The organism is Actinomyces slackii, from assembly GCF_900637295.1.
GTDB classification, from domain to species: domain Bacteria; phylum Actinomycetota; class Actinomycetes; order Actinomycetales; family Actinomycetaceae; genus Actinomyces; species Actinomyces slackii.
Genome location: NZ_LR134363.1, coordinates 2,649,100 through 2,706,770, shown reverse-complemented (window position 1 = coordinate 2,706,770; position 57,671 = coordinate 2,649,100). Strand labels below are relative to the sequence as shown.

Here is a 57,671-nt window from a genome sequence, read left to right as displayed (position 1 = left end):
GTCCTGGTGATCGCCTATGACCTGGACTTCGCCGCCCAGAGCCCCGAGGAGTTCGTGAGGACCTGGCTGGCGGGCCTGCTGGGGGCGCGCGCGATCGTCGTGGGCGATGACGTGCGCTTCGGGCGCGACAATGCCGGTGATGCCGCCAGCCTGGAGGAGATCGGCCGGCAGTGCGGCATGGATGTCGAGATCCTCACCGCGGTGAGCTCCCAGCAGGGCAGGCGCTGGTCCTCGACCTGGATCCGCCAGTGCCTGAGCCGCGGCGAGGTGCGCCAGGCCTGCGAGATCCTCGGGCGCCCCCACCGCCTGCGCGGAACCGTGGTCCACGGATTGCGCCGCGGGCGGGAGCTCGGCTTCCCCACCGCCAATCTCGAGGCCGCCACGGCCGGCGTCGTCCCGCCCGACGGCGTCTACGCCGGCTGGCTCGTGCGCAACGGGGCGGTGGGGGGCCTCCAGGAGCGCCTGCCCGCCGCGATCTCCATCGGCACCAATCCCACCTTCGACGACGTCCCCCGGCGCACCGTCGAGGCTCATGTGCTGGGGCGCGCCGATCTCAACCTCTACGGCGAGGAGGTGGGCATCGAGCTGGTCGAGCACCTGCGGCCCATGCTCGCCTTCGACGGACTGGAGCCCCTGCTGGAGCGGATGCGCATCGATATCGAGCAGACCGCCGCCATCCTGGGCGTCCCGGTCCCCGGTCCCATCGACCCCGAGGAGGTCACCGCCCAGTAGGCGCGATGGGCGCGCGGTGGGCGCGCGGTGGGCGCTGAGCCGCCGGCCCCCGTGGGCGGCGCCTGTGCCGGTTCCCACAGCCGACGGCGGGCCCGGTGCGGCCGTGCGCTGGTAGTGTTGGCGGGCCGTCGATCGGCCACGGATGAGTCATGCCCGGGAGAACATGCCCCGGCGCTCCGTGCAACGAGATGTTTAAGGAGTCCGCATGTCGGTCACCCCGCAGCGAAAGCAGGAGATCATCGCCGAGTACGCCACGCACGAGGGTGACACGGGCTCTCCGGAGGTGCAGGTCGCAGTCCTGACCGAGCGCATCTCCAACCTCACCGAGCACTTCAAGGGCCACACCCACGACCACCACTCGCGCCGTGGCCTCTACCTGCTCATCGGCAAGCGCCGTCGCCTCCTGGACTACCTCATGAAGGAGGACATCGAGCGCTACCGCTCCCTCATCGCGCGCCTGGGCATCCGCCGCTGAGCCCCCGGGCCCGCTGAATCGAACTCCCCATCGGCAGACGGCATCGCCGCACATGTCGGTGGGGAGTCCTCGTGCCAGGACCGGGTGAGCGCCCCTGCTCAGGTGGGCCTCAGGTGGGCCAAGGCCCATCATCCCAGGCCAGCGCGTATGTTCCCCGGGGCTGGCCGATATTCGGACCGTTGCCCGCGGCTGTGGCGGGCGAGGGGACGACGGCTCGTGGGCGGCCCATCTCACGTACTCGCTCACCCGCGGGTAGGGCAATGCGGGCCACCTCACGGTAAGATCTCCGCGGCAGCGTCCGCGCAGGCGCGCAAAACGCGGCCCCGCGCTCCAGGACCCCTGTGGCGCGGTAGCCGGCCCGGTTTTCGGTGGTGGCCTCCGGAGCTGCGCTCCCTCATTGTGCATGATGCGCCATTGTGGGGGGGCGGTCCGCTCCGTGGGCCTCGATCGGAGGCCACGGCACGGCCCTGTTGATCGCGAGAAAGAGATAGCTCACCGATGTTCATTGATGACCCCGAGGTCACCGCCGCAGAGGCAGTGATCGACAACGGCTCCTTCGGCAAGCGCGTGGTGCGCTTCGAGACGGGCCGTCTGGCCAAGCAGGCCGCTGGAAGCGCCATGGCCTACCTCGATGGCGAGACCGCCATCCTGTCCGCCACCACTGTGGGCAAGCACCCCAAGGACCAGTTCGACTTCTTCCCGCTGACCGTTGACGTCGAGGAGCGCCAGTACGCCGCCGGGCGCATTCCCGGCTCCTTCTTCCGCCGCGAGGGTCGCGCGGGAACCGCGGCCATCCTCGCCTGCCGCCTCATCGACCGCCCGCTGCGCCCCTCCTTCGTCAAGGGCCTGCGCAATGAGGTCCAGGTCGTTGAGACGGTTCTGGCCATCCACCCCGATGACGACTACGACGTGCTGGCCATCAACGCGGCCTCCATGTCCACCCAGATCGCCGGACTGCCCTTCTCCGGGCCGGTGGCCGGCACCCGCATCGCCTTGATCGACGGGCAGTGGGTCGCCTTCCCCCGCCACTCCGAGCAGCGCCGCGCCACCTTCCAGATGGTGGTGGCCGGTCGCGTCCTGGACTCCGGGGACGTGGCCATCATGATGGTCGAGGCCGGGGCCACCGAGGGCGCCTGGGATCTCATCGCCGCCGGCGCCGTGGCCCCCACCGAGGCCGTGGTCGCCGAGGGCCTGGAGGCCGCCAAGCCCCACATCAAGGCGCTGTGCCAGGCTCAGATGGAGGTGGCCGCCTCCGCCTCCAAGCCCACCGCGGAGTTCCCCCTCTACCTGGACTACTCCGATGAGCAGTACGACGCCGTGGAGAAGGCGGCCGCGGACAAGGGCCTGGCCGCCGCCATCGCCACCGAGGGCAAGCAGGAGCGCGACCTGGCCGTGGACGCGGTGCGCGAGGAGGTCCTGGCCTCGCTGGCCGAGGCCTTCCCCGCCGAGGAGGACGACAAGGCCCTCAAGGCCGCCTTCCGCTCGGTGACCAAGCAGCTGGTGCGCCGTCGCACCCTGACCGAGGGCGTGCGCATGGACGGGCGCGGGCTCAAGGACATCCGCACCCTGGCCGCCGAGGTCGAGGTCCTGCCCCGTGTGCACGGCTCGGCCATCTTCGAGCGCGGCGAGACCCAGATCCTGGGCGTGACCACCCTGAACATGCTGCGCATGGAGCAGCAGGTCGACGACCTGTCGCCGGTCACGCACAAGCGCTACATGCACAACTACAACTTCCCGCCCTTCTCCACCGGTGAGACCGGACGAGTGGGCGCCCCCAAGCGCCGGGAGATCGGGCACGGCAACCTGGCCGAGCGTGCCCTGGTGCCCGTCCTTCCCAGCCGGGAGGACTTCCCCTACGCCATCCGCCAGGTCTCCGAGGCCCTGGGCTCCAACGGCTCGACCTCCATGGGCTCGGTGTGCGCCTCGACCCTGTCCCTGCTCAACGCGGGAGTGCCCCTGCGCGCCCCTGTGGCGGGCATCGCCATGGGCCTCATGCACGATGAGATCGACGGCGAGACGAGGTGGGCCACGCTGACGGACATCCTGGGCTCCGAGGACGCCTTCGGCGACATGGACTTCAAGGTGGCCGGAACCCGTGACTTCATCACGGCCCTGCAGCTGGACACCAAGCTCGACGGCCTGCCCTCCGAGGTCCTGGCCGGCGCGCTGGGCCAGGCGCGTGACGCCCGTCTGTTCATCCTCGACGTCCTGGCGCAGGCCATCGATGCCCCTGATGAGATGGCTCCCACCGCGCCGCGCGTGCTGACGGTCCGCATCCCGGTGGACAAGATCGGCGAGGTCATCGGCCCCAAGGGCAAGATGATCAACCAGATCCAGGAGGACACCGGCGCGGACCTGACCGTGGAGGACGACGGCACCGTCTACATCGGCGCCTCCGACGGCCCCTCGGCCGAGGCCGCCCGCGACGCCGTCAACGCCATCGCCAACCCGCAGATGCCCGAGATCGGCGAGTGCTTCGTGGGCACCGTGGTCAAGACCACGACCTTCGGCGCCTTCGTGGCCCTGTCCCCGGGCAAGGACGGTCTGCTCCACATCTCCCAGATCCGCCGGCTGGTCGGCGGCAAGCGGGTGGAGAACGTCGAGGACGTCCTGGCCGTGGGGGACAAGGTCCAGGTCGAGCTCGCCGAGATCGACCAGCGGGGCAAGCTCTCGCTGCACGCGGTCCTGTCCGAGGAGCAGCTCGCCGCCGAGGCCGAGGGCGAGACCGCCCGCAAGGCCGCCCGCTTCTCCGAGCGCGGCGAGCGCCGTGAGCGCGGCGAGGCCGAGGGCGAGCGCCGTGAGCGCCGTCCGCGTCGTCGCCGCCTGCGCACGGCTGAGGAGGAGCGCGAGGACTGACAACGGCTGCTGGCCGCGCCTGATCCGAGGCGCGGCGGGCCGGGCTCCCGGGCCCGGGGTCCCCAGGCACTGGCTGACAGGCGGTGACCGTGGGCTGGCCCCGGGCCCTGCGCATTCCTCGTTCCGCAAGCCGGGAATGCCGTATCCCACCCGTGCTCCGCGGCTGCCGGTGTGCCCGAGCCGCCGTGCTCGGGAGCCGTTTTTTCAGGTCTTCTCTGGCTTTTGGGGTGCTCGCGCTCTGCCGGGGCGTGGCGCTCTTGTCTTCTTCCCCCCTTCGTGGTCTCATTATGAGCAACGTATCCAAAGGAGGAAATATGTCAGAGAAGCCAATCAATCCGGGTGATGACTCCGGGTCGACCATGCTCAACGGGGCGCCCGCGGCCAGCGATCGCCAGAGCGTCACGCTGGGGCCCGATGGCCCGCTGCTCCTTCACGACCACCACCTGGTCAACTCTCTGGCTCATTTCAATCGGGAGAACATCCCCGACCGCAAGCCCCACGCCAAGGGAGCGGGAGCCTTCGGCGAGCTGGTCATCACCCAGGACATCAGCAGGTACACCAAGGCCGCCCTCTTCCAGCCCGGGGCTCGCACCCGCGCCCTGCTGCGCTTCTCCACCGTCGCCGGTGAGGCCGGCTCCCCGGACACCTGGCGCGATGTGCGCGGGTTCGCCCTGAAGTTCTACACCACCGAGGGCAACTGGGACCTGGTGGGCAACAACACCCCCATCTTCTTCCTGCGCGATCCCATGAAGTTCCCCCACTTCATCCGCAGCCAGAAGCGACTGGGGGACAAGGGCCTGCGCGACCAGACCATGCAGTGGGACTTCTGGACCCTGTCCCCGGAGACCGCTCACCAGGTCACCTACCTCATGGGCGATCGGGGCCTGCCGCGCACCTGGCGGCACATGAACGGCTACGGCTCCCACACCTACATGCTCATCAACGAGGCCGGGGAGCGCTTCTGGACCAAGTTCCACTTCCACACCAACCAGGGCGTGGAGAACTGGTCGGGCCAGGACGCCGAGGAGATCGCCGGTCAGGACGCCGACTTCCACCGTCGCGATCTGTTCGAGGCCATCGAGCGCGGGGACTACCCCAGTTGGACCCTGTCCATTCAGGTCATGCCCTATGAGGAGGCCAAGACCTACCGGATCAACCCCTTCGATCTGACCAAGACCTGGCCCCACGCCGACTACCCGCTCATCGAGGTCGGCACCCTGACCCTCAACGAGAACCCGGAGAACTTCTTCGCCCAGATCGACCAGGCGAGCTTCGCCCCCTCGAATATCGTCCCGGGCATCGGCTTCTCCCCGGACCGCATGCTGCTGGCCCGAGTCTTCGCCTACGCCGACGCCCAGCGCGCCCGGCTGGGGGTCAATCACGATCAGATCCCCGTCAACCAGCCGCTGCCCGAGGTGCGCGAGGCCTCCAACACCTACACCTTCGATGGGCCCATGCGCTACTTCCACTCCGGCGCCCAGCCCACCTACGCCGCGAACTCGGCAGGGCGGCCCTACGCCGATGAGCAGGGCCGCCTGGAGAGCGGATGGGAGGCTGACGGGGAGATGGTCCTGGCCGCCCAGACCCTGCGCGAGGATGACGACGACTTCTCCCAGGCCGGGATCCTCGTGCGCGAGGTCTTCACCGAGGCCCAGCGCCAGCGACTGGTCGACACCGTCGCGGGCGGCCTGGCGCAGATCGAGCGCCCCGAGGTGCTTGAGCGCGCCCTGTGGTACTGGAGGAGCGTGGACGAGGGGGTGGGGGCCCGTATCGAGGAGACCGTGGCCCGCCTCACCGGCCAGGCCGCAGACTCAGCCGCGGAGCGCACGCCGCTGCGCGAGGGCGACTCCGCCTGATCCCCGGTCCGACTCTGCTCGGCCCCTGCCAAGGCTCGGCCCCGAGCCTTGGCAGGGGCCGAGCCGTTAGGCTCTGCCGGTGACCAACTCAGCACGCGACCCCCGTCCAGGGCCCGGCGCGCCTCTGCGCGCTGGCGCCGCTGCCTCCTCCACCGACTACGCAGAGGTGGAGCTGCCTCGCGTCGCCGCAGGCGATCCTGCCGCCGAGCTCTCGCTCATCGACGACGGCGCCCTGACCCGCCGCTCCATCCTGCCCGGCGGGGTGCGGGTCATCACCGAGTCCGTGCCGGGCCTGCGCTCGACGGCGATCGGCCTGTGGCTGGGCGTGGGCTCGCGCGACGAGGCCCCGGGCCAGGAGGGCTCCACCCACTTCCTGGAGCACCTGCTGTTCAAGGGCACTCCCACGCGTGACGCCCACGGCATCGCGGAGGCCTTCGACATGATCGGCGGGGAGTCCAACGCGGCCACCTCCAAGGAGCACACCTCCTACTACGCCAGGGTCCTGGCGCCCGACGCCATGGGCGCCCTGGACGTGGTGGCCGACATGGTCACCTCCTCCCTGCTGGATCCCAACGAGGTCGAGACCGAGCGCGGGGTCATCGTCTCCGAGCTGGCCGACGCCGCCGACGATCCCGCGGATGTGGCCCAGGAGGCCTTCGCCCGGGCGGCCTTCGGCGAGGGCACGCCCCTGGGGCGTCCCATCGGCGGCACCTACGAGACCGTGACCGCCGTGCCCCGCGACGCCGTGTGGGAGCACTACCGGCGCACCTACACCTCCGACGCCCTGGTCGTGGCGGTGGCGGGCGCGGTGGACCATGATGAGGTCTGTCAGCGCGTGTCGGCGGACCTGGCCGCGGCGGGATGGGATGACTCGTCCTCGGCTCCTCCGCGTCAACGGCGCTTTGAGACCGAGCCCTTCTCCCCGCTGAGCGTCCAGGACGTCACCGTGCCGCGAGACGTGGAGCAGTCCCATGTCTATCTGACCTGCCAGGGCCTGGCCGTGCGCGACGAGCGGCGCTGGACGATGAGCGTCCTGACCACCATCCTGGGCGGGGGAATGTCCTCGCGCCTCTTCCAGGAGGTACGCGAGAAGCGGGGCCTGGCCTACACCACCTTCGCCTTCGACACCTCCTATGCGGGGGCGGGCGCCTTCGGGCTGTACGCGGGCTGCGCGCCGCACCATGTCGAGGAGGTGTGCGCCGTCATGATCGGGGAGTTCGAGAAGCTCGCGGAGCATGGTCCCTCCGAGCACGAGATGGCCCGGGCCCGTGGCCAGATCCGCGGCTCCCTGGTGCTGGGCGGGGAGGACAGCCTGGCCCGCATGGGTCGCCTGGGGCGCGCCGAGGTCACCACGGGGCGCCTGCGCTCCATGGGGGAGAACCTGCGCCTGCTCCAGGAGGTCACCGCTGAGGATGTGCGCGCCCTTGCCTCCTGGCTCGTGTCCCAGGAGCGCGCCCGGGTCCTCGTGGGTCCGGAGGACGACTGAGGGCGCGGCCTGATACTGAGTCAGACCCCGTGCTCGCGGAAGAAGTCGCGGATCTGGAGTCGCAGCGTCTCTCCGGTCAGACCGTGGTTGAGCACCGGGGTGAGGTGGTCGCTGAACGGGATGTAGTGGGCGGTGATGTCGACGCCCGCGTCCCGCGCCTCCTGCTCGAAGCGGCTGGTGCCTTCGACGGGAACGATGTGGTCGCCGACGCTGGCGCCGAAGAAGGTTGGCGGCGCTTTCGGCGTCAGGTAGGTGCGCACCTGGACAGCGGTCAGTCGGTCGGGATGCTCGTCCGGCGTACCACCCAGGAAGTCGCGTACGAGCTGCTGGGTGTAGCCCTTCATGAGCGGATCCCGGGTGTCGTACACGTAGGCGGGGTCGACGGCCGGTACGCCGGCGGCGACGGCGGAAACCTTGGGAACGGTGCCCTCGCAGGCGGGGGTGAGCGTGCCGGCTGCGGCAGCATAGGTGGTCGTCAGGGCCAGGTTCCCGCCGGCGGAGCCACCGAAAACGGCCAGCCGGGAGGAGTCGCCACCGAGGCTCGTGGCGTGCTCACCCGCCCAGATCAGGGCACAGCCGACCTGTGGCATGGCGATGTTCCACGTCGGAAACTGTGCGCTGGCCAGCGTGTACTGCGGAGCCAGCACAAGGTACCCCTGGTCGGCGAACCAGCGAAGCGTGGCAGCGGTCTCGTCGGGCTCGCCGGAGTTCCAGCCGCCGCCGTGCACGTAGACCATGACCGGTGCGCCCTTGCCCGCCGTAGCGGCGGGCTTGTAGACGTCCATGCGCAGTGCGGCGCCGGTCGGGTCGGTGAGGTAGGTCAGGGACTCGTCGGGGTGGCCGTCGGAGGCGAGTTGCATCGAGAACATCTGCGGCCCGAGGGGGACCCCGGCGCGATGGGCGAGCACCACGTGGGTGCCGAACACGGTCCCCGTGCCCAGCAAGGCCAGCGCGCTCATGGCTGCCGCGACACGGGTGAGGCGGCGGCGCCCTGCGCGCAGGGCCAGCGCCGCGAGGAGGATACCCACCAGCGCCAGGACGAAGGCCCACGGCGCCACCGTCGGGATGGTGAACGAGCCGAGCACCCCGAGGACCGGAATGCGTGGAAAAATGGCGCCAACGGCCAGGATCGCCAGCGGTGCGGCGACGACGAGCGAGGTGACGGCAAGGGCGGCACTCCCACGTCGTCGAGCGGGGCAGTCGGCGCCGGTGGCGCTGGCGTTGGGTGACTGCGCGGTGTGGCTGGTCATGGTGTCCTTTTGTGATGGTCGAGGCGGGCCGTTCCAGGGGAAGTCGGTCAGTGGTCGAGGTAGTCGACCATCTGATCGAAGGTGCGCTTGGCGACGGGAAGCTTGTCCATCTGGGTCACGAAGGTGTGCCCGGTCTTCGTCCCGTCCTCGAGTCTGGGCCAGACGAGTTTGTTCGCCACGCCGTGCGCGGTGAGCTGGTCGGTGAGCGTGACCATGTCATCGCCGTAGGAGTCGCTGCCGATGACGAAAGAGCGTGGGAAGCGTTCGTTCACGTAGGGGATAGGGTTGTACGACTTCTGCTGCTCGACCGACAGATAGGTGGTGCCGCCGATGTAGTTGCCGACCATGAATTTCGTGTACAGGTTCATGTCGGAGTAGATGAGCGGACCGTCGTCGATGGCGAGAGTGTCGACGCGCGTCACGTCGAAGGTGGGGTGGACGTCGGCCAGCTTCGCGAACTCGGAGCTCGTGGCGGCGGTGAAGTACTGGCTGATCATAATAGCCCCGGCCGACTGGCCGAAGAAATCGACGTTGTCCATCTGCAGGCCGTACTCGTCGGCGTGGGCCGTGAGGAAGGCGAGGAACTGGTCCATCTGTCGCAGCGGCGTCGGGTAGTGGTGGCCGGGCACCAGTGCGTAATCCATCGTGACGATGTTCCAGCCCTTGTCAGTGAGCGCCTGGAAGATGGCGTTCGACTTCGCGCCGGACAGCGGGTCACCGGACTGCTTGGTTCCGAAGAAGAAACCACCGCCGTGCACGTAGACCAGCGTCGGGCGCTCCTTCGCACGGTTGGCGTCGGGGTAGACGATGTCGAAATAGCTGTTGGGGTACTCGGTGCCGTACTGGATGTTGGAGACGCGGTATTGCCCGCCGGGTTGGACACCCTCCAACTGCGGATCACGTGGCGCCATGGTGGAGTCGGCAACCACCCCGAAGGCCGACTGGAACAGCCCGATCATCCACTGCGTGTGGAAAGTCGAGATGCCCGTGAACAGAACGGGGATCGTCACGAGTGCAGCGATGATCGAAAGCACGATGCGGCGCTTCCGTCTTGGGCGGGCGGTCTTTGGCGTGTGGTGCGCGGGATCGGTCGACGCCATAGGGTCTCGAGTTTCTTTCAGGCCGTGGCGAGTCGGTCAGCGCCCGGTGCAGCAGGGGCGGGTGTGGCGCTGGCGCGCATTCGGCTGCTCCCAGTCCTGGTATCAGCTCAGACCAGGGACTTGAGGGCGTCGGCGAGGCGTCGTAACTCATCGCCGAGATCGAGGGCGGTGCCCTGGTCGCGGGCGGCGAGTACGTTGGTGACCGCCTGCTCGACCAGTACGCCGAGGACGCGCGCGAGCACCTGCGGACGTGGGTCGTCAGCGCTCCAACCGCGCTGTACGCGCTGGATCTCACCGAGCGCGGCCATGTTGCGGGTTGTGCGCTGGATCATCTCCTCCGCGAGACGGGGCTCCTGCGCGATGGCCTGGCGCCTCTTGGCGTGGATCGCGACGACTGATTCATCCACCTCTATCCGGTCGATGAGCTGCACGGCGAGGTCGGTGCAGGCGGCGAGGGGAGGCAGCGCCGGGTCCATCGGCGGCAGATGGTCGATGTGGGGCGTCTCCTCGACGCCGAGGACAGCCGACATCTTGTCGCCGACGCGCTGGAACAGGGTGCGCCGCGGCATGCCGGTGGCCTTGGCGAGCTCGTCCATCGTGAAGTGGGCGTAGCCCTTGGTCAGCGTCAGGTCCAGGGCTGCCTCCTGGATTGCCAACTGTTCCAGCCAGCGGATGCGCTCGCGTGCGCTCATGGTCGGTGTCATGCGGCCCTCCCCATCCATTGAAATACACTTCACGCCAGATAGTGCAAAGTTTGCACTTTACTCAGGATAGTGCATAGATGGTGTCGAGAGGACGTCTGTCCGCAAGAACAAGGTGTGAGTCGGCGCACGACCACGCGGCCTGAGCTGGTGGAGCCAGTGGCCACGCACGATGGGGTGCCGCAGTGGTAGATGGCGCAGCCTCACCAACCCGCGCTGTCGGGCGGGGAGAGACTGCTGGGCGAGTCTCAACGATGTTCACGGTGGGCACACGGCCCGGCCGCGGCTCGCGGGATGCTGCGTAGACTGCCGGCATGACCATTCGCGTTGCTGTTGTGGGCGCCGCCGGGCGCATGGGGTCGACCGTCTGCCAGGCGGTCGAGGATGCTGAGGGGCTCGAGCTCGTCGCCCGCCTGGATGTGGGCGATGCCCTTGATGCCGAGCACCTGGGCGGGGCCCAGGTGGCCGTCGACTTCACCGTCCCCGATGTCACCGAGGCCAATGTCCACGCCCTCATCGATGCCGGCCTCGACGTCGTCGTGGGAACCACCGGCTGGACCTCGGAGTCCTATGACCGCATCCGCGAGCACCTCGAGCGCCCAGAGGCCAGCGGCCGCAGCGTCCTCATCGCCCCCAACTTCGCCCTGTCCGCGGTCCTGGCCATGGGATTCGCGGCCAAGGCCGCCCGGTACTTCGAGTCGGCCGAGGTCATCGAGCTCCACCACCCGGGCAAGGTCGACGCCCCCTCGGGCACTGCCGTGGCCACCGCCACCGCCATGGCGGCCGCCCGCGAACAGGCCGGCCTGGGCCCCAGCCCGGATGCCACCGAGCAGGACCCCCACGGTGCCCGGGGCGCCGTCATCGAGGGCATCCACGTCCACGCCGTGCGCCTGCGGGGCCTGACCGCTCACGAGGAGATCGTCCTGGGCAACCCGGGGGAGCAGCTGACCATCCGCACCGACTCCTTCGACCGCGCCTCCTTCATGCCCGGCGTCGTCCTGGCCGTGCGAGAGGTTGGCAGTCGTCAGGGCCTGACCATCGGCCTGGAGGCCCTCCTCGACCTCTAGTTGTCCTGGTCGGGGACGTTGTTCAATGAGGCCACCCTTCCTGGACCATGAGGCGTGAGGTCAATTGGTCGAGTTGGCTGCGGTGCGAATGGCGTCGGCGAGCTCCTGTGGGCGACTCCACATGGGCCAGTGGCCGGTGGGCAGGTCGACCATGTCCATGTGGGTGAGCTGGGCCACGGCGCTGAACATGGGGTGTCCTTGCTCGGCCAGTGCGAGGATCTGGGCACTGGGCAGGGAGCAGCAGATCAGGGTGGTGGCCACGTCGTGGCGTGCAGCATTGGTCAGCTCGACGGTTCTGCGAGCGACTCCGGCCGGTTCGGGCACGGCCTTGGAGCGGAAGCGGGCGAGTTGTAGGTCGGTGAGACCGTCGAGACTGGCTTCCTGACCCAGGCTGTCGAAGTCTGGCAGCGGCAGTTCGGAGACTGCCATCGGAAGGTCGGGCGCGTAGGCGCCGCCGTTGGCCATTGGGCCGGAGTCGACCCAGATCACGCGGCGGATCAGCTCCGGGTGCCTGTCCAGGGCCAGGCTCACGGGCCCATTCGCGCCACTGTGCGCCACCAGGACGGCGTCGCCGCCCAACTCATCAAGCACCTCGGCGATGGCCTCGGCCTGGTCGTCGAGCGTTCGTGCCGTGCGCTGCGGGTCCTGCGGGTCCAAGCCGGGCAGGGTCAGGGCTGTGGCCAGGACCCCTGCGGAGGTCAGCTTCTCGATCACCTCGTTCCAGGCCCAGGCGCCGAGCCAGTAGCCGGGGATGAGGACGATGTGCGGCTGGCGCGCCGCGGGCGATGTCGAGGTCATGTGGACAGTGTGGTACTGCTCGCGGTCAACGGTGTGTCACTATTTGTGGCATGAATGTGACGGGACTCGGGCGGTGAGACGAGCGGAATGGCTCCACGCGCTGACCGAGTCACTGCGCCGGTCGGGAGATCGTGGACGGACCGCCGAGCAGTTGGCGAGCGAGTTCGAGGTTTCGGTCCGCACGATCAAGAGAGACCTGGCCGCGCTTGAGGCATCCGGGCTGCCGCTCTGGTCGAGGCCGGGCCCCGGCGGTGGGTACGGACTTCTTCGCAGGGGAGCGCTGCCGCCGGTGACCCTCACGGACGCTCAGGCTCTCTCGCTCCTGGCCGCCGTTGCCGCGGCCCCCGATGCGCCCTACTCGGATCTCGCCGCTTCCGCGGTCGGAAAGATCATGGATGTCCTCGATCCGAGCACCCGAGCGCGGGTCGATCAGCTCGCCTCGCGGGTGTGGGTCAACCCTGCGTCCAGTTCCTCGAGGGTCATTCGCTCTGCCTGTGAACAGGCCATGACCGAGCAGCGCGTGCTGCGCATCGACTACGTCGCCGCCGGCGGTGCGAGCAGTCGACGGGATGTCGAGCCGATCGTGTTCGCCAACACCAACGGCACGTGGTACCTCGTCGGTTGGTGCCGCCTGCGCGATGCCGTGCGCTGGTTCTCGGTCAGCAGGATCCGCCGAGCGAGCGTCACTCGCCAACCGTGCGCGGGCCACACAGTGGCTCAGATCGGCACACCCCCACCCACCGCCACCAGCGTCGGCATCGACCGCAGCTGACCACCCCGATCAACGTCTCCGGTCAGTACATCTAAAGCAGCCGAGGCCCACGGGTCGGGGCAGTGGTGCTTCATCTCCCGCCACTCCCCGCGCTCCTGCGGGCAGGCGGGTCGGGGAACAAGAGCACCATGGCGGCATACTGGCGGTATGACTTCGACGACCATCAAAGTGAGCCGCGAGACGCGAGATCTCCTGCGCGCGCACGCGCAGCGTCGTGGAGGCACGATGGATGACGCCATCAACGATCTCCTGCGCGAGGCGGCCCGCGCTGAGCGCATGGAATCGCTGCGAGGGGCGATCCACTCCATGACCCAGGAGCAGCGAGCCAGTTACGAGGCGGAGAGCCGCGAGTGGCTCAACCTCCCCACCTACTATGTCGAGGGATGAGCAGGGCGTGATGGGCGGCCTGCCGCCTCAGGAGATCTCCTTCCTTCGCGGCGAGGTCGTCTGGGTCGACTTCGCACGTGGGGTGGGGCGTGAGCAGGTGGGCCGCCGCCCAGCCGTCGTGATCTCGGGCGGGCGCCCTGGATCAGCGCGCTGTCACGCAGATCGTGCGGTGGCTGGCCGACTTCCTCGAGATCCGGTACGTCGCGCTGGACTGAGCCGCACCGCTCAGATGGCGGCGGCCCAGCACTCCTCCGTGATGCCCTGGCCCACGGGGAGGTCGCGGCGGGCCCCTGTGGGCGCCATCCCCACCGCGCGCAGCAGGCTGGTCAGGGACTCATCCCCGCGCACGGCCCAGACCACCAGTGCCTGGGCGCCATCCTGACGGGCCAGGTCCACCGCGGCCGCCAGCAGGCGCGAGCCGTGGCCCCGGGCCTGATGGGCCGGATCCACCCCCAGGGCGGTGACCTCCGCCGCCAGGGCCGCATCGGCGCCCTCTGCGCCCTCGGCCTCCTCTGCTTCGCTGCGCGCCCGCGTGGGGGCCAGGCCCAGCAGCCCCACCACCTCGTCGCCCTGCGTGGACACCAGCACATGATGGGCCGGTGAGGGCGGGGCGGTCACCGCCTCCTGCCAGCCGGCCGTGATCACCGGGGCGGCGATCATGTCGCGCACGCCCTGGGGCAGGGCGGCGCCGTGGGCCGAGTCATGGGCCGCCTCCAGGGAGGCCAGCATCGTGGCCGCGTGGACCCGGCCCATCGCGGGCAGGTCCTCGGCCCGCGCGGGGCGCACGAATCCGGCCTGCGCATCCTCGCGGCCCGGCCCGCCCGAGGCCCCCACGCGCTCATCCAGGCCCCCGGCGCGCGCATCCAGGCCCCCGGCGCGCGCATCCAGGCCGGCGATCGGACTGGCGGTGAACACCGAGGGCTCCTGCTCCCAGGACTCTGATCGAGAGGTCATGGCCCGAGCCTAAGCGATCGCTACCGCAGCCATCTGGCCCCGCCCGGTGGGCAATCCTCAGTGCAGCGCCTACCACGGCGCTAGGCTGTGCCCATGAGCACCGCCCCCTCCCGCAGCTTCGGTTCCGTCGGCGTCGCCATGGTCACGCCCTTCACCCCGCAGGGCGAGCTGGACATCCCCGCAGCCCAGGCGCTGGCCCTCAGCCTTGTCGAGGACGGCGCGGACATGATCCTGCTGTCCGGCACCACCGGCGAGGCCCCCACCACCCACCTGCCCGAGAAGCAGGCCCTCATCCGCGAGGTCAAGGACGCCCTGGCCGGACGGGCCATGATCGTGGCCGGGGCCGGCTCCAACGACACCGCCCACGCGGTGCGCAACGGTGTGGGCTCACAGGAGGCCGGAGCCCAGGGCCTGCTCATCAACGCCCCCTACTACAACCGCCCCAGTCAGGAGGGCGTCTACCAGCACATCATGGCGGTCGTCGAGGCCACCGACCTGCCGGTCATGATCTACGACATCCCCGGTCGCACCGGGGTGCGCATCACCGATGAGACCCTGGCCCGCCTGGCCGAGCACCCCCGGGTCAAGGCCGTCAAGGACGCCACCGGCGACGTCGAGCAGGGCTTCGCCCGCATGGAGGCCACCGGCCTGGAGTTCTACTCCGGCGACGACGGCCTGAACTTCGCCTGGCTGGCCCACGGCGCCTCCGGCGTCGTCTCCGTGGTGGCCCACGCCGACGCCCACTCCTGGCGCACCATGATCGAGGAGGTCGACGCCGGCGACCTGCCCGGCGCCCGCGCCGTGGCTCAGCGCATGCGACCCCTGGTCAAGGCCATGATGGGCGGGGGACAGGGGGCCGTCATGGCCAAGGAGGCCCTCCTCCTCCAGGGCCGCCTGCCCCATGCCGACCTGCGCCTGCCCCTGGTGCGCGCGCAGGCCGAGGAGGTCGCCGCTCTGCGGAAGACCCTGGAGGAGCTCCGGCTCCTGTAGGCGGTGCGCAAGCGAGTGCGCGACCCAGCATCCCGCCGCCTCACTCACCTCAGCGGCTGGGACGAGTGGGGTGGTGGCGCGCGCGCATGATGTGGTCTACGTTGGGCCGTGGACACGGGGTGCGCCGACCGGCGCTGAGATCACACCCGTGGAACCTGATCTAGTTCGTACTAGCGAAGGGATGTCCACATGCCGTCATCTGTGCATGCCCAATCCGTTCCCCGCGTTCTCGCAGTAGCTGGGACCGACCCCACGGGGGGTGCGGGAACGAGCGCCGACTGCAAGGCCATCACCGCTGCCGGTGGCTATGCGATGAATGCGGTCACCTGCCTCGTGGCGCAGAACACGACAGGGCTCCGCGCCGTGCACGTGCCTCCGGTCGCATTTCTTGAGGGGCAGTTGCGCGCCGTCAGCGAGGACGTCACCATCGATGCCGTTAAACTCGGCATGCTCGGCACGAGGGACATCATCACCACCGTGGCTCGCTGGTTGGACGAGCAGGCGCCTGCCATCCTGATCATCGACCCCGTCATGGTGTCGACCAGCGGCGACCGGCTCCTCGCACCGGATGCTGAGGCCGCCCTGCGCCGCCTGTGCCGGCGCCGGGCGATCGTGACCCCTAATATCCCCGAGCTGGCTGCTCTCACCGGCGAGCCCCTGGCCCGCAGCGAGGGTGAGGCCGTCGAGCAGGCCATGCGCTGGTCCACGCGCACCGGCACCCAGGTGGTGGTCAAGACGGGACACCTGGACGGTCAGGACGTGGCCAACATCCTCGTGGGCCCCGGAGGCGTCCTTGCCCGCTCGGCCGCCCCTCGAGTACGGACCACCGCCACGCACGGCACCGGCTGCTCCCTCGCCTCCGCCCTGGCCACCCGGCTCGCCGCAGGCCAGGAGCCGGAAGCGGCGCTCGCGTGGGTCACCGCGTGGCTGCACGAGGCCGTCGCCCATGGTGAGGCGCTGAAGGTCGGACGGGGCAACGGCCCCATCGACCACGCCCACCGTCTCCGGCGGGCCATCGACGCTCCCAGTGCCGTTGAGGTCCAGGCATGAGCGCCGTGAGCACCGGTTCAGACATGCGTGATGCCGAGCGGGCCGAGACCCTGAGTGCCCAGGGGCGGGCCGCCCTGGGCGCAGGGGTCGTGGGGAACTGGGTGGACGCGCTCCACATCTTCCTTCCGCTCGTGGCCCTGGCTCCGGCGCTCGACCATGTGACGGGCCCCTGGGCGCCCTCCTTGGCGGGGGCCGTGGCGGTCACCGCCATGCTGCTGGGGCGCCCCGTGGGCGCCGTGATCCTGGGGCGGGTCGCTGACAGGATCGGACGCAGTCGCACCACGTGCCTGGCCACCGCCGGAACCGCATTGTGCGCCCTGGCCATCGCTGTCCTGCCCACCCATGCCCTCCTCGGACCGGCCTGCCTCGGCCTTCTCATCGCCCTGCGATTCGCCGCCGGTGTGCTCGTCGCCGGGGAGTACTCAGCCGCTATCCCGCTGGCCATGGAGTGGTGCCGGCCGCCACGGCGCGGCCTTGCCAGTGGACTCATCCTGTCCATGGCCCCCCTGGCCCAGGCCACCATCGCCTTCGGCACCGCGGGGCTCCTGACTGCTCTGGGCCCGGACACCTACAGCGTGTGGGGCTGGCGCCTCCTCTTCCTCGCCGGGGCCGGCGCCTCGCTGGGAATGACCCTCTACTACCGGCGCCACGTTCCGGATTCGCCGAGCTTCCACCGTGAGGCGGCCAGACGCATCCCCGGCGCCGCGCACCCCACGCTACGCTCGCTCCTACGCGGTCAGTGGGCGAGGCCCTTCTGGCAGTGCTTCGTCATGATGTCGGGGTTGTGGCTTCTCACCACTGCGACTGTTCTCATCCTCACCTCCCGGATCAGCGCCGGCCCGTCCGTGACGATGCCCTCGGTGGCAGTGGTGATGGGTGCCGCGGCCCTTGTCCAGGCCGCGGCCATGATCCTCGCCGGGCACTGGTCCACCCTGGTGGGACGGCGGCGCCTCTTGGCCGCCTGGGGCCTGACGGCATCGACTCTCGGCGTGCTTGTGTGGCACGCGGCCCTCGCCAGCACCACCCTGCCCGGTGCCATCATGGGGGTCGCCGTCCTTCAGGCCGCCACGGTCAGTGCCTACGGGCCGGTGGCCGCCTACCTCTGCGAGCGCTTCCCCACAGAGGTGCGCTCCACGGGGTATGGCAGCGCCTACAGCCTCTCCCTGATCGTGCCCTCCCTCTACCCGCTCTACCTGCCCGTTCTGGAGTCGATGCTGGGGCGCGGTGCGGACACTCTGCTGGTGATCCTCGGTGGTGGGCTCCTGAGCCTGGGAGCGCTGGCAGGGCCATCCCTGGCGCCCCGGGATACGGCGATGGGTCTTGATGAGATCGTGCGGGCAGGTGGGCGATGACGGGGATTGACCATGAGGCCGTTGATATTCGCGCCCTGGCCAGGAGGACCGCTGCCGCCCTGCGCTCCCGGGCACCACTCGTTCACTGTCTGACTGCCACGGCCTCGATGCATCTGGTCGCCAACGGACTGCTGGCTGTGGGGAGCCGTCCGATGATGACTGAGACGGTGGAGGAGGCCCCGATGATGACCGGCCAGGCGGATGCCCTCCTGGTCAATCTCGGAGCCCTGTCAGCCGACGGCGCGCGGGGGATCCCCGCAACGGTGACAGCCTCCCGCGCCTCCGGTCATCCATGGGTGCTGGACCCAGTGGCCGTTGGGATCGCACCGGTGCGCACCGCACTCGCCCACCGGCTCCTGGACCAGGGCCCTGCGGTCGTACGGGCCAACGCCTCGGAGATACGAGCCCTGAACGGCTCCCGAGGCGGATGCGGCACCGATACGACAGCGCGCCCTGAGGAGGCGGAGGCGGAGGCCATGGCATTGGCGCAGCGCACTGGTGGGATCGTGGCGGTATCCGGCGAGGCCGATCTCATCACGGATGGGCGCCGCACCATCCGCCTGCACTGCGGCAGCCCTCTGCTGACCCGGGTCACAGGGACCGGATGCCTTCTCGGCGCTCTCATGGCATCCGGCCTGGGGGCGGGGCTGAGCCCGTGGGAATCAGCGGTCGGCGCCACGGCGCTGCTCGGGCTCGCCGGACAGGATGCCGCATCCCGTTCCACCGCCATGGGGTCCTTCCAGGTGGCGCTCCTGGACTGCCTGGATGAGGCGGGATGATGAGCGCGCCCAGGCGCGCGGTGGACCTGCGCTGCTGCCTTGTGACCTCCGGGACGGGGGACCGCGCTGTCGAGACCGCCGCACGCGCGGCAGCGGCTGGAGCCGGTGTGGTTCAGGTGCGAGCCAAGGAGGCCACCGCCCGTGGTCTCATGGAGCTCGCCCGTCAGGTTGCACGGGCGGTCGCGGCAGCGAGTCCTCGTACTCGAGTCCTGGTCAACGATCGTGCTGACGTCGCCTGGGCGCTGGCACGGCAGGGGGAGGCGGTGCATGGCGTCCACCTGGGGCAGGACGACCTGCCCGCGCGGGATGCGCGGGCGCTGCTGGGCCCGCGGGCGCTGATAGGGATGACCGCAGGCACGCTCCCGCTCGTGCGCCGCGCCCAGGACCTGGCAGGAGACATCGACTACCTCGGCGCTGGTCCCTTCCGGCCCACACCGACCAAGCCGTCGAGGCGAGTGCCCCTCGGAGTGGGCGGTTATCGCGACCTCGTCGCTGCCAGTGCCCTGCCCATCGTGGCCATCGGGAATGTTCGGCCCGATGACGTCCCGGCGCTCGCGGCCACCGGGGTGGCCGGAACCGCCATGGTCCGCGCCATCATGGCAGCCCCAGATCCAGCCGTTGAAGTACGTCGGTGCCTGGCGGGCTGGTCGGTCCCTCAGGACTGAGGAGATCCCGGTGCCGCGCCGCCAGGACCGTGTGCGAGCAGTTGATCGCGCACCACGCGGCGCAGCACCTTGCCGATCACCGTGCGCGGGAGCTCGTCGAGAACCTCCATGCGCCTGGGCAGGGCGTAGCGAGGCAGGCTCGCCCCCGCATGGGAGCGCACCGCCTCCAGCGTCACCTCGCCCGCCCCGGGCTCCAGGACGACGGCGGCCACCACGGTCTCCCCGTTGGCCCCGTCGGGCAGGCCGACCACGGCGACATCGGCGATCCCGTCCATGGAGCGGATCGCCTCCTCGACCTGGGAGGGATAGACGTTGAAGCCCCCGGTGAGGATGAGCTCGCGCCTGCGGTCGGCCATCCACAGGAAGGAGTCCTCGCGGCGCACCATGTCTCCCGTGCGCAGCCAGCCGCCGGGCAGCATGGCCTCGGCCGTGGCCTGCTCATCCTCCCAGTAGCCGGCGAAGACCTGGGGGCCGCGCACCAGCAGCTCACCGGGCTCGCCGTCGGGCACCTCCCGGCCGGGATCCGGATCCTCGGGGTCGACCACGCGCACATCCGTGGAGGGGAAGGGCAGCCCCAGCGCGCCGATGCGCCGACTGGGCCCCATGGGAGTGCCGGCGACGATCGGGCTGGTCTCCGTCATGCCGTAGCCCTCGATGAACAGGCCCCCGGTGGCCTCCTCCCAGCGCCTGCCCGTGGCCGGCGGCATCGGCGCCGCCCCGCACACACCGTAGCGCAGACCGGCCAGGCTGGTCCCGGACTCCTTTGCGCCGTCCAGGATCCGCGAGAACATGACCGGCACCCCCACGAAGAAGGTGCAGGGCCGGCGGCGCAGCGCCGCCAGCACGCGGGGAACGTCGAAGGCCGGCAGCATCACCTGGGTGGCCGCCTTCTGCACCGCGCACAGCACGTTGAAGGTCAGGCCGAAGGCGTGGAAGAAGGGCAGCAGAGTCAGGAAGGTCTCACCGCCCTCATGGAGCATCGGCACCCAGGCGATGGCCTGATTCGCGTTGGCCCTCAGGTTGCCATGCGTCAGGGCCGCGGCCTTGGGGGCGCCCGTCGTCCCACCGGTGTGCAGCAGCACCGCCACGTCCCCGCCCGCCGGCGAGGGCCATGAGGCGGGCAGGCGGGCGGCCCGGGCCGCCTCCCGGTCCCAGGAGCGAACCGAGGCGGGCAGGGCCGTGGCCCTCATGGCCCGGCGCTGCTCGCGGGCCCGGGCCACCGGCAGGCGCAGGGCGGCCCGAAGGCGCGCCGGCATGGCCGCCGAGATGTCCACGCTGAAGACCGTCAGGCCCTCCAGGCCCTGGCCGTCAGGGGCATCCGGGTCCATGATCAGCTCCACGCCCTTCTCCCAGGCCACCACCACCCGGGCCCCGTGGTGGGCCAGCTGGGCGCGGATCTCCTCCCCGGGGGCCAGGGGATTGTGCTCGGCGACGATCGCCCCCAGGCGCAGGGCCCCGTAGATGGCCGCCACATGCTGGGGGCAGTTGGGCATGAGCAGGGCCACCCGGTCCCCGCGCCTCACGCCGGCCTCGCGCAGCAGCTGGGCGGCCCGCTCGCTGGCCTCCAGCAGCTCGCCGTAGGTCGTGGTGGCGCCCAGGAAGTCCAGGGCGATCCGGTCGGGGTAGAAGGCCGCGGCCGTGGCCAGCAGCTCGGCCACCCCCTCATCGGGGGTCTCGACAAGCGCCGGCACGCCCGGCAGATAGTGGCGGCGGTGGAAGTGGTGGGCGTCGCCCTCTGCCGGCTCTGCCGGCGAGCCCGGCTCACTCACCGCGATCCTCCCGGGCGGGCGCGGCCTTCGCCGGATCTGCCGGCCCTGCCTGCTCCGCGGGCCCGCGGCCGTCCTGGCCATGCGTGCCCGACAGGTACTCAACGATGCTCACGGCCGCCGTCGTGGCCGCCTCGGAGGCGCTCTCCCGAGCCGCCAGCAGCTCCTCGCGCACCACGCGGCGCAGCACCTTGCCGATCTGGGAGCGCGGCATCTCGGTGAGGATGGCGATCTGGCGGGGCAGGGCGTAGTTGGACAGGGTGGTGGCCGCCCACTCGCGCACCTGCTCCAGGGTCACGCTCTGGCCCTGCTTGGGCAGGATCGCCGCCACGACGGACTCGTTGCCCGAATCGGCGGGCAGGCCGACGACGGCGACCTCCTCGACCTGCGGCATCGAGCGCACGGCCGCCTCGACCTCGGTGGGGTAGATGTTGAAGCCCCCTGAGATGATGAGCTCCTTGCGGCGATCGGCGATGACGTAGAAGCCGTCCTCCTCCTGGCGCACCAGATCACCCGTGCGCAGCCAGCCGCCCTCCAGGAGGACCTCGGCGCTCTCCTCGGGATTGCGCCAGTAGCCGGCGAAGACCTGGGGGCCGCGCGCCAGGAGCTCACCAACCTGCCCCGGCTCGACCTGCCGGCTCGGATCCTCGGGATCGACCAGGCGCACCTCGGTGGAGGGGTAGGGCACGCCCAGGGTCCCGGGGCGGCGCTCCTGGGAGATCGGATTGCCCAGGATGATGGGGGAGGACTCGGTCATCCCGTACCCCTCGATGATGGTGCCCCCGGTGGCCTCCTCCCAGGCCTGGGCCACGGAGCGGGGGTTGGGCGCCGCCCCGCACACGGCGATCGTGCAGGAGGACAGGTCCGCCCCCGTGGCCTGGGCGCGGGTGACCAGTCGGTCGAACATGACCGGAACGCCGGGGAAGAAGGTGGCGGGCCGGCGCTTCCAGGCCTCCAGGACCAGGTCGGCGCCGAACTTGGGCAGCACCACCTGGGTAGCGCCCAGGCCCACGGCGCACAGCAGGGACAGGGACAGCCCGAAGGCGTGGAAGAAGGGCAGGACGGCGTAGAAGGTCTCCTTGCCCGCCTCAGTGGCCTGCGAGGCCCAGGCCAGGCTCATCTCGGCATTGGAGCGCAGGTTGGCATGGGTCAGGCCCACCGCCTTGGGCGTTCCCGTCGTGCCGCCCGTGTAGAGCAGCACCGCGGTGTCCGTCACCGCGGGAAGGGCGACGCCCTGGGCGATGGGGGCGGCCGTGGCCACCAGGTCATCCCAGGAGCGCACCCCCGCGGGCACCCTGCCGCGCAGCTCGCGGCGCTTGGCCCGCGCGGGGGCCACCGGCAGGCGCAGGGCCAGGCGGCTGCGCAGCGGCAGGCCCCGGGACAGGTCGACCGACAGGACGCGCAGGCCGCTCAGGCCCGCCTCCTCAAGGGAGCCGGTCGCCGCCACCAGGCGCTCCAGGGTCTTCTCCCAGGCGATGATGACCTGCCCGCCGTGGATGTGGAACTGCTCGCGCAACTGGGCCGCCGGCGCCAGCGGGTTGTGCTCGGCGACGATCGCCCCGATGCGCCAGGCCGCGTAGGCCAGGACGGCGTGCTGGGGGCAGTTGGGCAGGATCAGGCCCACCACGTCCCCGGGCCCGACCCCCAGGGATCGCAGGGCCTCGGCGGCCCTGGCGGTCCGATCGGAGAACTCGGCGTAGGTGGTGGTGGCACCCAGGAAGTCCAGGGCGATGCGATCGGGGAAGCGACGGGCGGCGTCGTCGAGCATGCATGACAGCGGCTCGGTCACGTCAAGGATCGTCGAGGGGACCCCGGGCGCGTAGTGGGGCCGCGACTGAGCGGGAGGAGTGCTCGTCTGACTCACAGGTGCCTCCGATTCCAGGCGCCGGAGGGATGCTCCGCCGCGGTACATGGCCAGGACCAACCGTAACCTACGGTTGCGTAGGCAGGCTGCGCGCCCACTGTGCCCGGGCTGTGCACCGGGGCCCGGTCGTCCCGGTCGAGCATCCCGGGATCGCGGCGCTGCGGCGCCTTCCGGGTGATCCGCGGCCTCAGGAGGGGTCCAGTCCCGTGGGCAGACCTGCCCGACTGATCACCCGCAGGCGGCGCGTCGGCCGGGTCATCGCCACATACAGGTCACCGGGGCTGGTCTCGCCGATGACGGCCGGATCGACCAGGACGACGACGTCGAACTCCAGGCCCTTGGACATGACCGGCCCCATCACCGCCACTCGCGAGCGCAGCACATCCCCGCCCGGGGCCTCCATGGCGGCGGCCAGGGCCTCATCGGCCCTCAGCAGCGAGGCATCCCGCGGGGCCTGCGGGCTGATCACCGCGATGCGCCCGGCCCCGGGACCGGCGGCCTCATCAAGACCGGCGCACTCGGCGGCCACGGCCCGGCGCAGGGCCTGGCCCCAGTCCTGCTCGTCAAGACCCTCGCCGCCCTCAAGGCGCTCCACGCTCAGGCAGTCGGGAAGATCGCGCACCGAGCGCACCGGGAAGACCGGAGGCGCTCCCAGGGCGGTGACCACCCGGTCGGCGGCCTCCATGATCGTGGCCGGCGTGCGGTAGCACACAGACAGGGCCTCCTCGCGCAGCGGCGTCGAGCCCTGGGCCCGGCCCCGGCCGGCGGAGCGGGAGGCCGCCCGGCGCCCGCCGGTGCCCAGGGCGGTGAGCACCTCGCCCCAGCTCGAGGGCGCGCTGCGGCCCGAGTACTGGGCCAGATCGCCCACCACCGTGAAGGAGCGCAGGGGGCATCGGCGCGCCAGCGCCCTCCAGGCCATGGCACCCAGCTCCTGGGCCTCATCAACCACGACATGGCCGTAGGTCCATGTGCGATCAGCCCGCGCCCGCTCGGCCAGGGTCAGGTGGGGGCCGGAGTCGGCCACCCGGTCGGCCAGCATCTCGGCACTGACCATGCCCCCGCCCAGATCCTGGGCCTCGATGGCCTGGGCGGCGTAGGCCACCAGCTCCTCGCGGCGCCGGGCCTCCAGGCGGGCGCGACGGGCCTGGGCGTCCTCACTGGGGCCCAGCAGCTCGTGGAGCTCATCGATAAGAGGGACATCAGCAGGGGTCAGCTCGGCGCCGGGCCCGCGGACGAGCATCTGCCGCTCCTGGGCCCCCAGATCGGGGGCCAGGCGCTCGAGCAGATCGGGACGGGCCCACAGCCGCTCCAGGAGGCCCGCCGGCGTGGTGGGCATCCAGCACAGGTTGATCTCCCGGCGCGCATCGCGGCTGGTGCGGATGTCCTCGCGGATCCAGGCGCGGGTGTCGGCATCGGAGGCGTCCTGCCGCGTGGCCGCCGCGTACTGGTCGGTCAGCCGCTCCAGGAGCCACAGCACGAAGGGCTCGCGGGCCAGGTTGTGGGGCTTGCCGCTGCGCCGGGCGCGGGAGACCGCCTCGCGCACGTCATCGGGCTCCAGGCTCAGTACCGTGCCCTGGACCTCGATGGGGCGCGGGGAGTCGGGGATGCGCTGAAGATCCCTGACCGCGCGCTCCAGCACCCCGGCCCACAGGGCCCGGCTCTTGATCTCGGCAACGGCCGCGGGCTCGACCCCCCGGGCGCGCAGGCCGGGAACCAGGTCGGCCAACGTGGTGGAGACCACCCCCGTCTCTCCCAAGGAGGGCAGCACCTGCTCGACATACCGCAGGAAGGTGCGCGAGGGCCCCACCAGGAGCACCCCGGAGCGCTCCAGGCGCGCTCGCTCGGAGTAGAAGAGGTAGGCCACCCGGTGCAGTGCCACCGCGGTCTTGCCCGTGCCCGGGCCGCCCTGGACCACGAGCACGCCGGTGCCCGGGGAGGTGACGATCCGGTCCTGCTCGCCCTGGATCGTGGCCACGATGTCGCCCATGCGCCCATCACGGGCCGCTGACATGGCGGCGATGAGGGCGCCCTCGCCCTGGAGGCCGTGATCGGCGCCGGCCGGCCCCCGCCCATCGGCCAGGGCGTCGAGGGCGCCGACGTCGATGAGCTCATCCTCCACGCCCAGGACCCGGCGCGCCCGGGTCTCGATATGGCGGCGCCGCACCAGGCCCATCGGGTTGGCGGCCGTGGCCTGGTAGAAGGCCCGGGCCAGTGGGGCCCGCCAGTCCAGGACCACCTCCCGGTGGCGCTCATCCTGCAGGCCGGTGCGCCCCACGTAATGGCGCCGCCCCGAATCGGTGACGGGCGAGGAGGAGGCCCCCATGGCCTTGGCAGACTCGGGGTTGATGTCCATCCGCCCGAAGACGAGGCGGTCCTCAACCCCCTCCAGGGAGGAGATGAGCGAGGAGTAGTGGACGGCGTAGGCATCGCGCTCGCCCCGGGACTGATGGGTGCCATCGGCGCCCCGGGCCTCGGTGGCGGCCAGGGAACGGCGCGCCCGGGCCAGCTGGCGGTCGAGCTCGCCGTAGGCCAGATCCACCACACGCTGCTCGGATTCGATCTCGCGCAGCCGCCTGCCCTCGGGATGCGCCTGGGACGCCGCGTCGGGGGGAGTCGTCTGATTCACAGGGCCTCGCAGATTCTTCAGGGCGGGGGCCAGCGCCTCCCGCGTGCTGATCGTGGCGCAGTCGGGGTGCGCCGGCAGGTGCCGGGCCGAATCATCCCGCGCTGCGCGGATCGGTCCATTATTCTCCTGTCCAGGCCCCCATGGGGACGCCCAGGGCGAACACGGCATGTGACCTGCCCCCGCCCGGGAACATGCCGAACCGCTGCGGCGTTGCGCCACCGTACCGGCAGGCTTCGCCTCCCCACGGGTCGCCTGCCCGCCCGGGCCCCACCGCCTGGGCTCATCGGCTCAACCACAGGAAGGAGACAGACCGTGAGTCCACTGTTCACAGTGCAGCGCCCGGCAGGGCAGCCTGTCTCCCCGCGCGTTCTCATCCACCACTTCGACGGCGCCATGGACGCCGGCAATGCCGGAGCGCTGGCCGTCGAGCAGCTGCTCATGACCCTGCCCAACGAGCGCCTGGCGACCTTCGCCATCGACTCCCTGATCGACTACCGGGCGCGCCGGCCCGTCATGACCTACATCCACAACACCTACGCCTCGGTGGAGATGCCCGAGCTCGTCCTCGACCTCCTCCAGGATGACAACGGCGAGGACCTCCTGCTGCTCCACGGCGCCGAGCCGGACTTCCGCTGGGATGAGTTCGTGGGCGCCGTGGCCCATCTGGCCGTCTCGATGGGCGTGGGCCAGGCCATCGGCATGTCCGGCATCCCCATGGCGGTTCCCCACACGCGCCCCACCTACATCCACATGCACGGCAGCAGCCCCGAGCTGCTGCCCGCCCAGCCGGAGATCTTCGGACGGGTCGAGCTGCCCGGGTCCATGACCGGCTACCTGGAGCTGCGCCTGGGTGAGCTGGGACTGGACTCGCGCGGCGTGGCCGCGGCCATCCCCCACTACGTGGCTCGCGATGACTTCCCCCAGGGGGCCTCCGCCCTCCTGGCCGCCGTGGCCCAGTCCACCGGGCTGGCCCTGCCGGTGGGGGACCTGGAGGCGGCCGCCAGCATCAACCGCGCCGAGATCGACGCCGAGGCCGCCCAGCAGCCCGAGGTCACCGCCGTGGTGGCAGCCCTGGAGGCCCAGTACGACGCCCTGGCCCCGCGCATCTCCACCGAGGACCAGCAGGCTGTCGCACCACCTGCGGACCTGCCCAGCGCCGATGAGATCGGTGCCCGCCTGGAGGCCTTCCTGGAGTCCAAGGACTCAGGTGACCTGGGCACCCGGGGCTGGGGAGGCGCTCGCGGCCTGTGAGTCGGCCGCGGGGCGAGCGCCGGGGCCGGTCGGGCGCAGCCTGAGGGATCGCGCGGCCAGCCCCCTCCTCAGGGACGCGGCAGTGCCGGGTCCTGGGGATCCCACAGGCGGACTGGAAGGGGCAGGCGCCGCACGGCTCGCTCCATCTCCTCCAGCTCTGCGGCGCTGAAGGGCTCGGCCCGGGCCACGAGCACGAGGTTGCCGGGCCTGGCTCCGCGGGCGACCGCCGGATCGGCCACCACGACCAGGCCGCCTGCCAGGCTCGCCAGGGCCCTCAGCTCGGCCCCGGCCCGGGCTCGCGGCGCCGAGGAGGAGTTGGCCAGCATGAGCCCGCCCGGCGCCAGCACCCGCATGCAGTCGGCCAGGAAGCCCTGACTGCGACACGACTCGGGCACCCGCCCCTGAGCGAAGACATCGCGCACCACCACATCCCACTGGTCCTCCCGCATGCCGGTCACCACCTGGCGGGCATCTCCCACCCGGATGCGCAGGCGCGGGGAGCGGGGAAGGTCGAACCACTGGCGCACCAGGGAGGCCAGGGCCTCGTCGATCTCCACGGCCACCTGGGTCGATCCGCTCCGGGTGGCGTCCCAGGCGCGCGCCAGGCTGCAGCCGGCGCCGCCCAGATGAAGCGCCCTGACCGGCGAGTGATGGCCGATCAACGCGCCGAGCACCGCATCCATGTGCTGGTGGTACTCGAAGTCCAGGTGAGCCGGATCGACCAGGTCCACGAAGGAGGACTCCGTGCCGTCCAGCATGAGGAGGACCCCCGTGTCGTGGCGCACCAGCTCGGCCCGGGCGAAGGAGGTCTCAACGGGCCCGGTCGGAAGGTGGCCCAGGCCGGGGGTCTGGGAGCGTCGTCGGGAGCCCGTGCTGCGCCTGGGTGTCACAGGAGCACGTTAGCCTGGCTCCGCCGTCACAGGGCCCAACGGGCCCCGGCGCAGGGAAGGAGCAGGGATGAGCAGGGCACCGCGCTCGGCCCAGGCGCGACGCTCCTGGGGGCAGGACGACTCGGCCACCCCCATCCTGCACGTGGACATGGACGCCTTCTTCGCCTCCGTTGAGCTCAGGGAGCGGCCCGAGCTGGTCGGCCGTCCGGTGATCGTCGGGGGTCGCGACGGGCGCGGCGTGGTCTCGGCGGCCTCCTATGAGGCGCGAGCCTGCGGCGTGGCCTCGGCCATGTCGATGGCGGAGGCCGCCCGGCGCTGCCCCCAGGCCGTGGTCCTGCCCGTGCGCCACGGCCTGTACAGCCAGGTCTCCCAGCAGATCATGACCATCCTGGGGGAGGTCACCCCTGTGATGGAGAAGGTCAGCGTCGACGAGGCCTTCCTGGATGTGCGCGGCTCCAGGCGGCGGATGGGCAGTCCCGTCCGGATCGCCTCATGGATTCGCGAGCAGGTGCGCGACCGGACGGGCGTGACCGCCTCCGTGGGGGTGGCCTCCACCAAGTTCGTGGCCAAGCTCGCCTCGTCCCACGCCAAGCCCGATGGCCTCCTCCTCATCCCCGCCCAGTCCACCCGCGACTTCCTCGACCTGCTGCCCGTGGAGGCCCTGTGGGGCGTGGGCGCCCGCAGCGCCGAGCGCCTGGCGCGCTGGGGCATCACCGATGTGCGCGCCCTGGCCGCCACCGACGTGCGGCGCCTGGAGAGGATCCTGGGGCCCGCCGCCGGCCGCCACCTGCACGACCTGGCCCACGGCATCGACCCCCGGCCCGTCAGCCCGGGGCGCGAGGAGAAGTCCGTGGGCACTGAGTCCACCTTCTACTCCACGCTGACCGATCGCGAGCACGCCCGCAGGATCCTGCTGGACCAGACGCACCAGTGCGCGGCCCGCCTGCGCACCGGGGGCATGCGCTGCCGCGTCGTGGTCCTCAAGGTCCGAGGCGCCGACTTCACCACGGTCACGCGATCGCGCACGATGTCAGTCCCCACCGACCTGGCTCGGGACATCTGGCAGGCCGTGGAGGCGCTGTGGCAGGCCCTGCCCACGCCCAGTGGGGGGATCCGGCTCCTGGGGGTCCGCCTCGAGGGCCTGGCCCGGGCCGACGACGGCGTCCAGCTCCTCCTGGACGAGGATCCGCGGCGCGGGGCCCCCGAGCGCGCCGCCGACGCCGTGCGCCAGCGCTGGGGGCGCGGCGCTGTCACGCCCGCCAGCCTCCTGGGGCACAGCCGGCGCGACCGATGAGCCGTGCCGGGGACGGGCACCAGATGGACAGTGCGATCCATTCTCCGGTTGCGGTTTTCCTCAGGAGGCGCCGAGCGCTTATGGTGGAAGCACCATCCGGCCCGGGACGGCCGCCGCCGACCGACCCGAGCACGGAGGCGAGCCCACCCCCTGGCTCAGAATCGAGGAGCATCATGGCACTGTCAGAGCGAGAGCAGCAGGTCCTGCGGGACCTGGAGTCGCAGCTCCATGAGGAGGATCCTGCCCTTGCCGAGACCCTCGAGCGCGAGGAGCGCCGCCTGACCCGACCCTCGCCGCGCCATATCGGCGCCGGCGTCGCCCTGGTCCTGGTGGGCATCGCCCTGCTGATCTCGGGGGTCGCCGTGGGACATGGCGTGGGCTCCATCCTGCTGGGGGTCGCCGGATTCGCCGTCGCGGTCTGGGGCGTGTCCCTGGCCCTGACCCGCACCGCTGTCGGGGTGACGGCCACGCCCCAGGAGCGCAGGCCCAAGAGCCCGGGCCGCTCCTCCTTCATGGAGCGCCAGTCCGAGCGCTGGGACCGGCGCCGCGACGCCCAGGACTGATCTCCCGAGCCCACGAGAACCAGAGCTCCCCTGCTGCCCTCCACATCCTTCACATCCTCCACATCCCTCCACCTCCACTGACCACCGCCTGTCGACGACGACGGCCCCCTGCGCCCCGGCTCCGGCTCACGCCGTGAAACCGGGGCGCTTCTGTGCGCGCCCGTGCCCTTTCTCGGTCCGGGGGCGCCACGGAGCGCTCCTGGCCCTGATGGGCGCCGTCGGCTGGGCACCACGCCGAGGGCGCGCGCGGGCCCCGTCTTTCCCCCACTTCGCTCCACCGTGTATCACCCTTGCAATCACGCGGAAAAACCGGTGGCCGAGATCTGGTTGTGATCGCCTCGCGACCCAATGGTGGGAGAAAGGGGAGGGATGTGGAGTAAGGTGGTGCGCACTGGGCAGCCGAGGGGAAGGAGGGCCCGATGTTCCTGGGCACCCACGCCCCGAAGCTCGATGACAAGGGCCGCCTCATCCTTCCTGCCAAGTTCCGCGAGGAGCTGGCAGGGGGCATCGTCCTGACCCGAGGCCAGGAGCACTGCCTCTACGCCTTCACCACCGCCGAGTTCGAGCGCATGTACGCCCAGCTGCGCGAGGCGCCCCTCGCGCAGAAGCAGGCGCGCGACTACGTGCGCGTCATGCTGTCGGGAGCCGACTCCCAGATCCCCGACAAGCAGGGCCGCATCACGCTGCCGGCGTCGCTGAGGTCCTATGCGGGCCTGACACGGGACCTGGCCGTCATCGGCGCGGGCGCCCGGGTGGAGATCTGGGACGCCACCGCATGGAGCGAGTACCTGGCCGCTCAGGAGCAGGTCTTCGCCGATACCGCCGAGGAGATCATCCCCGGCTTCTTCTGAGCACCACCGAGAAGCGCGCATGCGCCGGCGACCGCCTCGTGAGGTCTCCGCCCGATGCCGAGTCCGACGCCTCTTCCCCGGCGCCGGAATCACGGGAGGAGTCCTGGCGAGGCGGCCGGACGGCAGGCGTCCCCCGCCTCGGACCTCCCTGAGCCCCTTCGCGGGCTCAGTGCGGGTCCATCAGGTCGGTTCGGGCCGCCCGGCGCAGGCGCCGCAGCACCAGCCAGCAAAACAGCCAGCAATCAGCCAGCACCACCAGGACGCACGAGGGAAGGGGGACGCGCATGAGCGGCGCCGATCGCGCATGGGCCACTGTCGACGACGCCGGCCAGGCCCACGACGCCGCCGGCAGCCGGGCGCCGGCCGCCGAGCTGCACACGCCCGTCCTGCTCGATGAGTGCCTCGACCTCCTGGCGCCCCCGATCCTGCGGGCCGGGGCGGGGGCCGTCATGATCGATGCCACGCTGGGCATGGGCGGGCACAGCGAGGGCGCCCTGGAGCGCTTCGAGGGCCTGACGGTCATCGGCATCGACCGCGACCCCCAGGCCATCGCCCTGGCCGGCCAGCGCCTGGCCCGATTCGGTGAGCGCTTCCGCGCCGTGCACACCACCTATGACCGCATCGGCGAGGTGGCCGCCTCCGAGGCAGGCGGGGGAGTCGAGGCCATCCTCATGGACCTGGGGGTCTCCTCCCTCCAGCTCGACGACGCCGAGCGGGGCTTCTCCTACGCCCGCCCAGCCCCTCTGGATATGAGGATGGACCAGTCGGGCGGCACCACCGCCCAGGACATCCTCGACCAGTCCAGCGCCGCGGAGCTGGCGGCCATCCTGCGCGATTACGGCGAGGAGCGATTCGCCCAGCGCATCGCCGCCTCCGTGGTGCGCCGTCGCCAGGAGGGCAGGCCCGTGCGCTCCACCGATGAGCTGGCCGAGCTCGTGCGCGCCGCGATCCCGGCGGGCGCCCGCCGCACCGGGGGGCATCCGGCCAAGCGGACCTTCCAGGCCCTGCGCATCGCGGTCAACGCCGAGCTCGACGTCCTGGCCGCCGCCGTGCCCAGCGCCCTCAACGCCCTGGCGGTGGGCGGGCGACTGGTCGTGGAGTCCTACCAGTCCCTGGAGGACCGGATCATCAAGCGGGCCCTGGCCCATGGCGCCACCTCGCGCGCCCCGCAGGGCCTTCCGATCATCCCCGAGTCGGACCAGCCCTACCTGGAGCTCCTCACCCACGGGGCCGCACGGGCCGACGACGCCGAGCTCGCCTCCAATCCGAGGGCCGCCAGCGTCCGGCTGCGGGCCGCGGCGCGCACCCGGGACGCCGTCCAGGCGCCGGCGCCCCCGCCCGCACCGCCGGGGCCGCGGGCCCCGGGCGGCCGATCCACTCAGAGCACCCGAGCCGCCAGGCACATGAGGAACCGACCCAGCAGCACACGAGGAGGGACACGCCGATGAGCGCCACCGCCACCGCCCGCGTCCAGGGACGCCGCTTCGCATCGCAGCCGAGCGCCGTCGAAGGGCGCGCCCAGGGGGCATCGCCCGCGAGCGCGGGTCGTGCCCAGGACTCGGCACGACCGGCACTGCGCGTTATCCGCTCCGCGGCCCCGTCGCGCTCGACCCTGCCCTTCCTGGCCATCATCATCCTCATCCTGTCCGGAGCGCTGGTGGCCTCCATGCTCCTCAACGCTCAGATGGCCGACACCGCCTACCAGATGAAGGACAAGCAGATCGAGCTCAATGTCATGAACGACCATGTCGAGACCCTGCGCACCCAGGTCCAGGAGGCCTCGGCCCCCGACAGCCTGGCCTCGAGGGCCGAGGAGCTGGGCATGGTCCCGGCCGGCGCCCCGGGAGTGGTGGACCTGGAGAGCTCCTCCCTCAGCGGCGGCGCGCCGGCCGAGGCGGAGAAGCAGCGGTGAACCCCTCGCGCCGCAATGTCCTGCGCCTGGGAGGAGCCGGGCTCTTCGCCATCCTGGCGGGGCGCACCGCCTACCTCCAGGCCGTGGCCGGGCCCGAGCTGTCGGCCCGCGCCAAGGCCGAGCGCACCGTCTCCTGGGTCAACCGGGCGCCGCGCGGGGACATCACCGGCCGTGACGGCACGGTGCTGGCCTCCAGCGCCGTGAGCTATGACATCGGGGTCAACCAGGTGGTCGTGGCCCAGTACGAGCAGGAGGAGGACAGGGTCAACCAGGCCACGGGGGAGACCGAGAGCGTGGTGGTGGGCTATGGCGCCGCGGCGGCGGCGGCCCAGTTGGCCCCCATCCTGGAGCTCGACCCGCTCGAGCTGGGGGCCACGATGGTGGGCGACTCCAGCTACGCGATCATCGCCCAGGAGGTCAATCCCGACACCTGGCGGAAGATCAAGGCGCTGGGCATCCCCGGCGTCGAGCCCGATCAACGCACCCGGCGCACCTACCCGGCAGGGAAGGTCGCCGGCAATGTCCTGGGCTACACCTACGAGGATGACACCCGCCGCCTGGTCGGCTCGGCGGGCCTGGAGCTGACCCAGAACGAGCGCCTGTCGGGCAAGGACGGTGAGGGCAGCGAGGAGATCGGGCGAACCGGGGTCATCATTCCCACCGGCGAGCAGCAGGACACCGCGGCCGTGCCCGGAGTCACCGTGCGCACCACCCTGGATCCCGATCTGCAGTCCATCGCCCAGAGCGCCGTGGATCGGGTGGTGGCCGCCGAGAACGCCCTGTGGGGGACGGTGGTGGCCATGGAGCCGGATACCGGCAAGGTCCTCATCCTGGCCGACTCCAACTCGGTGGATCCCGCCGACCCGGGCGCCACCTCGGAGGATGACCGGGCCGCTCGCAGCGTCCAGGCCGTCTTCGAGCCCGGCAGCGTGGGCAAGGTGGTCACCTTCGCCACCGCCATCGAGGAGGGCACGGTCACTCCCGAGGACGTGTGGTCGGTGCCCTACACCTGGACCGCGCCCAATGGGCAGAGCTTCCGCGACTCCCACGAGCATGAGCACCAGATGCTGACCACGGCCCAGGTGCTGGCCGAGTCCTCCAATGTGGGGACCGTCCAGATCGGTCAGACCCTCGAGGACAAGGTGCGCTACTCCTATATGGAGCGCTTCGGCTGGGGCGCCCTGACCGGGATCGAGATGCCTGGGGAGTCGGATGGGCTGATCACCGGCCCCGAGACCTGGGATGACCGGACCCGCTACACCACCATGTTCGGCCAGGGCCTGGCCACCACCACCCTGCAGGCGGTCCAGTCGCTGTCCGCCATCGCCAACAAGGGCGTGCGCGTGGCCCCTCGCATCGTGGATTCCTGGATCGACGCCGAGGGGGAGGCCGAGCCCCAGGCGCAGCCCGAGGGGGTGCGCGTCATCACAGAGGCGACGGCCGCCACCATGACCGAGATGCTCATCGGGGTCACCCAGGAGGGCGGAACCGCTGAGGCCGCCTCCATCGACGGCTACCTCGTGGCCGGTAAGACCGGGACCACCGAGATCCTCACCGAGGATGGGACCGTGGCCTCATTCGTCGGCTTCCTGCCGGCGCGCGCACCGGCCCTGGCAATAGCCGTTATCATCTACCGACCCGATGGGGTCTATGGCGGCACCGTGGCTGCTCCCGTCTTCAGGGAGGTCGCTCTGGCCGCCATGCAGTCCCTCGGCATCGCCCCCGACCCCTCGGTCATCGCCGCCGCCGCGGCTGAGCATCCCGAGGAGGCTCGGCAGCGATAGCCGCGTGACAACAAGCACGCCGCCGGTGCGGTGGCCAGGCCCCCTGTGGAGGATCTCCACAGCGGGCACGCGATAGATTGAGGAACCATGAACAACCAGGCCTACGAGTCGGCCGCGAGCCTGCGGCCGAAGCACAACCCCCCGGTGCCGCTCGGCGCGCTCGCGCAGGCCGCATCCCTGGTCCCCGCCACCCCCCAGGACGCCGCTGCGCTGGAATCCCTGCAGGCCACAGGCCTCTCCGTGGACTCCGGGGACATCCTCCCCGGTGAGATCTTCGCGGCGCTGCCCGGCTTCAACGCCCATGGCGCCCGCTACGCCGCCCAGGCCGTCCAGGCCGGGGCCATCGCCGTGGTCACCGACTCCCAGGGCGCCGGGATCGTCGCCGAGACCTGTCCCGGAACTCCGGTGCTGCTGGCGAGTGATCCGCGGGCCGTCGTCGGGCCCCTGGCCGCCGAGGTCTATCACCACCCCTCACGCCACCTGGTGACCACCGCGGTGACCGGGACCAATGGCAAGACCACCACCTCCTACTTCCTGGACGCCATCCTGTCGGCCCACCTGGGCGCCTGCATGATGGCCGGCACCATCGAGCTGCGCGTGGGCCGCAGGTCCGTGGAGTCCCCGCGCACCACCGTCGAGGCGCCGGTGCTCCAGCGCATGCTCGCCCTGGCCCTGGAGGAGGGAGTGGGCGCCGCCTCCCTGGAGGCCTCCAGCCACGCCATCGTCCTGCACCGCCTGGACGCGACCTCCATCGACATCGCGGGATTCACCAACCTGCAGCGCGACCACCTCGACTTCCACTCCACCATGGAGGAGTACCTGCAGGCCAAGGCCCAGCTGTTCACCCCCGAGCACTCCAGTCGCGGCGTGGTCTGCGTCGACGACCGCTGGGGGGCGCAACTGGCCGCCGAGGCCGCCATCCCGGTGGACCGCCTGCGCGCCTACCCCGGCCAGACCCCCGCGGACTGGTGGGTCACCGATGCCACCGTCTCCCTGGAGGAGGCCGCCACCACCTTCACCCTCCACGGGCCCGACGGCGAGGAGATCGCCGCCTCCTGCCCGCTGCCGGGACTGGTCAATGTGCAGAACGCGGCCCTGGCCCTGGTCATGGCCATCCGCGCGGGCGTGCCCACTGACACGGCAGTGACCGCCCTGGCGGGCGCCCACAACATCCCCGGGCGCATGCAGCGCATCAGCCAGCGCGACGGCCGGCGCGGCCTGTGCATCGTGGACTTCGCCCACACCCCCGACGCCATGGAGCTGGCCCTGGCGGCCGTGCGGCCCATCACCCCGGGCAGGCTCATCGTCGTCTTCGGCTCCGACGGCGATCGCGACCAGGGCAAGCGCCCCATGCTGGGGGAGGTCTGCGCCCGCCTGGCCGACGTCCTGGTGGTCACCGATGAGAACCCCCGCAGCGAGGATCCCGGGCTCATCCGGGCCGCCATCCTGGAGGGGGTGCGCTCAGTGCGCCCCGGGATGGAGAACGTCGAGGAGATCACCACCTGGCGCGGCGACGCCGTGGAGCGGGGTGTCGAGCTGTGCGGACCCGATGACACCGTCATCGTCACCGGCAAGGGCCATGAGCCCTTCCTTGAGGCCGCGGGGGAGTTCATCCGCTACAACGATGCTCCGGTGATGGCCCAGGCCGTGGAGAAGAAGTGGGGGAGGCCATGAGGCGAGCTCTGTCCCAAGTGGCCGCCGCCGTGGGAGGCAGGCTCATCGGCGCCGAGGCCACTGTCAGCGGGCCGGTGGTCACCGACTCGCGCCAGGCCGAGCCCGGATCCCTGTTCGTCGCCGTGGCCGGCGAGCGCACGGACGGGCACGCCCACCTGGCCCAGGCCGCCGCCGGGGGAGCCGTGGGCGCCCTGATCAGCGATCTGCCGGCTGCCGGCGCGGCCCTGGAGGGGGCCGGCAGCGAGCTGGGCCTGATCGTGGTCCCCGATACCGTCGAGGCCCTGGGTGCCCTGGCCCGCGCCCACCTGGCCGATCTGCGCGCCGCGCGCCCCGGGGGGCTGAGCGTGGTGGCCATGACCGGCTCGGTCGGCAAGACCACCACCAAGGACCTGACTCGCCAGCTGCTGGCCGCCGATGGCCCCACCGTGGCCCCTCGCGCCAGCTTCAACAACGAGATCGGCCTGCCGCTGACGGTGCTCCAGACCGATGAGGACACCCGCCATCTCGTGCTGGAGATGGGCGCCTCCGGCCCCGGCCATATCGCCTACCTGACCGATATCGCCCCTCTGGATGGCGCCGCGGTCCTCATGATCGGGCACGCCCATATGGGCGGATTCGGGTCCATCGAGGGCGTGGCCCGGGCCAAGGCGGAGATCCTCGACGGGCTGGTTGCCGGCGGCAGGGCCCTGCTCAACGCCGACGATCCGCACTGCCTCGAACTGGCGGGACGCGCCCGGGGGGAGGTCCTGACCTTCTCCACCCAGGGCCCGGCCGACATCCGCGCCACCGGCATCGAGATGGCCGACGGCGCCCACGCCTCCTTCGACCTTGACCTTCCCGGCCTGGGCCGGCCGCGCCGCATCACCCTGGCCCTGCCCGGCAGGCACAACATCTCCAACGCCCTGGCCGCCGCGGGCCTGGCCCTCATCGCCGGCCCCGACCCCGAGCTCATCGCCGCCGAGCTGGGCGGGGCGCGCATCGAGAGCCCCCACCGCATGGACGTGAGCACTCTGGGCGGGGATCTGCTGCTCATCGATGACTCCTACAACGCCAATATCGACTCCATGACCGCGGCCCTGGCCGCCCTGCCCGAGATGGCCGGGCAACGGCGCCGCGTGGTCATCATCTCCGAGATGCTGGAGCTGGGGGAGTCCTCGCATGCCGATCACATCCGCACCGGCGAGCTCGCCCATGCCGCGGATGCGGCCCTGCTCGTCGGGATCGGCCCGGGTGCCCAGGCGGCCCTGGAGGCCGCCGAGCGCCGAGGCACCGCCATCGCGGGCTACCCGGACGCGGACGCGGCCATCGCCCGGATCGACACGCTGCTGCGGGACGGCGACGCCGTCCTGGTCAAGGGATCCAACGGCTCAGGCGCCTGGCGGCTGGCCGACCACCTCAAGGAGGCTCGCCCCCGATGACTGCCATCCTCATCTCCGGCGTGATCGGACTGATCGGCTCGCTGCTGGGAACCCCCCTGCTCATCCGCTATCTCCAGGTCAAGGAGTACGGCCAGTTCATCCGCCAGGACGGGCCCCAGGGGCACTTCACCAAGCGCGGCACCCCCACCATGGGGGGCGTGGTCATCATCGGCTCGGCGGTGATCGGCTACCTGCTGGCCAACCTCAGCCAGATGCGCGTCCCCGGCGCCTCCGGCACACTGCTGCTCTTCCTCGTGGTGGGCCTGGCACTGATCGGCTTCCTCGATGACTTCTCCAAGATCTCCAAGCAGCGATCCCTGGGACTCAGGGCATGGCAGAAGATCGTGGGACAGGCCCTGATCGGGATCACCTTCGCGGTGGCCGCCCTGAACTTCGCCGACCGCAACGGGCTGACCCCGGCCTCCACGCGCATCTCATTCGCCCGCGACTCCATGATCGACCTCGCTTTCGCCGGCGCGGCGGTGGGCCTGGTCCTGTTCGTCATCTGGGCCAACTTCCTCATCACCGCCTGGTCCAATGCGGTCAACCTCACTGATGGCCTGGACGGCCTGGCAGCGGGCGCATCGACCATGGTCTTCGGGGCCTACACCCTCATCGGGGTCTGGCAGATCAACCAGTCCTGCCTCTACGGGCACGCCGAGACCGTGGCCACCACCTGCTACCAGGTCCGCGATCCGCGCGACCTGGCCATGATCGCCGCAGCACTCATGGGATCGTGCTTCGGCTTCCTGTGGTGGAACGCCTCGCCGGCCAAGATCTTCATGGGCGACACCGGCTCCCTGGCCCTGGGCGGGGCCCTGGCCGGGCTGTCCATCCTCACGCGCACCGAGTTCCTGGCGGTCATCCTCGGCGGGCTGTTCCTGGCCGAGGTCATCTCCGACGTCATCCAGATCGGCTCCTTCAAGGCAACAGGCAAGAGAGTCTTCCGCATGGCTCCACTGCATCACCACTTCGAACTGGGAGGATGGACCGAGGTCAATGTCGTGATCCGCTTCTGGATCATCGCCGGCCTGTGCGTCATCACCGGCCTGGGGCTGTTCTACGCGGAGTACCTCCTGGGCTGAGGGCCTGTGGGGACGCGGATGCGCATGATCGCCGGCCCCGTGAAGGCCGGCGCCAAGAGGATCAGGAGTGAGCCAGCACCGTGAGGAGCAATGAGGAGGAGGCCGGCCTCCGGTGGGAGTCGCAGGCCACGGCAGGCGCCCTCGCCCGCCAGCTGGAGGGAGCACGTGTTGGCGTCATCGGCCTGGGCCGCACCGGCCGCGCCGTCGTCGATGCCCTGAGCACCCTGGGCGCGCAGGTGCATGTCTTCGACGCCCGAGCCGCCTCCATCGAGGAGCTCGACATCCCCGTGGCCTCGGCCACCGCCGCTGCCGCGCCGGAGATCGCCGCCGCGCTGGAGGCCAGCGACCTGCGCCTGGCGGTGGTCTCACCCGGCGTCCCCGCCACCGGACCGGTTCTGAGCCGGGCGATCAGCGCCGGCATCGAGACCTGGAGCGAGGTTGAGCTGGCCTGGCGCCTTCAGCGCGACTCGGCCCGACCCGATGTCCCCTGGCTGGCCCTGACCGGAACCGACGGCAAGACCACCACTGTGAGCATGCTCTCGGCGATCCTCCAGGCCCAGGGCCTGGTGGCCCCGGCTGTCGGCAATATCGGCACCCCCGTCCTGGAGGCCGTCCTGGCCGGCCGGGCCGATGCCCTGGCGGTGGAGCTCTCCAGCTTCCAGCTGCACACCACCCGCTCCATGGAGCCCCTGGCCTCAGCCTGCCTCAATCTGGCGGCCGACCACCTGGACTGGCACGGCGGCCTGGAGGCCTACGCCGCCGACAAGGCCCGCGTCTACACGGCCACCCGCCTGGCCGCCGTCTACAACACGGCGGATCGGGCCACCGAGGAGATGGTCCGCCAGGCCGACGTCGCCGAGGGCTGCCGCGCGATCGGCTTCACCCTGGCGATCCCCCGGCTCGGCCAGGTGGGCGTGGTCGAGGATCTGCTGGTGGATCGGGGCTTCGGCCCGGCGCGGTCCACCAGCGGCATCGAGCTGGCCACCCTCGCCGACCTGGCCCACCTGGCCCCAGGGGGCCAGGCCTCCCGCCTGCCCGCGCATCTTCTGGCCGACGCCCTGGCCGCCGCCGCCCTGGCACGCGCCGCCGGAGCCGCGCCCGAGGCCGTGGCCCAGGGCCTGCGCGACTACAGCCCCGGCGCCCACCGCATGGTCACCGTGGCCCAGGGGGCGGGAGTCACCTGGGTCGACGACTCCAAGGCCACCAACCCGCACGCCGCCCAGGCCTCGCTCAGCGGCCTGGCCGAGGGGACGGGGGTGTGGATCGCCGGTGGGGACACCAAGGGCGCCCGCTTCGAGGACCTGGTCAGCGCGGTGCGCCACCGCCTGCGCGCCGTCGTCCTCATCGGCAAGGACCAGGGCGACCTCCTGTCCGCCCTGGCCTCCCGCGCCCCGGAGCTGACGGTGACCCGGATCGACGACGGCGCCCCCGGGGCGATCATGGATGCGGCGGTCCAGGCCGCCGCCGCCCTGGCCAGGCCCGGGGACACCGTCCTGCTGGCCCCCGCCTGCGCCTCCTGGGACCAGTTCTCCTCCTACGCCGAGCGCGGCGAGCTCTTCGCCGAGCGCGCCAGCATCGCCGCGCGCCGAGCGCAGGGCGGGCCGACCCCATGAGCGCGTCGAGCCCCGCCGCCCGGGACACCGCAGGGGCCCAGGGCTCCACAGCGCCCCGGGACACTGCCTCCGCGCCTCCCCGGCGCCGCGGAGTCCTGGCCGCAGTGGGCTCCCGCCTGCGCCGCATCTGGCCCGCCGCCCTGTCCGCCTCACCCCAGGACACCGGTGGGCAGCAGGACAGCCCCGGCCGCAAGCCGGGCCGGCGCGCTGAGCCGGCCACCCTGACCTACTACGTGCTGCTGCTGTCCACCCTGGTGCTGCTGACCCTGGGGCTCATCATGGTCTTCTCCGTCCAGTCGGTGGTCGTGGCCGCCACCGGTGGCAACGCCTTCACCGACTTCGCCAAGTACCTGGGATTCGCCGTGGTCGGCGTGCTGGGGATGCTCATCGTCTCACGGATGCCGCCCCGATGGTTCCCCCGGGCCGCCTGGCCGCTCCTGGCCCTGACCCTGGGGCTCCAGTTGCTGGTCTTCTCGCCCATCGGCGTCAATGTCTACGGCAACCGCAACTGGATCCTCATCCCCGGCATCGGCACCGCCCAGCCCTCGGAGTTCATCAAGCTGGCCCTGGCCCTGCTCCTGGGGAACCTCATCTCCTGGTACACCCGTGGCCGCAAGGACCGCTGGGCCCGGGCGGGCTGGGTGCTCGTCACCCTGGCCATCGGCTCGGTCCTGGCCGGTCAGGACCTGGGGACGGTCATCATCCTGGTGCTCATCGTGGCCGGGGCCCTGTGGGTGGGCGGACTGCGCACGGGATGGTTCGCCGTGCTCGGCGTTGCCGGCATCCTGGGCTTCCTGGGGGCCTCCATGCTCTCGTCCAATCGGCGCGGGCGCATCATCGCCTGGCTCAACCCCGAGGGCGCCGACCCCACCGGAGTGGGCTACCAGCCCATGCACGGGCGCTGGGCGCTGGGCACCGGGGGATGGTTCGGGGTCGGCCCGGGCTCCTCTCGCCAGAAGTGGGGCTACCTGACCCAGGCGGACTCCGACTACATCTTCGCCGTCCTGGGCGAGGAGTTCGGCCTTGTGGGCTCCCTGACGGTCATCATCCTCTTCGCCGCCATCGGCGCCTGCTGCCTGCGCATCATGCGGCGGCACACCGACACCGGCATCATCGCCATCACCTCGGCCATCGGCGCCTGGATCGTGGGGCAGGCGCTGATCAACATGATGGTGGTCACCGGTATCCTTCCCGTTCTGGGCGTTCCCCTTCCGCTCATCAGCCGCGGGGGCACCGCCCTGATCTCCGTGCTCCTGGCCATCGGTGTGCTACTGGCCTATGCCAGACACGAACCCGGCGCGCAGGAGGCCCTGACCTCAAGCCCCGGTGCTCTGCGCCGTACCCTTGCGGTGATCGTCCCTAGGAGGAACCGTGCCTGACATCCCTGAGCCCAGCCCAGCGCTTCCTGAGCCCGACGAGCCCGCCGAGCCCGCCGAGCCCGCGGTCTCCGACCAGGAGACCGGCCAGGAGGCCGGTGACGAGCAGACCGCTGAGCCGGCCCCGGGGCGCCAGGCCGGCCCACTGCGCGTCCTGCTGGCCGGCGGGGGCACGGCCGGTCATGTCAATCCCCTGCTGGCCACCGCGGCTGTTCTGCGCGACCCTGAGCAGGGCGGGGACCCCGCCACCAGGCTCCTCGTGCTGGGGACCAATGAGGGCCTGGAGAAGCGGCTCGTGCCCGAGGCCGGCCTGGAGCTGGCCTATGTGCCCCGCGTCCCCCTGCCCCGTCGTCCCAGCGGAGACCTGCTCCGGCTCCCCCAGCGCCTGGGCCGGGCCATCGGGGCAGCCACGGCAGCCATCGAGGCCGTTGAGGCCGACGTCGTCGTCGGCTTCGGGGGCTATGTCTCGACCCCGGCCTATCTCGCCGCGCGCAAGGCCGGCGTCCCGGTGGTCATCCACGAGCAGAACGCCCGCCCCGGACTGGCCAACCGTCTGGGCGCCTCCTGGGCCCGAGCCGTGGCGCTGACCTTCGCCTCTACCCGCCTGAGCGCCTCCAAGGGGCGCACCGAGGTCACCGGCCTGCCGCTGCGCCCGGCCATCGCCCGCCTGGTGGCCCAGCGCTCGACCGCCGAGGGCGCGGCCAGCGCCCGCCGGCAGGGGGCCCAGGCACTGGGACTGGACCCGGATCGCCCGGTGCTGCTGGTCACCGGCGGCTCCCTGGGCGCGCAGCACCTCAACGAGGTCCTGGCCTCAAGCCTGACGGGCCTGCCCGCTCAGGTGCAGATCCTCCACCTGACCGGACGGGACAAGGACGCCCCGGTGCGCGCCGCCCTGGACGCCGCCATCGCTGCCGGAGCGCCGGCGGACCTGGTCGAGCGCTACCGCATCCTGGACTACCTGAGCACCATGGAGCAGGCCTACGCGGTGGCCGACGGCGTGGTGTGCCGCTCAGGGGCGGGGACGGTCGCCGAGCTGACCGCCCTGGGACTGCCCGCCCTCTACGTGCCCCTGCCCATCGGCAATGGCGAGCAGCGCCTCAACGCCGCCGACGTCCTGGCAGCCGGCGGTGGGCGCATGGTGCTGGATGCCGATCTCTGCGCCCAGGACATCATCGACTTCACCGAGCTCATCACCGACTCCGCTCGACGCGAGGAGATGGCCGGCGCCGCGGCCTCCACCGGGGTCCAGGACGCCGCCGCCCGCCTGGGCGAGCTCATCCGTCAGTGCGCCGTCGGGCAGGACCGCGACCACCAGGAGCAGGAATGACCAGCCGACCCGATCGCGTCCAGGAGGCGGCCGACCGCTTCCTTGAGGGCCAGCCCTTCCATCTCATCGGCATCGGCGGGGCGGGCATGAGCGTGGTGGCCCAGCTGCTTGCCGCCCGCGGTGCTCGCGTCTCGGGCTCCGACGCCGGGGGAGGGCCCGCCTTCGAGCGGCTGGCCGCCCAGGGCATGGAGGTGCATCTGGGCCACGATGCCGCCCAGGTCCCCCGCCAGGCCCGGGTGGTGGTCTCCACGGCCATCAAGGAGACCAATCCCGAGCTGGCCATCGCCCGTCAGCGCGGCCAGGAGGTCATCCACCGGTCCCAGGCCCTGGCCCTGGCCGCCCAGGGGCTGGACTTCGTGGCCGTGGCCGGGGCCCACGGCAAGACCACCACCTCGGGCATGCTCGCCGAGGCGCTGACCGCCGCGGGAACCGATCCCTCCTTCGCCATCGGCGGGACGGTGCGCGCCCTGGGCACGGGGGCCCACCTGGGCACGGGACGGGCCCTGGTCGCCGAGGCCGACGAGTCCGACCGCTCCTTCCTCAACTACGCGCCGCGCATCGCGATCGTCACCAATGTCGAGCCCGACCACCTCGACAACTACGCCGACGCCCAGGACTTCGAGCAGGCCTTCGCCGACTTCGCCTCCCGGATCACTCCCGGGGGCCTGCTCATCGCCTGCGCCCAGGATCCGGGCTCGCTGCGCCTGGCCCAGCGGGCGTGCGAGCAGGGCACGCGCGTCATCACCTTCTCCCAGGAGGGGCCCAGCGGCCTTCCCGGCGGCGAGCTGCTGGGGGAGGGGCATGTCCACCTGGACATCACCGAGCGCAGCGCATCGGCCACCCGGGCCCGGATCACGCTGAGCGGGCCGGGGCCCGGAGGGCAGCCTGCAGTCATGCACCGCGCCGACCTGGTCCTGGGCGTGCCCGGTGACCACGTGGCCCTGGACGCCGCGGGCGCCTGGGCGGCCGGGATCGAGCTGGGGGTCGGCCCCAAGGACATGGCGCGCGCCCTGGGCGCCTTCGGCGGCACCGGGCGGCGCTTCGAGGAGCGAGGCAGGGCGGCCGGAGTGCGCGTCATCGACGACTACGCCCATCACCCCACCGAGATCGATGCGCTTCTGGCCGCCGCCCGCCAGAGCGCCGCTGAGTCGCAGGGCCGGGTGCTGGTGGTCTTCCAGCCGCACCTGTTCTCCCGCACCCGGCAGTTCGCCGAGCGCTTCGCCCAGGCCCTGTCCGCGGCCGACGAGGTGGTGGTCACCGATGTCTACCCGGCGCGCGAGTCCCAGGAGGACTTCCCCGGGATCACCGGGGCCACCATCGCCGAGCGCATCACCGCCGTGCCGGCCCGGTTCATCCCCGATCGCCACCAGGCCGCCCTGCAGGCCGCCGCCGCTGCCCGCCCCGGGGACCTGGTGCTGACCGTGGGTGCCGGAGACGTCACGGAGCTGGGCGCCACGATCCTCCAGGAGCTCGGTGCGGACCGCGAGCCCGCCTCCGGCTCCATGACGGGCACCGGGCGCCGCCCATGGTGAGGAAGCCACGGCCCCCGCGCTCCGAGCCGGCGAGTCAGGACGAGGAGCTGCCGCCCAGCGTCCCGCCCGCCCGGCGCCGAGGCTCGCGCTCCCAGGGCACCCGGCCCCCGGCGGCCGGTACGGCCGGCGGGCCCGGTGCGGGCCGGGGCGCGGCCATGCGCGGCGGACGCCCCCGCCGCAGTCCCCGGCAGGCCTCCTCGCCCTCCGCCCCGGCGGCGCAGTCCGCCAGCGCCAGGGCCGCCGGGGGCACCGGGCCGGGGCCCGGCGCCAAGGACAGGAGCGCCGATGGGGGGCGGGCCCCTCAATCAGCGCGCTCACCCGAGCTCGCCTCCAGCGCCCCCAGTCCGGAGGGCACCGCCTCCAACGAGCTGACCGTGTACAGCCGGCGCTCCGCCGTCGAGATGCGCCGGGAGGGGCGGGTCGTGTCCACGGGCCTGGCCGACCGCCTGGCCGAGCGACGTCGTGCCCTGATGCGCCTGCGCCTGCGCAAGGCGGTGATCGGGGCGGTCGTGGTGGTCATGGCGGTGGCCCTGGCCTGGGCGCTGCTGTTCTCGCCCCTGCTGGCCCTGCGCACCCGGGACATCACGGTCAGCGGCTCGGATGGGACGGTTGAGGCCGCCCAGGTCCAGCAGGCCCTGGCTCACTACTCCGGGGACTCCCTGCTGCGCCTGGACATGGCCGAGCTGTCCGGACGGGTCAGCCAGTCCCTGGTGACCGTGCGCCAGGCCCGGGTCACCCGGGCCTGGCCCCACGGCCTTCAGGTCTCCCTGGAGATGCGGGTGCCGGTGGCGGCGCGCCACACCGGGCAGGGCGTCGAGGTGCTGGACAACGAGGCCGTGGTCCTGGAGCGGGCCGAGCAGGCTCCTGAGGGGCTGGTGGTGATCGTGGCCGACGGCGGGGACCAGGACTCCGGCGACACCCTGACCGCCGAGCAGGTCTCGGCGGTCACCGCTGTGGTGGGCGCACTGGACTCCGAGACCCGGGCCCGCGTGGCCAGCGGCACGGCCACCCAGGCCGGGCAGGTGACCCTGACCCTGACCGACGGGGCCACCGTGGTGTGGGGCGGGACCAAGGACAGCGCGCTCAAGGCCCAGGTCCTCAGCGTGCTGCTGACAACCCCGGCGACCACCTATGACGTCTCCTCCCCGCGCTCGCCCACAACCTCGGGCGGCTCCCAGGCGCCCACCGCCCCGGCGTCCCCCGAGCCCAGTGCCCCGTCGTCGGCGCCCACCGGCGATCCCGGGGCCGGGGCCGGGGCCGAGCAGGGTGAGGCATCGCCGGCCCCTGAGCCGAGCGAGCCCGCCGCGCCGCCCCCGGCGGAGCCCAGTGCCCCGTGAGAGCGCCGCGGGGTCCGCGCGGGCAAAACACGCCGGGGACTCAATGCGCGCGCGTGACCGATCCGTCTCATAGCGTTGAGCCCGTCATGCCAAGAATGACATAAGTATCAACCTCAACTTGAGGTTGATGGTTGATCGGGGGGTCCTTCAGTGACTCGCCACGAACTCGCGGAGGGGACGCCAGTGACGGAGAGCATGGCTGTGGATGACACCCAGCACTATCAGGCGGAGATCAAGGTCGTCGGCGTGGGCGGCGGCGGCGTCAACGCCGTCAACCGCATGATCGAGGCCGATCTGCGGGGCGTGGAGTTCATCGCCGTGAACACCGATGCCCAGGCCCTGCTCATGTCCGACGCCGACGTCAAGCTCGATGTGGGCCGTGACCTGACCCGCGGCCTGGGGGCCGGGGCCGACCCCGCCATCGGCCGCAAGGCCGCCGAGGACCACGAGGAGGAGATCCGCGAGGCCCTGGACGGCTCCGACATGGTCTTCGTCACCGCCGGAGAGGGGGGCGGCACCGGCACCGGAGCGGCCCCGGTGGTCGCGCGCCTGGCCAAGTCCATCGGCGCTCTGACCATCGGCGTGGTCACCCGGCCCTTCTCCTTCGAGGGGCGCCGCCGCTCCGCCCAGGCCGAGGACGGCGTCCAGGCACTGAGGGAGGAGGTCGACACTCTCATCGTCATCCCCAACGACCGCCTCCTGCAGATCGCCGACAAGAACATCTCCGTGGTCGACGCCTTCAAGCAGGCCGACCAGGTCCTCCTCCAGGGCGTTCAGGGCATCACCGAGCTCATCACCACTCCCGGTCTCATCAACGTTGACTTCAACGACGTCAAGTCCGTGATGCAGGGCGCCGGCAGCGCCCTGATGGGCATCGGCTCGGCCACCGGCGACGGGCGCGCCATCGCCGCCACCGAGGAGGCCATCGCCTCGCCGCTGCTGGAGACCTCCATCGACGGCGCCCACGGCGTGCTGCTGTTCTTCCAGGGCGGCTCCGACCTGGGCCTGTTCGAGATGAATGAGGCGGCCAACCTCGTGCGCGAGGCCGTTCACCCCGAGGCCAACATCATCGTGGGCAACGTGGTCGACGGCGCCCTGGGCGATGAGGTGCGCGTGACCGTGATCGCCGCGGGCTTCGACGCCGAGCCCATCGCCGACCGCGAGCCGGTCACCCGCATGTCCTCGCGGGCCCCTGCCGTGCCCCCGGTGCTGGAGGAGGTGCCGGCCCCGGCATCGCGCGGCGCCCACGCGGCAGAGAACCCCGTGACCCGGCCGACCGCTCCCGTGGCCCCCGCCCCCGCCCCGGCCGCCGCGCACTACGAGGAGGCCCCCGCCCCCGAGTCCGCCCCCTTCGAGGTGCGCACCAGCGAGGTGCCCGCCTATGTCGATGCCAATGCCGGCTCCCGGGTCGCTCCGGGGCTGGAGGTGCCGCATGTCATCGGCGTGGACGCCGAGGACGATGGGATCGATCTGCCGGACTTCCTGCGCTGAGGCGGTGCGCATCGCCGTGACGGCTCCGGGTGACGCCCATCTCCTGGAGGCCGAGCTGGGCCCCGGGGCTCGCGGGTACTTCACCACCCGCGGCCGCGGGGCCGGTGCGCATGCGGGGGAGGACCCCTATGCGGGATGGAATCTGGCCGAGCACGTCGGTGACGATCCCGACCGCGTGGCGGGCCACCGGGACAGGCTCGCCGAGGCGCTGGGACTGGTGGCCGGCGACCTGGCCTGGATGACCCAGGTCCATTCCGCCGCGGTGGTCCCCGCCCGCCGCGACCACGCTCCCACCGCCGATGGGCTGATCCTCGATGGGCGGGCCCCCGGGGCTCCCCGGGGCGCCTGCGTCATGGTCGCCGACTGCGTGCCCCTCCTGCTGGCCACCGCCGACGGCGGCCTGGTCGCCGCCGTCCACGCCGGCCGCCGGGGCATGCTCGACGGCGTGGTGCTTGCCGCTGTCGAGGCCATGGTCAGGGCGGGAGCGAATGCCGGGGACATCTGGGCCGCCACGGGGCCCAGCATCTGCGGCTCGTGCTATGAGGTTCCCCAGCGGATGCGGCAGGAGTTCGCCCAGCGCGAGCCCGCCTGCGCCTCGCGGACCCGATGGGGGACGCCGGGACTCGATGTGGCAGCCGGCGTGCACGCCCAGCTGGAGAGAGCGGGCGTTGGAAGAATCACTCCCGGAGCGTGGTGCACCTTTGAAGATCCCCGCTTCTACTCCTATCGGCGCGACGGCGTCACCGGTCGTCTCGCCGGCATTGTGCTGCACGGCACGGTGGGTCATGAAGCGGGCGCCGGTTGACAATGGCGTGGACTCAAGGCTTTTCCCCTCTGACGCGGCTGAGGAGATGAACTGAAATTCCATTTGCGCTCCGCAAGCGCCAGAAAATGAGAGAAACCTGGGCGTGACCTATCTGGTACCTGGGGAAGGGTGACACGCCGAGAAGAGGTCCGTCAGTCCAGGACGGCTGGCCGATACCGTCGGCTCACATCCGGAACGCAGGGGACCGGACGGAACAAGGAGCGATCCATGGGCGCGCTGCGCAGTGTGAGCAACTTCCTCGGCTACTCAGAGCCCGCCGAGGAGACCTACGACGATGGGTTCGAGGCCGCGGACACCGGTTTCGCGGTGCCCGAGCGCGAGGACTTCACGGCCGAGGACTACTCGGACTACCAGGACTACGCCGCCTCCGAGCACGAGGAGGCCATCGCTCCTGACCTGCGCCGGATCGTGACCGTGCACCCCTCGACCTACAACGAGGCCCGGGTCATCGGGGAGTCCTTCCGCGACGGCGTGCCCGTCATCGTCAACCTCACCGGCATGAGCGAGTCCGACGCCCGCCGGATGGTGGACTTCTCCGCGGGCCTGGTCTTCGGCCTGCACGGCGCCATCGAGCGGGTGACGCCTCGCGTCTTCCTACTGACCCCGGCCAGCGTCGAGATCGACGGCGGCCAGGCTGAGCAGCGCCAGGGGCGCTTCTTCAACCAGAGCTGAGCACTGGTTCCGTGGAGCTCCTCAGCCCGATCGCCGCGATCGTCTACCACCTGCTCAACCTGTACCTGCTGGTCCTCCTCGTGAGGGTGGTCCTGGACTGGGTGCAGGTCTTCGCTCGCCAGTGGCGGCCCACGGGCGCTGTGCTGCTCGTGGCGAACTTCGTCTACGCCCTGACTGATCCGCCGCTGAGGCGGATTCGCCGGGCGGTGCCCATGCTTCGCCTGGGGGCGCTCGGGCTTGACCTGAGCTTCTTGGTCCTGGTTCTGGGGATCATCATCTTTCAGCGCCTCGTCGCGCTTCTCATCTGATGGCGGGGCTGCAGCGATCCCGATAGGGTGCTGTCCTCAGGTCGACGTGAGATAGCGCGCTTGATCTGGCCTGGACCACGAGTTCAGGTACTCTGTCCGCATGAGTGACCGGGAGCCCGGTGCTCGTGACCTTATCCGTAACGACACCGAGGTGACGACCATGACGCTGCTGACGGCAGACGACGTCCTCAATAAGAAGTTCCAGGCGACCAAGTTCCGTGAGGGCTACGAGCAGGACGAGGTCGACGAGTTCCTCGACGAGGTGGTCGAGGCCATGCGGCAGCTCGAGGCTGAGAACGCCGACCTCAAGGCCAAGCTGGAGGCGGCCAACCGCCGCGTGGCCGAGCTCGGCGAGGGCGGGGCCGTGCCCGCCGCTCCCGTGGCCCCCGTCGCGCCCGTCGCCGCTCCCGCCGAGCCTGCTGCTGCGATGCCCGGTATGGCCGGCATGGACTCCCCTCAGGGCCCGGCCGCCGCCTCCGGCATGCTCGAGCTGGCCCAGCGCCTGCACGACGAGCACGTGGCCAACGGCAAGGCCGAGGGCGAGCGCATCGTGACCGAGGCCCGCTCCACCGGTGAGCAGATCGTCCGGGAGGCCGAGGACCAGCGCAACCGCACCCTGGCCCAGTTGGAGAAGGAGCGCTCGGGCCTGGAGCACAAGATCGACGAGCTGCGCCGCTTCGAGTCGGACTACCGCACCCGCCTGAAGAGCTACCTGCAGAACCTGCTCACCAATGTCGAGGACGGCGGCGAGGGCGCCACTGCTGGCCTGTGAGCCCGCCGAGGCCTGAGCCTCGGACCCCACTCCAGTTCTGGCAGCATCCCCAGCGCAGCCCCGAGGGCGGCGCCCCGTCACGGGGCGCCGCCCTCGGGGTATGCGATCCCCTCGCCGCACGCGTCGCTGACTTCTCCCCGCCTCATGACTCCGAGGAGCCCCTATGCGCCAACCCTTCGAGCCCTCCCCCGCCCCGGGCGATCCCGACCCCGGGGCCGCAGGCGGCGCGGACGCCGCCGAGCGGGCGGCTGTGGAGCAGCCCGATGAGTCGGACCGGGCGCGCCAGTCCCGGACATCCCGCCCACGGGCGCTGATCCTGCTGTGGGCGATCGCCGTGGTCGTCATCGTCGTCGATCAGGCCACGAAGGCGTGGGCACTGGCGGCCCTGGACGGGCAGGACCGCGTGGCCCTGGTGGGCAGGGCCCTGGGCCTGGTCCTGGTGCGCAACCCCGGGGCCGCCTTCTCCTTCGCCACGGGCCAGACCTGGCTGCTCTCACTGGTGGCCATCGCCGTGTCCCTCATCATCATCCGGGTGTCGCGGCGCCTGGCCTCCGCGAGCTGGGCCATCGCCCTGGGCCTGGTCCTGGGCGGCGCGGTGGGCAACCTCATCGACCGCATGGTGCGAGCCCCCGGGGTGCTGCGCGGGCATGTCATCGACTTCATCGACTACGGGGGCTACTTCGTCGGCAACGTCGCTGACATCGCGATCGTCGCCGCTGCGGGCGGCATCGTCGTGCTGTCCCTGGGAGGCTGGGAGATCGACGGCACCCGGGCCACCGCGGCGCAGGAGGACGCCGGATCCTCCCGCAGGAGGCGCGAGCGCAGGTCCACCAGCCACCGGGCCAGGCGGGAGCGGTCATGAGCGCCCGGATGATGCCCGTCCCCGATGGCCTGGCCGGGGAGCGGGTCGATGCGGCGCTGGCGCGCATGACCGGGCTGTCGCGCAGCCGTATCGAGGAGCTGTGCCGATCAGGGGGAGTGCGCCGCGCGGCCCCCGATGGGAGCTGGCAGGGGCTGGGCAAGTCCGAGCGCCTGGGCGTCGGGGACCTGCTCGAGGTCGACATGCCCGCCCCCCGGCCCGCCGAGCCGGAGCCCACGCCCGTGGAGGGGATGGGCATCATCTTCCAGGATGAGGACATCGTCGTGGTGGACAAGCCCGCGGGTGTGGCCGCCCATCCCTCCATGGGCTGGGATGGCCCGGATGTCCTGGGGGCGCTCAAGGCCATGCGGATCCGGGTGGCCACCTCCGGGGCCGCCGAGCGCCAGGGCATCGTCTCGCGACTGGATGTGGGCACCTCCGGGGTGATGATCGTGGCCAAGGGGGAGCGGGCCTACTCGGTGCTCAAGCGCGCCTTCCGCGACCACGAGGTGGACAAGATCTACCACGCCCTGGTTCAGGGCCACCTGGACCCCTCCTCGGGCACCATCGACGCCCCGATCGGACGCCATCCCAGCCGGGAGTGGAAGATGGCGATCATCGACGGCGGCCGGGAGTCGGTGACCCACTACGACGTCATCGAGGCCATGCCGGGCGCCTGCCTGGCGCGCGTGCGCCTGGAGACCGGCCGCACCCACCAGATCCGCGTGCATATGGCCGCCGTCGGCCACCCCTGCGTGGGGGACGCCACCTACGGGGCCGATCCGGTCCTCAGCGCCCGCACCGGCCTGGAGCGCCAGTGGCTCCACGCCTTCAGCCTGGGCATCACCCATCCCATGACGGGGGAGGCCATGGTCTTCACCTCCCCCTACCCCCAGGAGCTCACGGCCGCGCTGGAGGCACTGCGACTGTGAGACCCTGGGGCGACCCAGCCGCTCCACGACTCAGAAGGGTGCCATGAGCGCATGAGCACTGAATCCTCCGCCGCATCCTCAACCGCGTCCTCGGCCGGCCCCGATCAGGCCGGCCGCCCCGCCCCGGGCTTCCCCGTGCTGCGCATCCCACCGGCTGGGGCTGCCCTCGAGCCGATCAGCTTCGAGGCGGTGGCGGGCGACGCCGTCGGCCCGGCCGCGGAGGCCATCCGATCGGGACTGGCCGATGTGCGCCTGGAGGTCTTCGTGAAGGAGCAGGGCGTTCCCTTCATCGAGGAGATCGACGCCCAGGACGATGAGGCCACCACCGTCCATGTTCTGGCCCGCGGGGCCGACGGCGCCCCTCTGGCGGCCGGGCGCATCCTCCTGGACCCCAGTCACCCCAGGGAGGCCCACCTGGGCCGACTGGCCGTGCGCCGCGTCGCGCGGGGCACGGGCCTGGGGGCCCGGATGGTCTCGGAGCTGGAGCGGGCAGCTCTCAGTGCGCTGGCGACGGCGGGTGAGGCCGAGCGGGAGATCACCGTGATCCTCTCGGCCCAGGAGCAGGCCATGGGCTTCTATGAGCGCTGCGGCTACACCGCCGTGTCAGGGGAGAGCTACATGGATGCCGGCATCCCCCACCAGGACATGAGACGCACCGTCACCAGTGACCCGGCGCACCCGGGAGGGACGGCTGGGCTCAGACGCCCGGGAGAGCCGCGCCCCTAGGATGGGGCCATGGCGGATACCAGCGAGCAGGACTCCAGCGGCGCGCGCGACGACTTCGTCCATCTCCACGTGCACACCGACTACTCGATGCTCGATGGCGCGGGCAAGATCAAGGACTACGTCGCCGAGGCCAAGCGCCTGGGCCAGCCGGCCCTGGCGATCACCGACCACGGCTACATGTTCGGCGCCTACGAGTTCTACGCCGCGGCCAAGGCCGCCGGGATCAAGCCCATCATCGGGGTCGAGGCCTACATGACCCCCGGCACCTCCCGCCACGACAAGACCCGCGTGTTCTGGGGGGATGAGTCCCAGCGCTCCGACGACGTCTCGGCGCGCGGCTCCTACACCCACATGACGCTGCTGTCCCGCAACGACGAGGGGCTGCACAATCTCATGCGCATGGACTCCCTGGCCTCCCTGGAGGGGCAGTGGGGCAAGGCCCCCCGCATGGACCGCGAGCTGCTGGGCAGGTACAGCGCCGGTCTCATCGGCACCACGGGCTGCCCCTCCTCGGAGATCCAGACGCGCCTGCGCCTGGGCCAGTGGGAGGAGGCGCTGCGGTGCGCCGGGGAGCTGCAGGACATCTTCGGCAAGGACTTCTTCTACGTCGAGCTCATGGACCACGGCCTGGAGATCGAGCGCCGGGTCACCAAGGACCTGCTGCGCCTGGCCGAGCAGATCGGCGCGCCGCTGCTGGCCACCAATGACTCGCACTACGTGCGGCCCGAGGACCGCGAGGTCCAGGACGCCATGCTGTGCATCAACTCCGGCTCGGTCCTGTCCGACCCGGATCGCTTCCGCTTCGACGGCGACACCTACTACCTGCGCCCCGGCGATGAGATGCGCCGGCTCTTCGCCGAGATGCCGGGGGCATGCGACAACACCCTGCTCGTGGCCGAGCAGTGCGATGTCCGGTTCAGGACCGTCGACGAGGGCGCCTCCTTCATGCCCGTCTTCCCCGTTCCCGAGGGCGAGACCATGGAGTCCTGGTTCGTCAAGGAGTGCTGGGCCGGCATGGACCGCCGCTTCGGCGGCTCCATTCCCGAGGACTGCCGGGCGCAGGCCGAGTACGAGATCAGCGTCATCGTCCAGATGGGCTTCCCCGGCTACTTCCTGGTGGTGGCCGACTACATCAACTGGGCCAAGTCCCAGGGGATCCGAGTGGGGCCCGGCAGAGGCTCGGGGCCGGGATCCATGGTGGCCTACGCCATGGGCATCACCGAGCTCAACCCGCTGAACCACGGGCTGATCTTCGAGCGCTTCCTCAACCCCGAGCGCATCTCCATGCCCGATATCGACGTCGACTTCGACGAGCGCAGGCGCGAGGAGGTCATCGAGTACGTCCGTGACAAGTACGGGGCGGACCGCACCAGCCAGGTGGTGACCTACGGGGTCATCAAGGCCAAGCAGTCCCTGAAGGACTCCAGCCGAGTGCTGGGCTACCCCTATGCGGTGGGGGACCGCCTGACCAAGGCCATGCCCCCGACCATCATGGGCAAGGACATCACCATCAAGGGAATGTTCGACCCCGAGGACAAGCGCTACGGCGAGGCTGAGGAGTTCCGCAAGCTCCACGCCGAGGACGCCGACGCCCAGCGCATCGTCGAGCTGGCCAAGGGGCTGGAGGGCATGACGCGCCAGTGGGGAGTCCACGCCTGCGCCGTCATCATGTCCTCCGACCCGCTGGTGGACATTATCCCCATGATGCAGCGCCTCCAGGACGGCGCTGTCATCACCCAGTTCGATTACCCCACCTGCGAGCACCTGGGCCTGCTCAAGATGGACTTCCTGGGGCTGCGCAACCTCACGGTCATCTCCGATGCCCTGGACAACATCGTGGCCAACGGCAAGCCCGAGCTGGACATCGACCATATCGAGCTCGACGACGCCCCCACCTACCAGATGCTCGCCCGCGGGGAGACCCTGGGCGTCTTCCAGCTCGACGGCGGGGGCATGCGCACCCTGCTGCGCCTGATGAAGCCCGACAACTTCGAGGACATCTCCGCGGTCTCCGCCCTCTACCGCCCCGGGCCCATGGGCGCGGACTCGCACACCAACTACGCCCTGCGCAAGAACGGCATGCAGGAGATCGTCCCCATCCACCCCGAGCTCCAGGAGGCCCTCGAGCCGATTCTGGGCACGACCCACGGCCTCATCGTCTACCAGGAGCAGGTGATGAAGATCGCCCAGGAGCTCGCCGGCTTCTCCATGGGCAGCGCCGACAAGCTCCGCAAGGCCATGGGCAAGAAGAAGCCCGAGATCCTGGCCAAGGAGTACGTCGGCTTCCGCAAGGGCATGATCGACAACGGCTTCTCCGAGGAGTCGATCAAGGCGCTGTGGGACGTGGTGGTCCCCTTCTCCGCCTACGCCTTCAACAAGGCCCACTCCGCGGCCTACGGCGTCGTCTCCTACTGGACGGCCTACCTCAAGTGCCACTACCCGACCGAGTACATGGCCGCGGTCCTGACCTCCATGGGGGACAACAAGGACAAGATGGCCATCTACCTGGGGGAGTGCCGCCGCATGGGCATCACCGTGCTCCCCCCGGATGTCAACACCTCCGCGGGCCGCTTCTCCGCCGTCGGGGAGGACATCCGCTTCGGCATGGCGGCGGTGCGCAATGTGGGCATCAACGTCGTCGAGGCCATCATCGCCGCCCGGGAGGAGAAGGGGGCCTTCACCAGCTTCGAGGACTTCCTGGACAAGGTGCCGGCGGTGGTGTGCAACAAGCGCACCATCGACTCCCTCATCAAGGCCGGGGCCTTCGACTCCCTGGGCTACTCGCGCCGCGCCCTGCAGGCCTGCCATGAGGACTTCGTCGATGAGGTCATCGGGGTCAAGCGCAATGAGGCCGCCGGGCAGTTCGACCTGTTCGCCTCCCTCATGGACGCCTCGGGCCCGGGCGCCCAGGAGGATCCCTTCTCCTCGGGCCCGGTCTTCTCCTCGGAGGTGCCGGGCCTTCCCGAATGGGACAAGAAGGACAAGCTGGCCTACGAGCGCGACATGCTGGGCCTCTACATCTCCGATCACCCGCTCATGGGGCTGGAGTCCCTGCTGGGCAAGCTCGCCGACCGTGAGATCTCCGAGCTCCACGAGGATGATGAGATCCCCGACGGCGCCATGGTCACCATCGCCGGGCTCATCACCTCCCTGACGCGCAAGACCACCAAGCAGGGCAACCTGTGGGCGATCGCCCAGGTGGAGGATCTGGCCGGGAGCGTCGAGGTCCTCTTCTTCCCCCAGACCTATCAGACCGTCTCGACCATGCTGGCCCCCGATACCGTGGTCTCGGTTCGCGGGCGCCTCAACCGCCGCGACGGGCAGACCGCCCTGTACGCCCAGGAGCTGACGCTGCCGGACATCTCGACGGCCACCAACGAGGCGGTGTCCATCACCCTGCCCACCAACCGCTGCACCGGTCCCCTGGTGGAGCGCTTCAAGGACGTCCTGGTGCGCCATCCCGGCAGCTCAACGGTTCGCCTGACCCTGACCAGCCCGGGCCGCGAGATCCGCACCCAGCTCGCCGCCGGCCTGCGGGTCCAGGCCAGCCCGGCCTTCTACTCCGACATCAAGGCGCTCCTGGGCCCAGGATGCCTGCGGCACTGAGCGCGCCCGCGGCCCGGTGAGCAGCCCGGTGAGCGCCGCCCCCGTTCCGAAGACCTATTCGGCAGGTGATGATAGGGTGGATGACGTCCGTGGGCAGTGGCTATTGTGCTGCCATTTCCGATGAGGATTCCTTATCTATGAGTACTAGTGCATCTACTCCACCTCCCCATCCTGACACCGCCGCTGAGGGATCAGTGACGCCAGAGGGCGACGACGCGAATCCCTCCACCGCTTTTGACACGCCTGTCTCATCAGTCCAAGAGCGCCAGCGGCGCATGATAGATCAGCTGAGAACCTCGCTGACCCGTCAGACCCCCCGAACTCGGGAGGGAATCGACAAGGTTGTCTTCGGTGCGGCCGGGGCGCTGACAATAGCCTTCGTCATCTGGGGCTTTGCGGGCGCTGAGAGTCTGGGCAAGGTCTCCTCCGCGGCTCTGAAGGGAGTCATCTCTAATTTCGGCTGGCTGTTCGTGGTGTCGGCCAGCCTTTTCGTTGTCTTCGTCGTGTTCATCGCGGCATCGAGGTTCGGGCAGATCCCCCTGGGCGGTGACGCCGAGGAGCCCGAGTTCCGAACGAGCTCGTGGATCTCCATGATGTTCGCCACCGGAATGGGGATCGGTCTGATCTTCTACGGCGTGGGTGAGCCTCTGTGGTTCTACATGTCCCCGCCTCCTGAGACCGTCGAGGCCCAGACCCCCCACGCAGCGAGCATCGCCCTGGGCACCGCCATGTTCCACTGGACGCTCTACCCCTGGGCGATGTATGCCCTGGTGGGCCTGGGCATGGCCTACTCCACCTATCGCCTGGGCCGCTCCCAGCTCTTCTCAGCCATGTTCACCTCGCTGTTCGGGCGTCAGGCCGTCGACGGCGTGGGCGGGCGCATCATCAACATCCTCGCCATCGTCGCCACACTCTTCGGCTCGGCCTGCTCCCTGGGACTGGGTGCCCTGCAGATCGGCGGGGGCCTGGAGGCCGCCAATATCGTGGACAAGGTCGGCTCCGGCCTGCTGGTGGCGATCATCGCGGTGCTGACCGCCTGCTTCGTCGCCTCGGCCGTCTCAGGGATCGAGCGCGGCATCCAGTGGCTGTCCAACATCAACATGGTGCTGGCGGTGATTCTGGCCATCATCGTCTTCGTGGGCGGGCCCACGCTGTTCATCCTCAACATCATCCCCTCGGCGATCGGCAGCTTCATCTCCGAGCTTCCCAGCATGGCCTCGCGCACGGCGGCCGATGGCGAGGGGGACATGGCCTCCTGGCTGTCCTCCTGGACGATCTTCTACTGGGCCTGGTGGATCTCCTGGACGCCCTTCGTCGGGATGTTCATCGCCAGGATCTCCCGGGGTCGCACTGTGCGCCAGTTCATCGTCGGGGTCATGTTCGTCCCCTCCCTGGTCTCGCTCATCTGGTTCGCGATCTTCGGCGGAGGGGCGATCGGCTTGCAGGAGAGGGCCGAGCGGGCCAATGACGTCACGGGAATGCTCGTGCGTCAGACCGAGCAGGGCCCGGACCTGAACTTCGACACCATCTTGTTCACGCTGCTCGAAGCGGTGCCGGTGCCCTACGTGGTCCTGCTCATCCTCATGGCCCTGGCCGTGGTTCTCGTGGCGATCTTCTTCGTCACCGGTGCCGACTCGGCCTCCATCGTCATGGGCGGGCTCTCGGAGAACGGCGCGGCCGATCCCTCGCGCCTGACCGTCGTCTTCTGGGGCGTGGCCACGGGCGCGGTCTCGGCGGCCATGCTCCTGGCGGGCGGCAACGAGCCAGCCGAGGTGCTCACGGGGCTGCGCAACATCACCATCGTCTCGTCCCTGCCCTTCGTCATCGTCATGCTGCTGCTGTGCATCTCGATCTACAAGGACCTGGCCAATGATCCGCTCCTGCTGCGACATCAGCTCGCGAGCCAGGTGCTGGTCGACTCGGTGTCCTCGGCCACCGAGGTGCACGACAACGTCGAGGGCATCGAGCTGCACGCCTCCACCTCGATCGGCGATGGCGACAGCGGGGAGGATCAGTCGGAGGAGCAGGTCATCCCTGAGAGCTGAC

The 57,671-nt window shown here is 71.1% G+C and carries 48 protein-coding genes, 1 pseudogene and 1 riboswitch (2 of these 50 only partly in view); of the genes and pseudogenes, 39 read left to right on the top strand and 10 right to left on the bottom strand.

Annotated features, from left to right (window positions below):
* The 5 genes from EL266_RS11105 to EL266_RS11085 form a co-directional block, all read left to right on the top strand.
* Positions 1-732, top strand: partial view of a bifunctional riboflavin kinase/FAD synthetase gene (locus EL266_RS11105; protein WP_026426625.1) — the 3' portion only. The gene continues 291 nt to the left of window position 1, outside the view; only the last 732 of its 1,023 coding nucleotides appear in the window; the start codon falls outside the window, past its left edge; the stop codon is at positions 730-732.
* 205 nt (positions 733-937) lie between these two features.
* Complete coding sequence (gene rpsO / locus EL266_RS11100) at positions 938-1,207, top strand: 30S ribosomal protein S15 (protein WP_026426626.1); 270 nt, start codon at positions 938-940, stop codon at positions 1,205-1,207.
* A 498-nt stretch (positions 1,208-1,705) separates the two neighbouring features.
* Positions 1,706-4,063, top strand: coding sequence for a polyribonucleotide nucleotidyltransferase (locus tag EL266_RS11095; protein WP_026426627.1), 2,358 nt, complete (start codon positions 1,706-1,708; stop codon positions 4,061-4,063).
* Between the two features lie 314 nt (positions 4,064-4,377).
* A complete protein-coding gene (locus tag EL266_RS11090) occupies positions 4,378-5,919 on the top strand; it encodes a catalase (RefSeq protein WP_034514757.1) in 1,542 nt (513 codons plus the stop codon).
* A 124-nt stretch (positions 5,920-6,043) separates the two neighbouring features.
* Entirely contained in the window at positions 6,044-7,405 is a 1,362-nt protein-coding gene (locus tag EL266_RS11085) for a M16 family metallopeptidase (RefSeq protein WP_026426628.1), read from the top strand.
* A gap of 20 nt (positions 7,406-7,425) precedes the next feature.
* Here the strand turns inward: EL266_RS11085 and EL266_RS11080 are convergent, their stop codons facing one another.
* From EL266_RS11080 to EL266_RS11070, 3 genes are all read right to left on the bottom strand, one after another.
* On the bottom strand, positions 7,426-8,655 hold the full coding sequence (locus EL266_RS11080; RefSeq protein WP_051281039.1) for an alpha/beta hydrolase: 1,230 nt from the start codon (positions 8,653-8,655) through the stop codon (positions 7,426-7,428).
* 47 nt (positions 8,656-8,702) lie between these two features.
* Positions 8,703-9,755, bottom strand: coding sequence for an alpha/beta hydrolase (locus EL266_RS11075; protein ID WP_084500588.1), 1,053 nt, complete (start codon positions 9,753-9,755; stop codon positions 8,703-8,705).
* A gap of 107 nt (positions 9,756-9,862) precedes the next feature.
* Positions 9,863-10,459: a TetR/AcrR family transcriptional regulator gene (locus tag EL266_RS11070; protein WP_169719941.1), complete on the bottom strand. Its 597-nt coding sequence runs from the start codon at positions 10,457-10,459 to the stop codon at positions 9,863-9,865.
* 311 nt (positions 10,460-10,770) lie between these two features.
* Between EL266_RS11070 and dapB the strand changes: the two genes are divergently transcribed.
* Positions 10,771-11,523 (top strand): 4-hydroxy-tetrahydrodipicolinate reductase, encoded by a 753-nt coding sequence (gene dapB, locus EL266_RS11065; RefSeq protein ID WP_026426631.1) that lies wholly within the window; start codon positions 10,771-10,773, stop codon positions 11,521-11,523.
* A 60-nt stretch (positions 11,524-11,583) separates the two neighbouring features.
* Here the strand turns inward: dapB and EL266_RS11060 are convergent, their stop codons facing one another.
* A complete protein-coding gene (locus EL266_RS11060) occupies positions 11,584-12,321 on the bottom strand; it encodes an alpha/beta fold hydrolase (protein WP_026426632.1) in 738 nt (245 codons plus the stop codon).
* Here EL266_RS11060 and EL266_RS11055 point away from each other — a divergent pair.
* From EL266_RS11055 to EL266_RS14065, 3 genes and pseudogenes are all read left to right on the top strand, one after another.
* Positions 12,275-13,093, top strand: a complete 819-nt coding sequence (locus EL266_RS11055) for a helix-turn-helix transcriptional regulator (RefSeq protein WP_331852923.1) — start codon at positions 12,275-12,277, stop codon at positions 13,091-13,093. The genes EL266_RS11060 and EL266_RS11055 overlap by 47 nt on opposite strands.
* Positions 13,094-13,318: 225 nt before the next feature.
* The gene (locus EL266_RS13430) at positions 13,319-13,480 is read left to right on the top strand and encodes a hypothetical protein (RefSeq protein WP_156907639.1); all 162 of its coding nucleotides are present in this window, start codon (positions 13,319-13,321) and stop codon (positions 13,478-13,480) included.
* A pseudogene (locus EL266_RS14065) lies at positions 13,467-13,595 on the top strand (hypothetical protein); the annotation flags it as partial. The gene EL266_RS13430 and the pseudogene EL266_RS14065, both read left to right, overlap by 14 nt.
* A gap of 110 nt (positions 13,596-13,705) precedes the next feature.
* Here the strand turns inward: EL266_RS14065 and EL266_RS11045 are convergent.
* Positions 13,706-14,434: a GNAT family N-acetyltransferase gene (locus EL266_RS11045; RefSeq protein ID WP_026426634.1), complete on the bottom strand. Its 729-nt coding sequence runs from the start codon at positions 14,432-14,434 to the stop codon at positions 13,706-13,708.
* Positions 14,435-14,527: 93 nt separating this feature from the next.
* Here EL266_RS11045 and dapA point away from each other — a divergent pair, with 93 nt between their 5' ends.
* From dapA to EL266_RS11020, 5 genes are all read left to right on the top strand, one after another.
* Positions 14,528-15,424, top strand: a complete 897-nt coding sequence (gene dapA, locus EL266_RS11040) for a 4-hydroxy-tetrahydrodipicolinate synthase (protein WP_026426635.1) — start codon at positions 14,528-14,530, stop codon at positions 15,422-15,424.
* 105 nt (positions 15,425-15,529) lie between these two features.
* Positions 15,530-15,623: riboswitch (TPP riboswitch) on the top strand.
* Positions 15,614-16,474, top strand: a complete 861-nt coding sequence (gene thiD, locus EL266_RS11035; protein WP_034514772.1) for a bifunctional hydroxymethylpyrimidine kinase/phosphomethylpyrimidine kinase — start codon at positions 15,614-15,616, stop codon at positions 16,472-16,474. Its footprint overlaps the riboswitch before it by 10 nt.
* A gap of 5 nt (positions 16,475-16,479) precedes the next feature.
* Positions 16,480-17,826 carry an MFS transporter gene (locus EL266_RS11030; protein ID WP_232012021.1) on the top strand — a complete coding sequence of 449 codons (1,347 nt, stop codon included), beginning with the start codon at positions 16,480-16,482 and terminating at the stop codon, positions 17,824-17,826.
* Positions 17,823-18,605, top strand: a complete 783-nt coding sequence (gene thiM, locus EL266_RS11025; RefSeq protein ID WP_034514758.1) for a hydroxyethylthiazole kinase — start codon at positions 17,823-17,825, stop codon at positions 18,603-18,605. The genes EL266_RS11030 and thiM overlap by 4 nt, the downstream gene beginning before the upstream one ends.
* A complete protein-coding gene (locus EL266_RS11020; protein WP_197719243.1) occupies positions 18,602-19,270 on the top strand; it encodes a thiamine phosphate synthase in 669 nt (222 codons plus the stop codon). The genes thiM and EL266_RS11020 overlap by 4 nt, the downstream gene beginning before the upstream one ends.
* Here EL266_RS11020 and EL266_RS11015 read toward each other — a convergent pair.
* The 3 genes from EL266_RS11015 to EL266_RS11005 form a co-directional block, all read right to left on the bottom strand.
* Positions 19,261-21,039: an AMP-binding protein gene (locus EL266_RS11015; protein ID WP_232012020.1), complete on the bottom strand. Its 1,779-nt coding sequence runs from the start codon at positions 21,037-21,039 to the stop codon at positions 19,261-19,263. The genes EL266_RS11020 and EL266_RS11015 overlap by 10 nt on opposite strands.
* Positions 21,032-22,948 (bottom strand): AMP-binding protein, encoded by a 1,917-nt coding sequence (locus tag EL266_RS11010; RefSeq protein ID WP_084500612.1) that lies wholly within the window; start codon positions 22,946-22,948, stop codon positions 21,032-21,034. The genes EL266_RS11015 and EL266_RS11010 overlap by 8 nt, the downstream gene beginning before the upstream one ends.
* A gap of 139 nt (positions 22,949-23,087) precedes the next feature.
* Complete coding sequence (locus EL266_RS11005; RefSeq protein ID WP_051281042.1) at positions 23,088-25,526, bottom strand: HelD family protein; 2,439 nt, start codon at positions 25,524-25,526, stop codon at positions 23,088-23,090.
* 312 nt (positions 25,527-25,838) lie between these two features.
* On the opposite strand from EL266_RS11005, the gene EL266_RS11000 reads away from it, so the two are divergent.
* Entirely contained in the window at positions 25,839-26,777 is a 939-nt protein-coding gene (locus EL266_RS11000) for a PAC2 family protein (protein WP_026426640.1), read from the top strand.
* 68 nt (positions 26,778-26,845) lie between these two features.
* Here EL266_RS11000 and EL266_RS10995 read toward each other — a convergent pair whose 3' ends face one another.
* The gene (locus tag EL266_RS10995) at positions 26,846-27,667 is read right to left on the bottom strand and encodes a spermidine synthase (protein ID WP_026426641.1); all 822 of its coding nucleotides are present in this window, start codon (positions 27,665-27,667) and stop codon (positions 26,846-26,848) included.
* A gap of 67 nt (positions 27,668-27,734) precedes the next feature.
* On the opposite strand from EL266_RS10995, the gene EL266_RS10990 reads away from it, so the two are divergent.
* The 24 genes from EL266_RS10990 (at position 27,735) to EL266_RS10875 (ending at position 57,670) form a co-directional block, all read left to right on the top strand.
* Entirely contained in the window at positions 27,735-28,961 is a 1,227-nt protein-coding gene (locus EL266_RS10990; RefSeq protein ID WP_026426642.1) for a DNA polymerase IV, read from the top strand.
* Positions 28,962-29,134: 173 nt separating this feature from the next.
* Positions 29,135-29,524, top strand: a complete 390-nt coding sequence (locus tag EL266_RS10985; protein ID WP_026426643.1) for a DUF3040 domain-containing protein — start codon at positions 29,135-29,137, stop codon at positions 29,522-29,524.
* A 419-nt stretch (positions 29,525-29,943) separates the two neighbouring features.
* Entirely contained in the window at positions 29,944-30,375 is a 432-nt protein-coding gene (gene mraZ, locus EL266_RS10980; RefSeq protein ID WP_026426644.1) for a division/cell wall cluster transcriptional repressor MraZ, read from the top strand.
* Between the two features lie 284 nt (positions 30,376-30,659).
* On the top strand, positions 30,660-31,823 hold the full coding sequence (gene rsmH, locus EL266_RS10975) for a 16S rRNA (cytosine(1402)-N(4))-methyltransferase RsmH (protein WP_084500597.1): 1,164 nt from the start codon (positions 30,660-30,662) through the stop codon (positions 31,821-31,823).
* On the top strand, positions 31,820-32,287 hold the full coding sequence (locus EL266_RS10970) for a hypothetical protein (RefSeq protein ID WP_026426645.1): 468 nt from the start codon (positions 31,820-31,822) through the stop codon (positions 32,285-32,287). The genes rsmH and EL266_RS10970 overlap by 4 nt, the downstream gene beginning before the upstream one ends.
* Positions 32,284-34,071, top strand: a complete 1,788-nt coding sequence (locus EL266_RS10965) for a peptidoglycan D,D-transpeptidase FtsI family protein (RefSeq protein WP_026426646.1) — start codon at positions 32,284-32,286, stop codon at positions 34,069-34,071. Before EL266_RS10970 ends, EL266_RS10965 begins: the two co-directional genes overlap by 4 nt.
* 87 nt (positions 34,072-34,158) lie before the next feature.
* Positions 34,159-35,745 (top strand): UDP-N-acetylmuramoyl-L-alanyl-D-glutamate--2,6-diaminopimelate ligase, encoded by a 1,587-nt coding sequence (locus tag EL266_RS10960; RefSeq protein WP_026426647.1) that lies wholly within the window; start codon positions 34,159-34,161, stop codon positions 35,743-35,745.
* Positions 35,742-37,163: a UDP-N-acetylmuramoyl-tripeptide--D-alanyl-D-alanine ligase gene (locus tag EL266_RS10955; protein ID WP_197719242.1), complete on the top strand. Its 1,422-nt coding sequence runs from the start codon at positions 35,742-35,744 to the stop codon at positions 37,161-37,163. The genes EL266_RS10960 and EL266_RS10955 overlap by 4 nt, the downstream gene beginning before the upstream one ends.
* A complete protein-coding gene (mraY, locus tag EL266_RS10950) occupies positions 37,160-38,248 on the top strand; it encodes a phospho-N-acetylmuramoyl-pentapeptide-transferase (RefSeq protein ID WP_026426649.1) in 1,089 nt (362 codons plus the stop codon). The genes EL266_RS10955 and mraY overlap by 4 nt, the downstream gene beginning before the upstream one ends.
* An 80-nt stretch (positions 38,249-38,328) precedes the next feature.
* Positions 38,329-39,861 carry a UDP-N-acetylmuramoyl-L-alanine--D-glutamate ligase gene (murD, locus tag EL266_RS10945; protein ID WP_051281043.1) on the top strand — a complete coding sequence of 511 codons (1,533 nt, stop codon included), beginning with the start codon at positions 38,329-38,331 and terminating at the stop codon, positions 39,859-39,861.
* The gene (locus EL266_RS10940) at positions 39,858-41,240 is read left to right on the top strand and encodes an FtsW/RodA/SpoVE family cell cycle protein (protein WP_084500600.1); all 1,383 of its coding nucleotides are present in this window, start codon (positions 39,858-39,860) and stop codon (positions 41,238-41,240) included. The genes murD and EL266_RS10940 overlap by 4 nt, the downstream gene beginning before the upstream one ends.
* A gap of 142 nt (positions 41,241-41,382) precedes the next feature.
* Complete coding sequence (locus EL266_RS10935; RefSeq protein ID WP_034514778.1) at positions 41,383-42,564, top strand: UDP-N-acetylglucosamine--N-acetylmuramyl-(pentapeptide) pyrophosphoryl-undecaprenol N-acetylglucosamine transferase; 1,182 nt, start codon at positions 41,383-41,385, stop codon at positions 42,562-42,564.
* The gene (murC, locus tag EL266_RS10930; protein ID WP_051281044.1) at positions 42,561-44,096 is read left to right on the top strand and encodes a UDP-N-acetylmuramate--L-alanine ligase; all 1,536 of its coding nucleotides are present in this window, start codon (positions 42,561-42,563) and stop codon (positions 44,094-44,096) included. The genes EL266_RS10935 and murC overlap by 4 nt, the downstream gene beginning before the upstream one ends.
* The gene (locus EL266_RS13900; protein WP_084500601.1) at positions 44,090-45,433 is read left to right on the top strand and encodes a cell division protein FtsQ/DivIB; all 1,344 of its coding nucleotides are present in this window, start codon (positions 44,090-44,092) and stop codon (positions 45,431-45,433) included. The genes murC and EL266_RS13900 overlap by 7 nt, the downstream gene beginning before the upstream one ends.
* Before the next feature lie 195 nt (positions 45,434-45,628).
* Entirely contained in the window at positions 45,629-46,924 is a 1,296-nt protein-coding gene (gene ftsZ, locus EL266_RS10920; protein WP_197719241.1) for a cell division protein FtsZ, read from the top strand.
* Complete coding sequence (gene pgeF / locus EL266_RS10915; protein WP_408608500.1) at positions 46,902-47,729, top strand: peptidoglycan editing factor PgeF; 828 nt, start codon at positions 46,902-46,904, stop codon at positions 47,727-47,729. The genes ftsZ and pgeF overlap by 23 nt, the downstream gene beginning before the upstream one ends.
* Positions 47,730-47,957: 228 nt before the next feature.
* Entirely contained in the window at positions 47,958-48,422 is a 465-nt protein-coding gene (locus EL266_RS10910) for a cell division protein SepF (RefSeq protein WP_026426653.1), read from the top strand.
* Between the two features lie 11 nt (positions 48,423-48,433).
* On the top strand, positions 48,434-48,730 hold the full coding sequence (locus tag EL266_RS10905) for a YggT family protein (protein ID WP_026426654.1): 297 nt from the start codon (positions 48,434-48,436) through the stop codon (positions 48,728-48,730).
* Between the two features lie 160 nt (positions 48,731-48,890).
* On the top strand, positions 48,891-49,502 hold the full coding sequence (locus EL266_RS10900; RefSeq protein ID WP_026426655.1) for a DivIVA domain-containing protein: 612 nt from the start codon (positions 48,891-48,893) through the stop codon (positions 49,500-49,502).
* Between the two features lie 163 nt (positions 49,503-49,665).
* The gene (gene lspA / locus EL266_RS10895) at positions 49,666-50,364 is read left to right on the top strand and encodes a signal peptidase II (RefSeq protein ID WP_084500604.1); all 699 of its coding nucleotides are present in this window, start codon (positions 49,666-49,668) and stop codon (positions 50,362-50,364) included.
* The gene (locus EL266_RS10890) at positions 50,361-51,293 is read left to right on the top strand and encodes an RluA family pseudouridine synthase (protein ID WP_026426656.1); all 933 of its coding nucleotides are present in this window, start codon (positions 50,361-50,363) and stop codon (positions 51,291-51,293) included. Before lspA ends, EL266_RS10890 begins: the two co-directional genes overlap by 4 nt.
* Positions 51,294-51,344: 51 nt before the next feature.
* Positions 51,345-52,019 (top strand): GNAT family N-acetyltransferase, encoded by a 675-nt coding sequence (locus tag EL266_RS10885; protein ID WP_026426657.1) that lies wholly within the window; start codon positions 51,345-51,347, stop codon positions 52,017-52,019.
* Between the two features lie 9 nt (positions 52,020-52,028).
* Positions 52,029-55,625 carry a DNA polymerase III subunit alpha gene (dnaE, locus tag EL266_RS10880; RefSeq protein WP_026426658.1) on the top strand — a complete coding sequence of 1,199 codons (3,597 nt, stop codon included), beginning with the start codon at positions 52,029-52,031 and terminating at the stop codon, positions 55,623-55,625.
* A gap of 275 nt (positions 55,626-55,900) precedes the next feature.
* The gene (locus tag EL266_RS10875; protein ID WP_232012018.1) at positions 55,901-57,670 is read left to right on the top strand and encodes a BCCT family transporter; all 1,770 of its coding nucleotides are present in this window, start codon (positions 55,901-55,903) and stop codon (positions 57,668-57,670) included.
* Here EL266_RS10875 and EL266_RS10870 read toward each other — a convergent pair.
* Positions 57,654-57,671, bottom strand: partial view of an RNA-binding S4 domain-containing protein gene (locus EL266_RS10870; RefSeq protein ID WP_026426659.1) — the end only. 222 nt of this gene lie beyond the right edge of the window; the window shows 18 of its 240 coding nt (coding positions 223-240); its start codon lies beyond the right edge, outside the window — the gene reads right to left on this strand; its stop codon occupies positions 57,654-57,656. The genes EL266_RS10875 and EL266_RS10870 overlap by 17 nt on opposite strands.

Bases quoted from the DNA above. Each gene is read 5' to 3' on its own strand.
- rpsO (WP_026426626.1), top strand. From the start codon at position 938: ATGTCGGTCACCCCGCAGCGAAAGCAGGAGATCATCGCCGAGTACGCC.
- EL266_RS11095 (WP_026426627.1), top strand. From the start codon at position 1,706: ATGTTCATTGATGACCCCGAGGTCACCGCCGCAGAGGCAGTGATCGAC.
- EL266_RS11090 (WP_034514757.1), top strand. From the start codon at position 4,378: ATGTCAGAGAAGCCAATCAATCCGGGTGATGACTCCGGGTCGACCATG.
- EL266_RS11080 (WP_051281039.1), bottom strand. From the start codon at position 8,655: ATGACCAGCCACACCGCGCAGTCACCCAACGCCAGCGCCACCGGCGCC.
- EL266_RS11075 (WP_084500588.1), bottom strand. From the start codon at position 9,755: ATGGCGTCGACCGATCCCGCGCACCACACGCCAAAGACCGCCCGCCCA.
- EL266_RS11070 (WP_169719941.1), bottom strand. From the start codon at position 10,459: ATGACACCGACCATGAGCGCACGCGAGCGCATCCGCTGGCTGGAACAG.
- dapB (WP_026426631.1), top strand. From the start codon at position 10,771: ATGACCATTCGCGTTGCTGTTGTGGGCGCCGCCGGGCGCATGGGGTCG.
- EL266_RS11055 (WP_331852923.1), top strand. From the start codon at position 12,275: ATGAGGACGATGTGCGGCTGGCGCGCCGCGGGCGATGTCGAGGTCATG.
- EL266_RS11060 (WP_026426632.1), bottom strand. From the start codon at position 12,321: ATGACCTCGACATCGCCCGCGGCGCGCCAGCCGCACATCGTCCTCATC.
- EL266_RS13430 (WP_156907639.1), top strand. From the start codon at position 13,319: ATGGATGACGCCATCAACGATCTCCTGCGCGAGGCGGCCCGCGCTGAG.
- EL266_RS11045 (WP_026426634.1), bottom strand. From the start codon at position 14,434: ATGACCTCTCGATCAGAGTCCTGGGAGCAGGAGCCCTCGGTGTTCACC.
- dapA (WP_026426635.1), top strand. From the start codon at position 14,528: ATGAGCACCGCCCCCTCCCGCAGCTTCGGTTCCGTCGGCGTCGCCATG.
- thiD (WP_034514772.1), top strand. From the start codon at position 15,614: ATGCCGTCATCTGTGCATGCCCAATCCGTTCCCCGCGTTCTCGCAGTA.
- thiM (WP_034514758.1), top strand. From the start codon at position 17,823: ATGACGGGGATTGACCATGAGGCCGTTGATATTCGCGCCCTGGCCAGG.
- EL266_RS11020 (WP_197719243.1), top strand. From the start codon at position 18,602: ATGATGAGCGCGCCCAGGCGCGCGGTGGACCTGCGCTGCTGCCTTGTG.
- EL266_RS11010 (WP_084500612.1), bottom strand. From the start codon at position 22,948: ATGTACCGCGGCGGAGCATCCCTCCGGCGCCTGGAATCGGAGGCACCT.
- EL266_RS10990 (WP_026426642.1), top strand. From the start codon at position 27,735: ATGAGCAGGGCACCGCGCTCGGCCCAGGCGCGACGCTCCTGGGGGCAG.
- EL266_RS10985 (WP_026426643.1), top strand. From the start codon at position 29,135: ATGGCACTGTCAGAGCGAGAGCAGCAGGTCCTGCGGGACCTGGAGTCG.
- mraZ (WP_026426644.1), top strand. From the start codon at position 29,944: ATGTTCCTGGGCACCCACGCCCCGAAGCTCGATGACAAGGGCCGCCTC.
- rsmH (WP_084500597.1), top strand. From the start codon at position 30,660: ATGAGCGGCGCCGATCGCGCATGGGCCACTGTCGACGACGCCGGCCAG.
- EL266_RS10970 (WP_026426645.1), top strand. From the start codon at position 31,820: ATGAGCGCCACCGCCACCGCCCGCGTCCAGGGACGCCGCTTCGCATCG.
- EL266_RS10960 (WP_026426647.1), top strand. From the start codon at position 34,159: ATGAACAACCAGGCCTACGAGTCGGCCGCGAGCCTGCGGCCGAAGCAC.
- EL266_RS10955 (WP_197719242.1), top strand. From the start codon at position 35,742: ATGAGGCGAGCTCTGTCCCAAGTGGCCGCCGCCGTGGGAGGCAGGCTC.
- mraY (WP_026426649.1), top strand. From the start codon at position 37,160: ATGACTGCCATCCTCATCTCCGGCGTGATCGGACTGATCGGCTCGCTG.
- EL266_RS10940 (WP_084500600.1), top strand. From the start codon at position 39,858: ATGAGCGCGTCGAGCCCCGCCGCCCGGGACACCGCAGGGGCCCAGGGC.
- murC (WP_051281044.1), top strand. From the start codon at position 42,561: ATGACCAGCCGACCCGATCGCGTCCAGGAGGCGGCCGACCGCTTCCTT.
- EL266_RS13900 (WP_084500601.1), top strand. From the start codon at position 44,090: ATGGTGAGGAAGCCACGGCCCCCGCGCTCCGAGCCGGCGAGTCAGGAC.
- ftsZ (WP_197719241.1), top strand. From the start codon at position 45,629: ATGGCTGTGGATGACACCCAGCACTATCAGGCGGAGATCAAGGTCGTC.
- EL266_RS10910 (WP_026426653.1), top strand. From the start codon at position 47,958: ATGGGCGCGCTGCGCAGTGTGAGCAACTTCCTCGGCTACTCAGAGCCC.
- EL266_RS10900 (WP_026426655.1), top strand. From the start codon at position 48,891: ATGACGCTGCTGACGGCAGACGACGTCCTCAATAAGAAGTTCCAGGCG.
- lspA (WP_084500604.1), top strand. From the start codon at position 49,666: ATGCGCCAACCCTTCGAGCCCTCCCCCGCCCCGGGCGATCCCGACCCC.
- EL266_RS10890 (WP_026426656.1), top strand. From the start codon at position 50,361: ATGAGCGCCCGGATGATGCCCGTCCCCGATGGCCTGGCCGGGGAGCGG.
- EL266_RS10885 (WP_026426657.1), top strand. From the start codon at position 51,345: ATGAGCACTGAATCCTCCGCCGCATCCTCAACCGCGTCCTCGGCCGGC.
- dnaE (WP_026426658.1), top strand. From the start codon at position 52,029: ATGGCGGATACCAGCGAGCAGGACTCCAGCGGCGCGCGCGACGACTTC.
- EL266_RS10875 (WP_232012018.1), top strand. From the start codon at position 55,901: ATGATAGATCAGCTGAGAACCTCGCTGACCCGTCAGACCCCCCGAACT.